Source organism: Haladaptatus sp. DYF46, assembly GCF_021083305.1.
Taxonomy (GTDB): domain Archaea; phylum Halobacteriota; class Halobacteria; order Halobacteriales; family Haladaptataceae; genus Haladaptatus.
The window spans coordinates 1-55,220 of the sequence record NZ_JAJFAY010000008.1; the positions used below are offsets into that span (position 1 = coordinate 1).

The 55,220-nt window shown below is 52.2% G+C and carries 64 protein-coding genes, 1 tRNA gene and 2 pseudogenes; 29 read left to right on the plus strand and 38 right to left on the minus strand.

What is annotated here, in order from left to right:
* Positions 1-159: 159 nt before the first annotated feature.
* The 5 genes from LJF34_RS24430 to LJF34_RS24450 form a co-directional block, all read right to left on the minus strand.
* On the minus strand, positions 160-639 hold the full coding sequence (locus LJF34_RS24430; protein WP_231188571.1) for a nucleic acid-binding protein: 480 nt from the start codon (positions 637-639) through the stop codon (positions 160-162).
* Positions 636-887, minus strand: coding sequence for a hypothetical protein (locus LJF34_RS24435; RefSeq protein WP_231188573.1), 252 nt, complete (start codon positions 885-887; stop codon positions 636-638). The genes LJF34_RS24430 and LJF34_RS24435 overlap by 4 nt, the downstream gene beginning before the upstream one ends.
* Before the next feature lie 290 nt (positions 888-1,177).
* The gene (locus LJF34_RS24440) at positions 1,178-2,047 is read right to left on the minus strand and encodes a hypothetical protein (RefSeq protein WP_231188574.1); all 870 of its coding nucleotides are present in this window, start codon (positions 2,045-2,047) and stop codon (positions 1,178-1,180) included.
* Positions 2,040-2,432, minus strand: a complete 393-nt coding sequence (locus LJF34_RS24445) for a hypothetical protein (RefSeq protein ID WP_231188575.1) — start codon at positions 2,430-2,432, stop codon at positions 2,040-2,042. Before LJF34_RS24445 ends, LJF34_RS24440 begins: the two co-directional genes overlap by 8 nt.
* Positions 2,429-2,761: a hypothetical protein gene (locus LJF34_RS24450; protein ID WP_231188576.1), complete on the minus strand. Its 333-nt coding sequence runs from the start codon at positions 2,759-2,761 to the stop codon at positions 2,429-2,431. The genes LJF34_RS24445 and LJF34_RS24450 overlap by 4 nt, the downstream gene beginning before the upstream one ends.
* A gap of 721 nt (positions 2,762-3,482) precedes the next feature.
* On the opposite strand from LJF34_RS24450, the gene LJF34_RS24455 reads away from it, so the two are divergent.
* Complete coding sequence (locus LJF34_RS24455) at positions 3,483-3,830, plus strand: phage repressor protein (RefSeq protein WP_231188577.1); 348 nt, start codon at positions 3,483-3,485, stop codon at positions 3,828-3,830.
* A gap of 87 nt (positions 3,831-3,917) precedes the next feature.
* Here LJF34_RS24455 and LJF34_RS24460 read toward each other — a convergent pair whose 3' ends face one another.
* Both LJF34_RS24460 and LJF34_RS24465 read right to left on the minus strand, forming a co-directional pair.
* A complete protein-coding gene (locus LJF34_RS24460; RefSeq protein ID WP_231188578.1) occupies positions 3,918-4,121 on the minus strand; it encodes a hypothetical protein in 204 nt (67 codons plus the stop codon).
* 21 nt (positions 4,122-4,142) lie between these two features.
* Positions 4,143-4,406, minus strand: coding sequence for a hypothetical protein (locus LJF34_RS24465; protein WP_231188580.1), 264 nt, complete (start codon positions 4,404-4,406; stop codon positions 4,143-4,145).
* 173 nt (positions 4,407-4,579) lie between these two features.
* On the opposite strand from LJF34_RS24465, the gene LJF34_RS24470 reads away from it, so the two are divergent.
* From LJF34_RS24470 to LJF34_RS24490, 5 genes are all read left to right on the plus strand, one after another.
* Positions 4,580-4,978 carry an SWIM zinc finger family protein gene (locus LJF34_RS24470; RefSeq protein ID WP_231188582.1) on the plus strand — a complete coding sequence of 133 codons (399 nt, stop codon included), beginning with the start codon at positions 4,580-4,582 and terminating at the stop codon, positions 4,976-4,978.
* 22 nt (positions 4,979-5,000) lie between these two features.
* Positions 5,001-5,567 (plus strand): SprT-like domain-containing protein, encoded by a 567-nt coding sequence (locus LJF34_RS24475; RefSeq protein ID WP_231188584.1) that lies wholly within the window; start codon positions 5,001-5,003, stop codon positions 5,565-5,567.
* Positions 5,564-5,749, plus strand: a complete 186-nt coding sequence (locus tag LJF34_RS24480; RefSeq protein ID WP_231188586.1) for a hypothetical protein — start codon at positions 5,564-5,566, stop codon at positions 5,747-5,749. Before LJF34_RS24475 ends, LJF34_RS24480 begins: the two co-directional genes overlap by 4 nt.
* 455 nt (positions 5,750-6,204) lie before the next feature.
* Positions 6,205-6,864, plus strand: a complete 660-nt coding sequence (locus LJF34_RS24485; protein WP_231188587.1) for a helix-turn-helix domain-containing protein — start codon at positions 6,205-6,207, stop codon at positions 6,862-6,864.
* Between the two features lie 93 nt (positions 6,865-6,957).
* On the plus strand, positions 6,958-7,350 hold the full coding sequence (locus LJF34_RS24490) for a hypothetical protein (RefSeq protein WP_231188589.1): 393 nt from the start codon (positions 6,958-6,960) through the stop codon (positions 7,348-7,350).
* Between the two features lie 199 nt (positions 7,351-7,549).
* Here the strand turns inward: LJF34_RS24490 and LJF34_RS24495 are convergent, their stop codons facing one another.
* On the minus strand, positions 7,550-8,038 hold the full coding sequence (locus LJF34_RS24495) for a HalOD1 output domain-containing protein (RefSeq protein ID WP_231188591.1): 489 nt from the start codon (positions 8,036-8,038) through the stop codon (positions 7,550-7,552).
* Positions 7,998-8,477 carry a hypothetical protein gene (locus LJF34_RS24500; RefSeq protein ID WP_231188594.1) on the minus strand — a complete coding sequence of 160 codons (480 nt, stop codon included), beginning with the start codon at positions 8,475-8,477 and terminating at the stop codon, positions 7,998-8,000. Before LJF34_RS24500 ends, LJF34_RS24495 begins: the two co-directional genes overlap by 41 nt.
* Before the next feature lie 496 nt (positions 8,478-8,973).
* Between LJF34_RS24500 and LJF34_RS24505 the strand changes: the two genes are divergently transcribed.
* Entirely contained in the window at positions 8,974-9,900 is a 927-nt protein-coding gene (locus LJF34_RS24505) for a PrsW family intramembrane metalloprotease (RefSeq protein ID WP_231188595.1), read from the plus strand.
* A gap of 269 nt (positions 9,901-10,169) precedes the next feature.
* Here the strand turns inward: LJF34_RS24505 and LJF34_RS24510 are convergent, their stop codons facing one another.
* Positions 10,170-11,396, minus strand: a complete 1,227-nt coding sequence (locus tag LJF34_RS24510; protein WP_231188596.1) for a S8 family peptidase — start codon at positions 11,394-11,396, stop codon at positions 10,170-10,172.
* 627 nt (positions 11,397-12,023) lie between these two features.
* On the opposite strand from LJF34_RS24510, the gene LJF34_RS24515 reads away from it, so the two are divergent.
* Together LJF34_RS24515 and LJF34_RS24520 are read left to right on the plus strand one after the other, a co-directional pair.
* Positions 12,024-12,455: a HalOD1 output domain-containing protein gene (locus LJF34_RS24515; RefSeq protein ID WP_231188597.1), complete on the plus strand. Its 432-nt coding sequence runs from the start codon at positions 12,024-12,026 to the stop codon at positions 12,453-12,455.
* A gap of 620 nt (positions 12,456-13,075) precedes the next feature.
* Positions 13,076-13,453, plus strand: coding sequence for a hypothetical protein (locus tag LJF34_RS24520; RefSeq protein WP_231188599.1), 378 nt, complete (start codon positions 13,076-13,078; stop codon positions 13,451-13,453).
* Positions 13,454-13,673: 220 nt separating this feature from the next.
* On the opposite strand, the gene LJF34_RS24525 is transcribed toward LJF34_RS24520, so the two are convergent.
* Positions 13,674-14,363 (minus strand): SOS response-associated peptidase, encoded by a 690-nt coding sequence (locus LJF34_RS24525; RefSeq protein WP_231188601.1) that lies wholly within the window; start codon positions 14,361-14,363, stop codon positions 13,674-13,676.
* Positions 14,364-15,035: 672 nt separating this feature from the next.
* Positions 15,036-15,524, minus strand: coding sequence for a thermonuclease family protein (locus LJF34_RS24530; protein WP_231188602.1), 489 nt, complete (start codon positions 15,522-15,524; stop codon positions 15,036-15,038).
* 13 nt (positions 15,525-15,537) lie between these two features.
* Here LJF34_RS24530 and LJF34_RS24535 point away from each other — a divergent pair, with 13 nt between their 5' ends.
* Positions 15,538-15,783 carry a hypothetical protein gene (locus tag LJF34_RS24535; RefSeq protein WP_231188604.1) on the plus strand — a complete coding sequence of 82 codons (246 nt, stop codon included), beginning with the start codon at positions 15,538-15,540 and terminating at the stop codon, positions 15,781-15,783.
* A gap of 219 nt (positions 15,784-16,002) precedes the next feature.
* Here the strand turns inward: LJF34_RS24535 and LJF34_RS24540 are convergent, their stop codons facing one another.
* The 9 genes from LJF34_RS24540 to LJF34_RS24580 form a co-directional block, all read right to left on the minus strand.
* Positions 16,003-16,173, minus strand: a complete 171-nt coding sequence (locus LJF34_RS24540; RefSeq protein ID WP_231188606.1) for a hypothetical protein — start codon at positions 16,171-16,173, stop codon at positions 16,003-16,005.
* A gap of 2,958 nt (positions 16,174-19,131) precedes the next feature.
* Entirely contained in the window at positions 19,132-19,341 is a 210-nt protein-coding gene (locus LJF34_RS24545) for a hypothetical protein (protein WP_231188609.1), read from the minus strand.
* Between the two features lie 203 nt (positions 19,342-19,544).
* A complete protein-coding gene (locus tag LJF34_RS24550; RefSeq protein WP_231188610.1) occupies positions 19,545-19,682 on the minus strand; it encodes a hypothetical protein in 138 nt (45 codons plus the stop codon).
* A gap of 220 nt (positions 19,683-19,902) precedes the next feature.
* Positions 19,903-20,454, minus strand: coding sequence for a hypothetical protein (locus LJF34_RS24555; protein WP_231188611.1), 552 nt, complete (start codon positions 20,452-20,454; stop codon positions 19,903-19,905).
* A gap of 112 nt (positions 20,455-20,566) precedes the next feature.
* Positions 20,567-21,178 carry a helix-turn-helix domain-containing protein gene (locus LJF34_RS24560; protein ID WP_231188612.1) on the minus strand — a complete coding sequence of 204 codons (612 nt, stop codon included), beginning with the start codon at positions 21,176-21,178 and terminating at the stop codon, positions 20,567-20,569.
* 339 nt (positions 21,179-21,517) lie between these two features.
* Entirely contained in the window at positions 21,518-22,393 is an 876-nt protein-coding gene (locus LJF34_RS24565; RefSeq protein ID WP_231188613.1) for a hypothetical protein, read from the minus strand.
* Between the two features lie 177 nt (positions 22,394-22,570).
* Positions 22,571-22,644, minus strand: a tRNA-Thr gene (locus LJF34_RS24570).
* A 1,370-nt stretch (positions 22,645-24,014) separates the two neighbouring features.
* Positions 24,015-24,464 carry a PIN domain-containing protein gene (locus tag LJF34_RS24575; protein WP_231188614.1) on the minus strand — a complete coding sequence of 150 codons (450 nt, stop codon included), beginning with the start codon at positions 24,462-24,464 and terminating at the stop codon, positions 24,015-24,017.
* Positions 24,457-24,810 carry an HTH domain-containing protein gene (locus LJF34_RS24580; protein WP_231188615.1) on the minus strand — a complete coding sequence of 118 codons (354 nt, stop codon included), beginning with the start codon at positions 24,808-24,810 and terminating at the stop codon, positions 24,457-24,459. The genes LJF34_RS24575 and LJF34_RS24580 overlap by 8 nt, the downstream gene beginning before the upstream one ends.
* A gap of 178 nt (positions 24,811-24,988) precedes the next feature.
* Between LJF34_RS24580 and LJF34_RS24585 the strand changes: the two genes are divergently transcribed.
* Together LJF34_RS24585 and LJF34_RS24590 are read left to right on the plus strand one after the other, a co-directional pair.
* Positions 24,989-25,378 carry an SWIM zinc finger family protein gene (locus LJF34_RS24585; RefSeq protein WP_231188616.1) on the plus strand — a complete coding sequence of 130 codons (390 nt, stop codon included), beginning with the start codon at positions 24,989-24,991 and terminating at the stop codon, positions 25,376-25,378.
* Positions 25,379-25,516: 138 nt separating this feature from the next.
* The gene (locus LJF34_RS24590) at positions 25,517-26,101 is read left to right on the plus strand and encodes an alpha/beta fold hydrolase (protein ID WP_231188619.1); all 585 of its coding nucleotides are present in this window, start codon (positions 25,517-25,519) and stop codon (positions 26,099-26,101) included.
* A gap of 103 nt (positions 26,102-26,204) precedes the next feature.
* Here the strand turns inward: LJF34_RS24590 and LJF34_RS24595 are convergent, their stop codons facing one another.
* The 5 genes from LJF34_RS24595 to tenA form a co-directional block, all read right to left on the minus strand.
* Entirely contained in the window at positions 26,205-26,756 is a 552-nt protein-coding gene (locus LJF34_RS24595; RefSeq protein WP_231188620.1) for a hypothetical protein, read from the minus strand.
* On the minus strand, positions 26,753-28,078 hold the full coding sequence (locus tag LJF34_RS24600; RefSeq protein WP_231188622.1) for a divalent metal cation transporter: 1,326 nt from the start codon (positions 28,076-28,078) through the stop codon (positions 26,753-26,755). Before LJF34_RS24600 ends, LJF34_RS24595 begins: the two co-directional genes overlap by 4 nt.
* 212 nt (positions 28,079-28,290) lie before the next feature.
* Entirely contained in the window at positions 28,291-29,853 is a 1,563-nt protein-coding gene (locus LJF34_RS24605) for a sodium:proline symporter (protein ID WP_231188624.1), read from the minus strand.
* Positions 29,853-30,605, minus strand: coding sequence for a TenA family protein (locus LJF34_RS24610; RefSeq protein ID WP_231188625.1), 753 nt, complete (start codon positions 30,603-30,605; stop codon positions 29,853-29,855). Before LJF34_RS24610 ends, LJF34_RS24605 begins: the two co-directional genes overlap by 1 nt.
* A complete protein-coding gene (gene tenA, locus LJF34_RS24615) occupies positions 30,602-31,267 on the minus strand; it encodes a thiaminase II (protein WP_231188627.1) in 666 nt (221 codons plus the stop codon). Before tenA ends, LJF34_RS24610 begins: the two co-directional genes overlap by 4 nt.
* Before the next feature lie 193 nt (positions 31,268-31,460).
* On the opposite strand from tenA, the gene LJF34_RS24620 reads away from it, so the two are divergent.
* From LJF34_RS24620 to LJF34_RS24630, 3 genes are all read left to right on the plus strand, one after another.
* Positions 31,461-31,685: an SWIM zinc finger family protein gene (locus LJF34_RS24620; protein ID WP_231188629.1), complete on the plus strand. Its 225-nt coding sequence runs from the start codon at positions 31,461-31,463 to the stop codon at positions 31,683-31,685.
* A gap of 262 nt (positions 31,686-31,947) precedes the next feature.
* Entirely contained in the window at positions 31,948-32,499 is a 552-nt protein-coding gene (locus tag LJF34_RS24625) for a hypothetical protein (protein ID WP_231188631.1), read from the plus strand.
* A gap of 935 nt (positions 32,500-33,434) precedes the next feature.
* Positions 33,435-33,728 carry an SWIM zinc finger family protein gene (locus LJF34_RS24630; RefSeq protein ID WP_231188634.1) on the plus strand — a complete coding sequence of 98 codons (294 nt, stop codon included), beginning with the start codon at positions 33,435-33,437 and terminating at the stop codon, positions 33,726-33,728.
* Between the two features lie 129 nt (positions 33,729-33,857).
* On the opposite strand, the gene LJF34_RS24635 is transcribed toward LJF34_RS24630, so the two are convergent.
* The gene (locus tag LJF34_RS24635; protein WP_231188635.1) at positions 33,858-34,223 is read right to left on the minus strand and encodes a hypothetical protein; all 366 of its coding nucleotides are present in this window, start codon (positions 34,221-34,223) and stop codon (positions 33,858-33,860) included.
* A 244-nt stretch (positions 34,224-34,467) separates the two neighbouring features.
* On the opposite strand from LJF34_RS24635, the gene LJF34_RS24640 reads away from it, so the two are divergent.
* The 9 genes from LJF34_RS24640 (at position 34,468) to LJF34_RS24680 (ending at position 42,309) form a co-directional block, all read left to right on the plus strand.
* The gene (locus tag LJF34_RS24640) at positions 34,468-37,512 is read left to right on the plus strand and encodes a bacterio-opsin activator domain-containing protein (RefSeq protein ID WP_231188637.1); all 3,045 of its coding nucleotides are present in this window, start codon (positions 34,468-34,470) and stop codon (positions 37,510-37,512) included.
* A gap of 176 nt (positions 37,513-37,688) precedes the next feature.
* Positions 37,689-38,102, plus strand: coding sequence for an SWIM zinc finger family protein (locus tag LJF34_RS24645; RefSeq protein WP_231188638.1), 414 nt, complete (start codon positions 37,689-37,691; stop codon positions 38,100-38,102).
* Between the two features lie 324 nt (positions 38,103-38,426).
* The gene (locus LJF34_RS24650; protein ID WP_231188640.1) at positions 38,427-38,822 is read left to right on the plus strand and encodes a VOC family protein; all 396 of its coding nucleotides are present in this window, start codon (positions 38,427-38,429) and stop codon (positions 38,820-38,822) included.
* Positions 38,823-38,874: 52 nt separating this feature from the next.
* Positions 38,875-39,459: a YdeI/OmpD-associated family protein gene (locus tag LJF34_RS24655; protein ID WP_231188642.1), complete on the plus strand. Its 585-nt coding sequence runs from the start codon at positions 38,875-38,877 to the stop codon at positions 39,457-39,459.
* A gap of 445 nt (positions 39,460-39,904) precedes the next feature.
* Positions 39,905-40,612: a winged helix-turn-helix transcriptional regulator gene (locus LJF34_RS24660; protein WP_231188644.1), complete on the plus strand. Its 708-nt coding sequence runs from the start codon at positions 39,905-39,907 to the stop codon at positions 40,610-40,612.
* Positions 40,613-40,999: 387 nt separating this feature from the next.
* Entirely contained in the window at positions 41,000-41,152 is a 153-nt protein-coding gene (locus LJF34_RS24665) for a DUF1328 domain-containing protein (RefSeq protein WP_231188646.1), read from the plus strand.
* 123 nt (positions 41,153-41,275) lie between these two features.
* A complete protein-coding gene (locus LJF34_RS24670) occupies positions 41,276-41,551 on the plus strand; it encodes a HalOD1 output domain-containing protein (RefSeq protein WP_231188648.1) in 276 nt (91 codons plus the stop codon).
* An 88-nt stretch (positions 41,552-41,639) separates the two neighbouring features.
* Entirely contained in the window at positions 41,640-41,849 is a 210-nt protein-coding gene (locus LJF34_RS24675; protein WP_231188650.1) for an SWIM zinc finger family protein, read from the plus strand.
* 175 nt (positions 41,850-42,024) lie between these two features.
* Entirely contained in the window at positions 42,025-42,309 is a 285-nt protein-coding gene (locus LJF34_RS24680; RefSeq protein WP_231188652.1) for a HalOD1 output domain-containing protein, read from the plus strand.
* Positions 42,310-42,320: 11 nt separating this feature from the next.
* Here the strand turns inward: LJF34_RS24680 and LJF34_RS24685 are convergent, their stop codons facing one another.
* From LJF34_RS24685 to LJF34_RS24705, 5 genes and pseudogenes are all read right to left on the minus strand, one after another.
* Entirely contained in the window at positions 42,321-42,521 is a 201-nt protein-coding gene (locus LJF34_RS24685; RefSeq protein ID WP_231188653.1) for a hypothetical protein, read from the minus strand.
* Positions 42,522-42,900: 379 nt separating this feature from the next.
* Positions 42,901-43,176: a hypothetical protein gene (locus tag LJF34_RS24690; protein ID WP_231188654.1), complete on the minus strand. Its 276-nt coding sequence runs from the start codon at positions 43,174-43,176 to the stop codon at positions 42,901-42,903.
* 823 nt (positions 43,177-43,999) lie between these two features.
* On the minus strand, positions 44,000-46,078 hold the full coding sequence (locus tag LJF34_RS24695) for a hypothetical protein (RefSeq protein ID WP_231188657.1): 2,079 nt from the start codon (positions 46,076-46,078) through the stop codon (positions 44,000-44,002).
* 106 nt (positions 46,079-46,184) lie between these two features.
* Positions 46,185-47,132 carry a HalOD1 output domain-containing protein gene (locus LJF34_RS24700; protein WP_231188659.1) on the minus strand — a complete coding sequence of 316 codons (948 nt, stop codon included), beginning with the start codon at positions 47,130-47,132 and terminating at the stop codon, positions 46,185-46,187.
* Between the two features lie 179 nt (positions 47,133-47,311).
* Positions 47,312-47,485 (minus strand): annotated as a pseudogene (locus LJF34_RS24705) (integrase core domain-containing protein); the annotation flags it as partial.
* Here LJF34_RS24705 and LJF34_RS24710 point away from each other — a divergent pair.
* The gene (locus LJF34_RS24710) at positions 47,438-47,578 is read left to right on the plus strand and encodes a hypothetical protein (RefSeq protein ID WP_231188660.1); all 141 of its coding nucleotides are present in this window, start codon (positions 47,438-47,440) and stop codon (positions 47,576-47,578) included. The pseudogene LJF34_RS24705 and the gene LJF34_RS24710 sit on opposite strands and share 48 nt — an antisense overlap.
* 11 nt (positions 47,579-47,589) lie before the next feature.
* Here LJF34_RS24710 and LJF34_RS24715 read toward each other — a convergent pair whose 3' ends face one another.
* Positions 47,590-47,790 (minus strand): hypothetical protein, encoded by a 201-nt coding sequence (locus LJF34_RS24715; protein WP_231188662.1) that lies wholly within the window; start codon positions 47,788-47,790, stop codon positions 47,590-47,592.
* Positions 47,791-47,793: 3 nt separating this feature from the next.
* A pseudogene (locus LJF34_RS24720) lies at positions 47,794-48,416 on the minus strand (IS6 family transposase).
* A gap of 525 nt (positions 48,417-48,941) precedes the next feature.
* Between LJF34_RS24720 and LJF34_RS24725 the strand changes: the two are divergent.
* On the plus strand, positions 48,942-49,769 hold the full coding sequence (locus LJF34_RS24725) for a succinylglutamate desuccinylase/aspartoacylase family protein (RefSeq protein ID WP_231188664.1): 828 nt from the start codon (positions 48,942-48,944) through the stop codon (positions 49,767-49,769).
* A 539-nt stretch (positions 49,770-50,308) separates the two neighbouring features.
* Here LJF34_RS24725 and LJF34_RS24730 read toward each other — a convergent pair.
* The gene (locus tag LJF34_RS24730; protein ID WP_231188666.1) at positions 50,309-50,599 is read right to left on the minus strand and encodes a PadR family transcriptional regulator; all 291 of its coding nucleotides are present in this window, start codon (positions 50,597-50,599) and stop codon (positions 50,309-50,311) included.
* A 234-nt stretch (positions 50,600-50,833) separates the two neighbouring features.
* Between LJF34_RS24730 and LJF34_RS24735 the strand changes: the two genes are divergently transcribed.
* The 3 genes from LJF34_RS24735 (at position 50,834) to LJF34_RS24745 (ending at position 53,641) form a co-directional block, all read left to right on the plus strand.
* Positions 50,834-51,796, plus strand: a complete 963-nt coding sequence (locus LJF34_RS24735; protein WP_231188668.1) for a transcription initiation factor IIB — start codon at positions 50,834-50,836, stop codon at positions 51,794-51,796.
* 91 nt (positions 51,797-51,887) lie between these two features.
* Complete coding sequence (locus LJF34_RS24740; protein WP_231188670.1) at positions 51,888-52,145, plus strand: hypothetical protein; 258 nt, start codon at positions 51,888-51,890, stop codon at positions 52,143-52,145.
* A gap of 224 nt (positions 52,146-52,369) precedes the next feature.
* Positions 52,370-53,641, plus strand: coding sequence for a HalOD1 output domain-containing protein (locus LJF34_RS24745; RefSeq protein WP_231188672.1), 1,272 nt, complete (start codon positions 52,370-52,372; stop codon positions 53,639-53,641).
* 28 nt (positions 53,642-53,669) lie between these two features.
* On the opposite strand, the gene LJF34_RS24750 is transcribed toward LJF34_RS24745, so the two are convergent.
* The 3 genes from LJF34_RS24750 to LJF34_RS24760 all read right to left on the minus strand — a co-directional run bounded on the left by LJF34_RS24750 (position 53,670) and on the right by LJF34_RS24760 (position 54,941).
* Positions 53,670-53,870: a hypothetical protein gene (locus tag LJF34_RS24750; RefSeq protein WP_231188674.1), complete on the minus strand. Its 201-nt coding sequence runs from the start codon at positions 53,868-53,870 to the stop codon at positions 53,670-53,672.
* A 78-nt stretch (positions 53,871-53,948) separates the two neighbouring features.
* Positions 53,949-54,404, minus strand: a complete 456-nt coding sequence (locus tag LJF34_RS24755) for a universal stress protein (protein ID WP_231188676.1) — start codon at positions 54,402-54,404, stop codon at positions 53,949-53,951.
* 90 nt (positions 54,405-54,494) lie between these two features.
* Positions 54,495-54,941 carry an OsmC family protein gene (locus LJF34_RS24760; RefSeq protein ID WP_231188678.1) on the minus strand — a complete coding sequence of 149 codons (447 nt, stop codon included), beginning with the start codon at positions 54,939-54,941 and terminating at the stop codon, positions 54,495-54,497.
* Positions 54,942-55,220: the final 279 nt, after the last annotated feature.

Consider the following 55,220-nt stretch of genomic DNA (forward strand, 5'->3'; position numbering starts at 1 on the left):
GTCGTTCGTCTTGGCAACGTTCTTCGCGTGCTCAAGCACATCGAGATACTTGTCTTCGACCTGCTGACTCTCGGCACGTTTCTCGCGGAAGGTGACTAACTCGGTATTCTGTTCCGAGCGCTGGACCGTCTTGAAGAGCTGATGACCCGCATTCGCGGTTTAGTCGGAATTCGACTGTAACAGTTTGATCCCACGTTCGACGATCGCGTCGGTGATGAAGAGACTTGTTTCCGCTTGAAGGGCCCGCATGAGCAATGCTGCATCATCTTTTGATACTATATCTCGATGATACGCAAGTGCAACCACGCCAATCGAACCGTGGACTTCGATATTCTGGTTTTGAGCGAACTCTCGTGCTGCCAGGTCGTCGGTGAGAAAGACGGCGTTGTCTCGTTCAAGAGCTACTGCCAGTGCCGCTCGTTCGCCTGCATCCAGTTCAGCACCGCTATCGAGTGGTTTTGAAACAGCAATCCGTTCCCACTCATGGTTTGAGAACTCCGGCGGGACTCCTCCTTCTTCGAGTTCTGCATACACTGTTTCAGGAATCAGTAGCTCGTCGATTGCTGTCAGCAAGTCGAGTGCATCGATTTCTGCAAGGTGGATCAGTGGGCCAGTATCCGCGACCGCAACGATCGTCACGCGTTGAGGCCCCAGTCAACATCCTCTTCAACGGCTGCTGCTTCGCGATCGGCTCGCTGAACATTTTCGAGTCCAACCAGCTCGATTGCCTCTTCACGAGATCGCTCACCGTCGATATATTTCCCGAGGACGACGTTCTCCCAGAGGTCCGCGATTCCGAGTTCAAGGGCTTGCTCAAAAACCTCCGACTCAGGGACACCTCGTGCGTCGGCGATTTCACGGACACGTTCGGAGATTTCAGCTGCCATAGTACAGAGTATGGGTCCCGCCACTTAAGTATCATCGTCGGTCGTGATTCGACGGGCACAATCCCGGTTGATTCGATCACGTATTTCCGACCACAGACACGGTGGCCGGTACAACTTCTCCCCCTCCCGCTGGCTTTGAGCCGATAGATGCCGATACAACTACCGTACTTACGAGTAGCCGTACGGCGTCTGTCCCGAACTGTGTCAATTCGGGACGTCCACAACCGCGTTTGTGTGGGTTTTCGTGTTAGATTCGTGTCCCTCTCGGGCGTGTTTTCGTCCCGACCACGCTACTCTCCGGCAACCCCGTCTGTGGTCGGACTCTCGTCCGTAGTTTTGCTGTTCACTTCACCGGGAAGCTCGACATCGGCTTTCAGAACAAGGCGCGTCTCTTGGTAGCTCAATCCGTCCTTCGATCGTTGACGCTTGATTTTCCCGAGCCGTCCATTCGAGAGTTCGTGCATCGCGTCTATCGTCCGCCGAGCAAGTTCTTGCGAGTATTTCTTGCTCACACCAGACTCTTTCAGACGAATCCAATCAGCCAGCTCTGATGCGTCTAAGTAGGCACGAATCTCACCACTGCCCTTCGACCAGAGTGAGTAGCGACCAGCATCATCACGTTCACGCCACACCTTCCCCGCAAGCTCGTCGGGTTTTCGATTCGTGACGGACGCAAGCATCTCGTCGTCATAGCGGGCAAGTCGCTGAATCGGGAGGAGATCCGCCGTCGAATGGGCGACGGCACCACCGCGACCGAGCGCGTCTTCCTCACCGGGCAGTCGGAAGTAAGTGTTGCCGTCATCTTTCGTGATGCGTTCGAGTTTGTTGCCATCGACAGTGATCCGCTCTTTGTCGACGTTGTCGGCGAGTAGGTGGGCACCTTTCTCGAATTCGCGGGCTTGCAACTCATCGATGCGTTCGCCAGAGGACTGCGTTTTGCGGGCAAGTGCCTTTCTGTGGGCTTTCGCTTTTGCTGCCTTATCTTCTCTGGCATCAACTCGCTCTTCGAGTTCATCGATTCGCTCCTCTCTCTCGGCGATTTCTGCTTCGAGATCGTCAACACGGTCGGTAAGCGACTGGATGTGTTTGGCGAGGTCGCTGACCGAGACGTCGTTGTCATTGAGAACACTGGACGCTCCGGACGTAGTGGTGTCACTCATTGGCGGGCACCTCCACTGTGGCCGCAGTGTTCTCTGCTGGCGTCGAGAGACGCGGCAGGTGGGCAATGGTGGTGAGCGAACCGATACAACGGGTAGTCGTGTCGCTAGCGGTGTGGGTGTACTCGAAAACAGTCATGGAGGAATTGGGCTGACTGGTGCAGTGGAAGGTGGGGTACTGCAGTTCGTCCTGTGCCGTCGTGGTGATCGGTGGAGCCGTCAGAACGAGATGCGGGCCAGAGTGTGTCGGTAGGTTCGTTGTGTTGACCGTGCAAATCGTCCGTAGTGACTTCGTGGTCGTGATGCGAACGCAATCACCGGGCGAGAGATGCTGGACGAGTAAGTCGGCATCGTGAGGATTCAACAGCGTTGGAGCGGACTCACTCACGCCTGTTCACCTCCCGTTGGGTTGACGATGCACTCGACAGTCGCATGCGTTCGCAACCAGGCGTAGTTGCCGGAGGGAGTGTGTCCGTACTGATCGAGCTTGGCCTCGGTGTTCTCGTACTCGTCGTAGTAGCAGTACTGCAGCCGATACAGATCGTTCGACGGCGTAGTGACGTACAGGACGTGTTCACCGGGTTCAGGGCCGCGACAGGAGAGTGTGGGTTTGGAATGCTCACACTGATAGACGATGCCCATGAGCGTGCGTCTCTTGGTGTGGATCTGAATCGTATCCGTACACTCTAACGCGAGGACCGTCTGCTGGTCGGTCATTGCTCGGCCTCCTGCTTCTGACCGAAGCGTTGACAGCGTTGATTCGTACCTCGCTTCGCTGCTATTCGTTCTAAGAAAGAACTCTGATCAGTGCCTTGCGGATCACCACTCACACTGCAGCGAGGCGACCGCCGTCGCAGTGAGTGGTACTCTCCGTCTTGGCGAGTGGCACTAGCGTTTCTCATTTTCACAGCTCCGAACGTGTTGGGGCCAGGCACTCGTCCGAACGGGTGCGCCGCACCGAGGGCATGGTCGCGTTGGTTCGACGCCGTTCTGTTGGGTACGGCAGCTTTCACACAGCCGATCGACTTCCGACTGTGCGTGTTCTACTGCAACCCGCGTGAACGACCCATGACAGCCGCACAACGGTTTGGCATCACTGCGTGCCAAATGGCATACTGGGATGGATGCGCTGCCAGATTGTGCGAGGAGGACAGTGTGCGTTCCATCCGGCAAATTGAGTGCGCCAACTCCGGGAGATGGTTGCTTCCACTGGCGTGTGAGGCGAGTTTGAGTCGTTTCAACTCGGTTATGGGGAAAATTCCTTGACGGTGTAGCTGAATGGTTCATATGCGGTTTGTAGCGGCTTAACGCGGGCGTGTGGTGCAAACACACGTCCGTTCGTACTTTTGGACGCAGAGCGCCCGCGCTAAGCTCTAGCTCACACTTGTGAATTCGCCCCACTTAGTTTTAACTGTCATAGGGGAGATTTACAACTGCTATGAGGGTCTTATCGAACCCGTACCGAACCGGTTTTTGGTTATCCCGTTTTGATACGCTCTACATGATCCCGCGGATTTCGTGGTTTTCGAGCATTGATTACCAGATTTGGGCGCTCTTCAGAGACCACGACCTCATTATGTCTCGCAAAGTCCTTGCTGCCAATCTTGACTATGATGCAGATTACACCGGTAAACGACTGAGAAAGCTTCGTGATGCTGGCTTCCTTGAACAACGCGAAGATAGTCTATATCAACTGTCTGACCTTGGACGTGAACTGTTAGCGGACAACCTCTCAAAAGAGGAAATTGAAGCGCTCAACCCGGATAGCGACGACACTGACGACTGATTTTCTGGCGGTAATTGAACGGAAAGCGGGATGATGTACCTCTGACTTGGCGGTGGTTCCCGCAAAAGTGAGAGACTTGTTGTTGTCCTACACTCGCGACGAACGCGCGAGTAAATCTCGCACATCGCCGCGGATACCGAGCCCCGCGAGGACAATGAGCGTGATCTCAACCGCGGCAGCAACCGTCTTGCCAGCGATCGCGGCAAGCCAGCCGTGGCCGAACAGGGCGAACGCGTCAAGCAAGATCAGCAACAGTTCGTTGCTGTCTCGGATGTGAGTGATGACGTTCATGGCATGATCGGTAAAACCGTCTCAGTGCTCATCATGAACCTCCTCTGGTGAGTCATCGGGAAGCCACCAGATGACAACTCGTGGTGTGAGCTTGGCCCGTTCGACCTTCCCCTCCTCGTGGAGCCGAGTGAGACGATTATGGACACCTGGCCGTTCGACATCAAGTGCATTTGCGATTGATGCGGCTGTCTGGGCAGGCACTGGCTCTTGCTGAATGACTGCTAGAACATCCTTGTCGGTTATTTTCTCCTCGAATTGTCCCTGTTCATTCCGGTCGCGTTCCATACTCTCAGTTGACTCTCTGGACTAATAAAACCTCTTACCATGTAGTAAACCGGTGGTTTTATGACCCTTTACCACATAGTAAGAGGAGAGAAGGTCGCTCCCTCGGGGGAAATCAGAATTCCCCGCGCTGTACCAGCAGCGCGGGAGTGGGCTTCTCAAACCAGAGTAAACCCATGAGTACGAAATCGCCAACGGAACTTGAATCTGACGAGAAGGCACAGAAACGCGCGCAGTGGGAACAGTTCGGCTTCTGCGTCGAAGCTCCCGGACAGGTCGAAGTGACCAACGAGAGTCACGACAACCCCACAGACCACCAATACGTCGTGACGCTGGACGACGTGACGGGTGACGCAATGGCGTGTACCTGCCCGCATCACGTCCACCGGAGCGCGTTCTGCAAGCACATGACTGCCGTCGAGAATGCGACTGATGACGGGACGCTCACGGCGTTCCCATCGGACGACGAGACAGACGAAGACGACACTGAATCAGCAGAGTGCGACTGTGACGGCCTGAATGGCTTCCCGTGTTGGCCGTGCGTTCGTACGGGTCGCAAAGAACTGCCGAACTAACCTCGTCTCACTCTTTTCATTTATGTCACGCCAAACAACGCTGTCCGATGGTGCCCAGCGAACGCTGACGGAGTGTGCGAATGCGGCCGAACGCGCAGACACACTGACGACAGAGCGCGGCCTGCTCGACCGCGCGCAACAGCACGCGGCGGACGTCGCGGCCGCACATTTTCCCAATCTACCGATTGAGGCGGTTGCGTGGGAAATCTCGACCCAACGACAGCGGTCGGCAGGAGCGACGAAATACGACCCTGCGAACGGTGAGATAACGATCACGCTTTCGTGGGACGCATTCGAGCAACACGGCTGGGAGCAATTCAGTTCGACCGTGCGTCATGAACTGATTCACGCATGGCAGTATCACGAGTTCGGCAAAGCGGACCACGGGCGAACGTTCGCCCGCTGGACGGATGCACTCGACACCTCACAGTACTGCGAGCGGTTCACATCGCCGAATTGGTGGGTGATTTGCGAGAAGTGCAGCGGGAAGATCGCCCGCTATCGACGCTCGAAGGCAGTCAAACAGCCAGAGGATTATAGCTGTGGCGACTGCGGTGGGTCGCTGCGCGTCGAGGAGGTCACCGAATGACGCAGAAGTACCGCTGTCCCCACTGTTTGGGAGTTGTTGGGACGATGACGGTGGCGGGTCCGTCGCGGGTCCATGTGAGTCCGTGCGGCCATCGTCTCGCTGTACCGGATGCGGTGCTTGAGATGGGCGATTTGCACCCACCCCGCCCTGATGTGTGGGTGACCGACTTCCTCGCTGATTGACCTCTGCGAACGCTTTCGGCCCTCCCCATTCACTTATCGTTCGCTTTTCGGCGGTACAGGTACTAACAGGGGTTAGTATATCATACTAACTTCAGCGTATTCACTTCAGGTCTGGCTGGCAGTTGTTTACGGTGCGATCTAGCGATATGGCTGCATATGCTCCCTGAGACGGCCCTATTCAATACGTCTTTATTGTCTGTGATGGGTGATTTCGGCGCGTTTCTAAATGCGTAATTGATTTGATAACCGAAATAGAACGTACGACGGCAGCGGGGTCGATTTCTCTATTTACTCGATTTTACGCGGTTGACTTCCTGTGGGCAGTATAAGCGGCAGTGGGTTAGTTAGGGGCCACCAACAATTGGAATGGATCATCCAATGATGCTCCCCCAAACAACAGCATAGACTCTCTCTCCCACCAAATGCCTAAGATGCTATACAGAGTAGCCAGATATATGGCGGTCATTGTTGAGCTGTCGCTTCCTCCGGAGAACTTCCCGTTAGGGACAATGCTCACCGCCGAAACAGACGTCCACATCGAGTTTGAACGTATCGTCCCTGTCGGTGCAGACGTGGTTCCCATCTTTTGGGCGTGGAACGGCGATTTAGAGGCCTTCGAACAGCGCGTTCGAGACGACACCAACGTCCGGCAATTCGTTGCAATCGACGAAGTTGGTGATCGCCGATTGTACCTTCTCAATTGGGATATCCCAGCTGGTGCCTTCCTCGAAGGACTCACCACCGCAGAGGGAATTATTCGAAATGCACACGGGTATGGCGACGAAGACTGGGAGTTCGAATTGTTATTCCCCTCCCAGGACCAGCTCACGCGATTCCATAACGTGAGTCGAGACAATGAGGTCGAGTATACACTCGGCAAGATGCAGTCGTTGAGTGATGCCGGAGCATCTGAACTCGCAAACATCGTCACCGATAAGCAACGGGAAGCAATCGTGCTTGCATTCCAACGTGGCTATTTCATGACGCCTCGGCAGGTGACGCTCTCGGAATTGGCGAGTGAACTCGATATCACCCAGCAGTCGTTGTCCAATCGGATTCGAAACGGCATCGAAGCTATCGTGGAGTCTGTGCTGTTCGGTGCATCCGAACACTGACCTTCAGACTCGTGTTGATGCACCGAGCTTTTTAAATCACTTTGTTAGAACAGACCAAGAGCTTATAGAACACACTCCAGTTATCTCTACAAAATGGTTTCTTCGCCGGACGATGATGACCAGCGATGTTCACTCGATGAGCTATTGAAGCTCGTAGCTGATACGCAACGTCGACAGATTCTCCGGTATCTCATTGCGAATGCTGAGCAGCCTGTCCCACTCGAAGCACTGGTGGAGCATCTCAGTACAGACACATCTGGCGACACAACATCTGATACAACGCAGGCTACTGATCAAGATCGGATAGTGATCCAACTCCACCATCTTCAGCTTCCAAAACTGGCAGACTACGGCGTAATTGAGTACAATTCCTCGCTCCAACTTATCTCGTACACTGAACACCCACGTGTTGAGGCACTGCTACAAGCAGAACAGAGAGCTGGTGATGAAAGCGAAGATCCCAATGGGGATAATTACGATTCGTAACTCTTTCTCATTGTGTTCTGTATCGTTGCTCTTGCAATCGGTTCCCTATTTACAGTGGAGTTAGCATCCTATACTAACACTGAATAACTCCATCTTCGACTAACAGACAACCATTCACCCGATTTCTATGGCGTCATATCTAAATCTGACATTCTAGAAGATATACTCCAGAATCTACGAAGTGACCTGGAAATCCTTATTACTCCGAATCTGGCTGGGTTCCACGAGCAGTGGGTTCAGACACAGTAATCCACCCATCGCTGGCAACTTCAACGTGATACTGATTATATCGGAAGGAAACACTGCCCTCGCTATCGCGTGAGTGACCGTTGACTTTCTTGCCAAAGAAGCCGTCTTCAATCGCGGCGATATCCACACACTCGTAGAGTGGTGGATCCTTGATCTCTGTCGGAGCGACATCCTCGGCAGCCGCGATCGCGAAGATGATTTCGGTGGTGAGATCACGGTGGCTCGCTCGCTCGTAGTGAGCCTGCGTCACAAACGCCATCTCGTTATTTTCATCCTGTGCAAGTTCGGTGTCATCATCAGTGTGGTCCTTGCTTGAGGTCATCTGTCGTCTCCTCTGTTGCTTGTGTTTTCGTGTCGTGTCATTTCCGAGGCAGTGATGCTGCGTCGGCTCGGCATTGTTATTGCGTATCGCCATCCCCATCGAATTCGCTTCGGGCATGCGTTTCTTGTCGATTATCAAGACTCGCACCAGCGCCTTCTAATACCGTCAACACCTGCGTTGCGTAATGGTCGGGGGTGATCGTCTCGGTATCAGCATCGAACTCGATCACATCCAAGTCGACGAGTTTCGGAATATGGGTGTGATAGAGCGACGCGTACATCTCTTGGTGCGTGAGCGTTGCGATGTCTGCTTCGGGAGTGTCGGTCTCCCACGCAGCCAGTTTGGTCGCAAGATCGTCAAGCGACCACGCAGTGTCTTCGAGAAGCGTGTAGACGAGGTAGCGTCGTCGTGGATGTGCAATCGCCGCGAACGTCGGTTGTAACTCCAGGACGGATTCGGAGACATTTAGGTCCAAATCATGCTCCACGCCACCGTCCTCGGCGCTTCGATCCGAATCAGTTTCCCATCTGTCGGTGGGTGGATGGTCTCCCGCCATGCTACCCAAGTAAGGGCGAAGAAGGAGCATAAAGATTCGGTTGAGGTGTAACGTCTCGGGTGACAGACGAAATGCACGAGACAGACTTTATTTCACCATTTTTCTAGACTGTACAGTGGACACCCCCGACAGCTGTCCTTCACTCGAGACCAGGTGTGTCCACACCCGCTTAGTGCAACATGAGGCAGTGAGCCCGGACTTACTACTCAGTCTGTGCGTGTATTCTGTTCTGCGCATCAACACTGGTGTCTCTGGATTAAGTTGTCATTTGATTCACCTCCTACTCCCACGTTTTGAGTCCCTGTATCTTGGAGTACTGTCCTCGTCACTCGTCTACGCGAGAATTGAGTCCATAATTAAGCCGCCGTTTTACTCATATCCTTATCCGAGTATTAAATTTCTTTTCTTCGAGTATTAGTATCTGCACCCGTCAAAGCAGTAATTGACTCAATAATTAACTATGGTGTTCTCGTGGCTGTGCATGGTGTCTGAACGCATGGAGGAAAACACGGGGGATGGGGACCAGTACGACGTGACAACCTGGGAAGACCGAACGAGATTCGATCACCTCGCTGTCTGGGTCTCCCGGATCATTGTCCAGCGGTGGGTCGCCCTCGCGGCTCTGATCGGCGTGCTCTTTGTCGCTCACCCGCTTGCAATCATGGGGACAGACCTGGTCCAATATCCGTGGCTCATCGGTCTGTGGCTGCTCACGCTTCTCATTGGACTGCTCATCATCCGGTACATCCGAGGGGCCGATCCGATGCCCACCTCGTTTCAAGTACTGGTCGTGACGTTCCTCCTCGGCGGGGCATTTGCGGGTTTCGCCTTACCCATTGAGAGTGGTCTACAACCCGCCTTCACGGTAATTCCCGTCATCGGCACGGCCGCGTTTTTGCTCCTGGTCGTTGGGCCGGCCGAAGAACTCGTGAAGTGGCTGGCTGTCCGGCTATACGCCTACGAACGGTCGGACTTCCAGACTGCCCTTGACGGGGCGGCCTATGGGGCCACCGCCGGGCTCGGCTTTGGTGCCTTTGAGAGTGCAAAATACATCACACAGGCGGTTGCACAAGCCTCGACGACCGGCGAACCAGTTCTCATACTGGCTGTTGGCGGGGCGATCGGGCGGCTATTACCTGTGCCGTTGCACGTGCTCCTTACTGCCCTGTCCGGATACTACCTCGGCCTTGCGAAGGCCAATCCGAAGTCGTATGCGCCCATCGTCGTCAAAGGGTTGCTCATCGCTGCACTCCTCCACGGCACCTACGATACCCTCGTGACGTACCTCCCAGGTGTCGTCGGACTCGGCGTCGGAGCAGTCTTCATCGTGGGCATCGGCGTGGTGCTGTATCGGAAGATCTCTCGGTACCGCCAGCGGGTTACTACCGATGAGTCACCGAAGACGACGACGGCGCATTCGTAGGTGGTTCAGTCACCCTCGAGAGTTAATGCAAAAGCGTATCGTCTACACCCGCTCGCGGACAATCGGCTGACGCCATCGTCCGCTCTTTTTTGCGCGTCTCGAGATGAGTCATTGCCACCGCCAGACTGATCCGCTCGCTAACTACGACCACTTCTGCCTGTGCTGATTTGACTGTCGACCACGGTGCTACATCAGCACTCACGCCGAATTGATGAAGAGAAACGATAAAAGCTGATTGCAAGCATTCCCTCTTCTTTGCAGTCCTGCGATTAACAGAGCAGTGTCTTGAGATGCTCGACAGAGGCGCTCGCGTTGACAAGCCCCGCGCCTTCGGCGTTCGGCCCGAGTCCAATGTCATCTGCGAATGTGGTGAGGAGTTCGCGAATTTCGTCGTTAGAGAGATCGTGTGCAGCCAGTAACGCTGCGACACCACTCACGTGTGGGGTCGCCATCGAGGTCCCTTCCATGACTCCATACTGATTGCCAGGAATCGTCGAGAGCACAAGGGTACCTGGTGCAGCCAAGTTCACTTCGGGGCCTGTGTTCGAAAACGGTGCCAGTGAATCGTCCCTCGCGATCGCACTCACTCCGATTACTTCGTCGTGTGCTGCAGGGTAGTCTACTTTCGGTTGGCCGTCATTCCCGGTCGCCGCAACAAGTAGGGGACCGTCCTCGTAGGCATACCGCACCGCCTCGAGTTCCGTCTGCGTTGGCTCTGGTTCACCCACGCTGAGATTGGCGACGTCGTAGCCTTGGCAGGTCGCAAATTCGATCCCAGCAGCGATTGCTGCAGCGGTTCCCGTTCCTTGCTCATCAAGCACCTTCACAGGATGAAGCGTCGCAGATGGACTCACCCCGACGACCCCAATATCGTTATCGAGGGCTGCAATCGTTCCCGACACGTGTGTGCCGTGTCCGTTGTCATCCGCCCACGCTTCACCACCGTCGACCGTGGACTTAACGAAGGCGGTACCATCGCCAACGTTCGCCTGCAAGTCCTCGTGAGTGGTGTCGATACCAGTATCGATAACCGCAACGTGGGCATCCTGACCGGTCTCGCCGAGTTTGTGTGCAGCAAGAGCACCAATTCGTTCGATTCCATTGGGGTTCCATTGCTCGACTTCGAGTTCGTCTAGCAGTTGTTGGTCAGACTCGGATGTGGGGAGATCGAGGCTCCGCTCGGGGTTTTCTTCCACGAAACGGATATCCTCATGCCCACGAAGAGTGTCGAGGTCACTTACTGCGACTTCGACTGTGGTGATATCCAGCACATCGAATTCGTGATGCACGTCTACCGCAATCTGTTTGGCATGTGCTCGTCCTGCCTTGGTTTGATGGCCAACGTTGTACTGCTGTGTTGTCTCCGCGTCGCCTTGTGCTGCAGTCGTTCCGAGGCTTCCAAGACCGGCACCTGTGAGTCCGACTGTGGCTGCTGTTCGGAGATACGTTCGTCGTCCGATACGTTTGTCAAGTCGTGGATCTGATTGATCGTCCATTGGTCTACCAAACCAAACTCACTATTAATGGACAATTTGTTCTATCACTCCTGCAATCAGCTCTTCTACCACACAAGAGCTGGCTATTCCTACGACCACACAGATATAGCAACACTAACCTGGATAGTCTACGCTTATGCAGTATAGCAAAATTATTAATCGAAATAATACACTCATCTACTGGCAGGTCCGAAGTCACATAGGAGAAGGGCGTTTAAGCCCTCGTGAATTCGATGGTATGAGAGGAGTATAACAACAGGGTATGCTATGAAAATCATATTCTCACAGGCTAAAAACCTATTCGAGTACAGAAACGAGGCTGGAAGCACACTGAAATGCAAACTCCGAGTCACTTGTCGGCCAAATCCACAAGGAGTAGTTCAACTTCGAGCCCATCGATAGGGAGAGTCAATCCTAACTGGAGAACGAGACGCTCCATTTCGTGATGCGAATCCATTTTCTGGCGCGCATCTACATCGATGATCTGTTCGAATTTTCCACACCGTTACGGTTCAATAAATGTACCCACGCCGGCTGTGAGATCTAGAGGTCGATTCTCGTTTTAATTATCCCCCGGCACATAGATCTCCCCCAATTACTTATGATTCAGGAAAGTGTACCGCGGTTATGGCCCAGCAGGAATCCTTGGTGGCTGAACAAGTGGTCTACACCGTTGCCGAAGTGCATGATACAGACCCCACTGATTTGCCCCCACTCGAACGCACCATTAGTGCTGATGCACTCAATAATCTGTTCCACGATGGCAATCACCCGCCTGGTGCGTACACCGTGTTTCCGTACTGTGATCTGTGGGTGATGGTTCACAGCAATGGTACGGTCGATATTTTCCAAGAGTATACCGCCACGAGTGCGGCTGAAGACTTCCCTGAGCGGATCAACGAATTGACCGGTGACGAAAAAATGGTCGTTCTCCATGCCGAACACGACCGGCACACATTCTCCGAAGACGAACTCGACTACCTCCATGAGATTATCGATGACGCCGACGATTGTGGCGAAGCGTGGGAAGAGACCATCGGCTATGCCGAACAGCGGTAGGTCAGTCACTTCGAACACACAGATACCAGTACACAATGTAGCGAGAACAATCATCGCGACCGAAACGGAATTTTGAAACTTCGTCAACAAGGGTCATAGACCATCAACAACAACGTAACAGCAACCTACCGTATTTGGTTGCAAAATCTCATCGATAGTGCTCAAGAACGTTCTTGGAGGACAGTCTATGGCAGTTTCGTTTAGTAGTCTTATCAGTGTTGGACGAGTTAGTGATACTTTTTTCTTAGAGTTCAACCTGTGTCCAGGTAATGAAATCTATCCAACTAATAGACCTAACTGAGCGACAACAACATTGGGGTGAGGTGATCTTTCTTGTTAGCTTTACAATCCTCTGGGCAGCTCTTCTTCGAGTAGACCCACTGCTTTCTTTTCCGACGGAAGGAGTAACTCTTGAAACATTCAAACAAGTTGGCATACTTCTCCTGTTGCTCACTACTGCTCTCACCACGATCCTACGCAGTGTACGAGTATCCAGAGAGCAGAACAGTCACTGCCAACGCGGGTAGAACCGCGTAAAAAAGTCTCTTATGCCAAAAGCCGACTTCTACCGCCTTCAATTACAACCGGCAGTAGATGTTTGGTGCTGAGTACCGCGTCGAATGGAGGCACCACCGCCATTTCCAATCGGGTTTCCTGTATCGATTGGTCTGTACCACCGAACCGCCGGTAATCAGCAGTTGGGCTTCCAGTCCACCCATATCTTTTTACTCTTCTCTCTCGAATTGTTAGATACAATGGATTTCAGTGACATACTCGGCTGGGATCTCTGGCAGCAGATCGCAGGGCTGGAAATTCTTTTCCGAAGCCTCGTTGATCATGCACAAGACCATTGGGAGAACTTCGAAGCAGACATCGAGGGGTCTGGACGAGCATTCCAAACCTATGCGTACAATAATAAGGTCGATGCCGTCAGGGAAGTCGATGCGATCCAAGAACAAGCTACCAAAATCAGCGAGTATGAGCAGAAAATTCGCTAATCCTCTCCGTCAGATGTTGTTCCTTTATCTCTCCATTACTATCGTCTGTACTCTTTCGTATATTCGCACGCGTATATTCTTGCTGCAGTAGTCGTATTCCAGCGACCGGAGCCACACTGTTTGGCCTGCTGCTGTATACGCATGAATTTCTGGCGTTTGCTGAACTGACCGTCTGATACGCGAGCGTAGCCGCGGCGGATCAACCTTCTTCCCCACCCATTCACTCTGAGGTAAATTCACTAAGTCCCGATTGTTCATGTTCATCTGGCTCAATAACCAACGGATCGTCGTGACTGGGGTTGTTGACTCGCGTCGAGATCTCATAGGCAGCCAAATCATCACGAGAATATGGCTGGCACAACGCCTCACGTTCGTCTGGTCCGGCCGAAAGCCACTGATCTTCGTCCTCACTCGATAGCACCACGGGCATTCGATTGTGGATTGGCTTCATCACGTCGTTAGGTTCGGTCGTTAGAACCGTCACACATGGAATCGCCTGCTCGGCACTTTCCCAGACTTCCCAGAGGCCAGCCATCGCGAACGCTGGAGAGTCCTCGCGATACACACGATACGGTTGTTTTGGGCCACCATTCTGTTGCTGCCACTCGTAAAATCCGGATGAGAGGACCAAGCACGGCCGTGAGTTCCACGCATTCTGAAAGACGCGTTTCTCACCTGCTGTTTCGGAGCGAGCGTTGATGATCCCTTCTCCGGGTTTATCTGCCCAGAACGGTATCAATCCCCAGTGGTACTGGTCAATCTCGTCAGGTGCTTCATTCGTAATGACCTCTAAGGGTTCACCGGGAGCGATGTTGTATCGCGGTGTGTACCCGCCATCGGTGACAATCTGAGCATCAAAGCGGTCTTCGAGGTCTTGTTGCTGGATGAAGAGCGCGGTTCGCCCACACATAGCTCAGATACGCGCCACAGATGCATCAACGTATGGAGGAAGCGTTCGACTAACGTGATGGTCCGCGATTCTCGGAATGGCTTTTCAGCGTGTCGTAATCGTCTCGCAAGTGCTCTGTACGTACGTTTTCTCGGCCATGAACGAGACCGTTGTCGTTGACTCAGCTTTTCCCGGGCATTTGCCTTGTTGTGGTTGGGGCCACTCGTATGTTTGATGCTCCTCCCCCTTAATGTCCATCTGAATCTTCGCTGGTGTTCCACGAAACGGCGTACTGGTCTGGGCATGATCGTAGGCGATCCGGAAGCGTTCTTTTAGTAGGGTTTTCCCGGAGTCGTCCTGCACGAGAAGATCCAGACGAAGTGGTGAGTACCGAACGTTTATGACTGTCACTTGATGGGCCAACTGATGGCCCAACAGCGTTCGTTTGAAACTGCTGCAGCCAGCAAGACCGGTGACGATTCCACCTGTACCTGTTTGGAGAATTCTCCGGCGTGTTTGTTCCATTCCTCTATCTCATACATATATCCAACATGGCGTAAGCTTTGTCTTGGTAACGGTTCTCTATTCTCGGCTTTGCAAAGCTCATTGATGACCTCTTCTCCACCGTTAGTATCTATTTTCAATGAAACGAACATCCGTTGATGGTGCTGACTATCGCGTCGAATGAGAGAATTAGGCTGTTGTCGTCGTATTCTTCCACAGGCCATAGCCGCCGTGCCTGGCTTCCTGTTGCTTTCGCTCGAATTCCGCTCGCTTACTGAACTCGCCGTCTGCCACTCGCGCATAGCCTGACCGGAGCAACTGGGTGTTATACAGCCATTCCCCCGTATAGACGTACATTTGTGGGTGGCCGTCACTGCTGCTTCCTACCTGTGGGTCTGTGACGAGTGTGACGGTGCTGTACTCCAGTTGGGCTTTAGTAGTTTGGAGCGCTCGCGTGTGGTACAGACCGTTCTTCGGGACGCGTACACCGAGCAGATCAACCGTCTTGTTCTTGCCGTCGCGTTCGATTGTGATTGTTGTCGGATCGACGATTTTCGTTACTCGCGCTTCGAAGCGCTGGCCGCTTTCGGGGGCGTCGATTCGGGCGGTGGTCTGGGTTGGGACGCGCGTCGTGGTCGGTTCGACTGTTGTCCTCGTGGTGGTTGGTGTAGCCGTCATATTGGTCGACTGTGTGGTTGTTGTCGTGGAGGTGGTGCTGCTCGTCATCGGGACTGTCGTTGTTGTTGGTGTTTCTGTGTGCGGCTGTGGTTCGGTGATGGTTGTGGTATCATCACTACTGTCACTGAAGCCAAGCCCGCCGAGACAGCCAGCAAGGGTAACGATCACAACGAGTGTGAGGATAGGGACTGTTCGGAACATATCTGCTGTCGTTACTCTGGTTAGTTCAATATTCGGGATAGAGAATACTGACGGCTGATCGAGGTGTTGCATATGGTCTGCCGTATCTGCTGAACGACCGAGGAACCGAGTGCTACGAGTAACCCAGCTGGGGCAAGTGCTGCCCCGATAGTCATTGAACGGAACGTGTCATAGAAAGATTCTCAGAGCGTTGGTTTCAACTCGTTCTGCTTGAATCAGCCGGTACAAATACTTGCGAGTACAGCGTCAGCTGTTCAAGTTCGCGCATGGCAGTTCACTACAGTAGGCCCCACACTACACCGAGAATGGTACCGAGACCCAAACCAATCGAAATACCAATCCCGATATTATTCAGTGCAAGCCCAAGAACGACTCCTATTAGAGGTCCGAACGCAATCCCTAGAGCCATCTTATTCAAATCTATTTGGTCGTCCTCTTCGTCAGACATGTGCTGTCTTTGGACTTCTGGTGAGATAAATCCAGAGATCTAATGGCATGTGAACGCTCTATATCTAACGTTCACTATGGAGTCCAAAGGGTGACATTCTGCTCTAGCAGCGAACGTCCTTTTTCTGGGAATCAGCTGATTTGGAGCGACTGGAAGCATGCCGAGCCGAACGCTCCGCAGCGGACCGCTCGGCCGAATGCCCGCCACTACTGACACCGGTGGGACAGTCGGCCTGTCTCGGACAGATTGACAGTCGAATTTCTCATCGGAAGACACCACATTTCCGTAGTAATCTGGGTGCCTACAGGGGGCTCACTGTCTCTCGTGGCCGGTCCGCTCTCAGTGACAGTCCTCCAAAACGGAGCTCACTTCTGATAGTCAGTGTGGGATCTGGCGGCGGACAGTCGTTCCTGCTGATACTGGCAATTGTGGAGTGTCCTCACAGACAGTCCCTCGTGCTGTCGCTGCTCGACGCCCACTTGCTTCGGCAGGGTAGACAGTCCCCCAGGGGGACACCGCTGGAGTCCAGGACGTGCTGGTTGCCAAAATTGACAGTCCCCCTGTCGGTGGCCGGCGGATACGGTAGTTTGTCGCTCGTGGACAGTCCCACGTGCTGGTCCTCTCCCGCTGGCGCGGGTCATTTCAATGAAACTGCGGTGTCTCGCAGAAGACGGCACCCCACTGGTGCGCTTAGGGTGGCACCCAGATGATGCGGTCACACCGGTACTCGGACAGTGTGTGCTCGTGCTGGCACCCCAGCCTATCTCTCACCGTGAGTTGCTGTGTGTCGCGCATAGCGGCACCCCCTCTGTTCGGGTGGAGAGGTTGGCACCCCACATTGTTGTTTTGCGGCATTCTTACTGTGTCTCGGCAGGCCAGACTGTCCAGTAGCCTCCTCACGTCTCTTTTCAAGGGTATCCCGGCCATTCTCGTCTGTGCTGGCCGTCACTCGGTTTCAGGGGTGCTGTCGCGGTGCTGGTGCTGTCCTGTTACAGTCTTCCTGCTGTCCGGTCCTACTACTCGGTACTGTTCACGGCGGCTTGCCGCCAGTGCTGTTCGTTTCTGTTGGAAGTCCGCTCTTCTTTGCGGGCTCGCTGGTCGCATTCGTGGACTGTCCCCTGTTCGCTAGTCTGTTCCCTGCTGGGTCCGCCATGGCCTGACTGTCCCACAGTTTCGCTCCCTATATTCCTCGCGTGACCTCAGGTGGACTGTCCCAGTGCTGCCGCTCTGTTTTCCTGTGGTGGATCTGCTTGGTGGACTGTCCTCTGTGTCGGTGTGTTGTGTCTGCCGCTTCTCGTGGGATCTGCTTGGCTCTGTGTCGCCCTCTGGGGTGCCCTTTGTGCGCCAGTGTTGTCTATTTCTGTATTGTGACATATTGGGGGTGCAGTCTCTGGCGCCCACTGGGGTGCCCACTGCTGGTCATGGTCTGTTTTTTCTTCTCTGGATCGGGGGTGGTTGTCCTCCGCGGTGTGTCGCGCACTCTCTTTTCCAGTTTCTGATAGAACTGTGGGGATCCTCCCATGGCGTTATTTTTTAGCGTTTGTTTCCGCTTCATGCACAGCAGTCGGGAGTTGCTAATACACTTGGACCCAACCGTAATATTATAGTCGTCTCAGTTCATTATCGTTGCATGTGAGCAGCTATGGAATCTGACACATCCACCACTACCACGGACCTCACCCCCGACGAAATCTCAGAGACTGACCCCGATAGCGAACACCACGGGAAAGAAGGCACCATCACGGATGTCCTGTAGGACACTCTCGGAGACGAGACTGGGCGCGAACTAGGCCCCTACAGCTATCGCATCGAAACCGATAGCGAGGAAATCGATATCTGGTTCCGGCACCGCGACTTGGTTCCGGTATCACAGTAACCAATTACCGATACTCCACTGTAATGGGCAATCTCCAAAGCAAACCAATGTGGCCACAGTTCAGAGATGCACTCGAAGTCAACGAGGATCGCCTTTGCAGTGCGTGGCTCACGGGAAGTTTTGTGAACCCGACGAAGGAAGTCACACAAGAGAGCGATGTCGATGTTGTCCTCGCATTCGAGAGCTTCGATGCTATGGACGAATTCGACCTAGTTGAAACTCTTTTTCGGTGATCTGTTTCATGAATCTATGTTTTCACCTACCAACTCGAATTCGTCCTTGCCGCTGGTAGTGTCTTTTACATTCTCTTGAACGGAAATCCCGCCCCGAGAGGCCTATGATGGGAGCATGGCAGCGGGATCATGCCCCCTATAGACCGGAATTCGAGATGTTGCGGGTTGGATGATAGTTGGGTAGTTGACCTGAGCTGCGTTCATAGAGACCCTGTCGAGGGAGGCCGTCCCCTGACTTCGCTTCAACAGGAGTGGTGGCCGAGTTTCCTCGGGCCACTGCAACCAATGAACGAACCGGAAAAAGACCTTCTGACCAATCTCTCAAAATCAAACTCCAACCGTGATTCTCGACGGTGCCAATCGACGAAAACCTCAAACTTCGTCTGACGTGATCACTCAAGCTCCGCCGCCATTCTACTCGTCATAGGGGAGGTATCGAAAACCCGTGAGGATTATTGGGTGCACATGAACGCTTCTCACGGGTGTCGGGAAAGAGCTAACCACTTCAACCACACCCATGGAGTGATTGGCCCGACAAACGGTTCTATACCTCCCGCTTGAATCAGTTTTTTGGCTGTATACTTGTGCAATTAAAATAAGATTTATTTGCATATATCATACTTGTTCACTCGGTATCGATGTTCGGTCGCGACATTCTCAACCGTATCCGCGACCCACCGAGCAGTCACCGCCGGAAACTCGGACGCACGAATCACTCGAAGAATATCGTCATCACTCGTTTGCTCCGCAAATCGTCCCTGCTCATCGCTCAGTCTCGTTTTCAGTTAGAGAACATACTGAATCTGTTCTTCTGATCTTACGTCTCCAAATCACTGATTGGTTGCTGACTCACTTCTCGATAATATTCAGATGGTGAATTGCCGTTGGCGATATGAGCCGACCTGCCGGTAGTTCAATCCAGCCGTTTGCTTGGATGCGTATCGGCCCTTCGTGGAGTACTTCGTCTTCGTCAAAATCGCCGTAGATCACCACATCCTTGTATTCTTTCTCGAAAAATTCTTCTGCAAATTCTTTGAACGCATCGTCTGGAGCGATCATATTTTCATTTAATTCATGTGCTGTGAAAAAGATAGCGCCGCTGACAGTCAGTATAGAATGTGGCCGGTTCGAAGACGCCTTGTTAATTGTGTCCGGTCAGTAGTGGTGGGTTCCCAGACTCTCCGATAACTCAAACTCTACGTGTATGATCGCAAGGATGGGTCAACGCCCCTTCTCCGCTGTCTATTTTTCACGACCAATCGCTATTCCGTCCGAATCCAGATCACCCGACGCGCTTCGGGCTTCTTCTTGCTAATCTCATCGCTCTCGTGGAGTCGAGTGAGGACGTTATAGGCCGACCGTCGTGACCATCCAAGTTCGTCTGCGATCTCACTCGTCATATAGGGTTCGAGCGGCTGCATGACCACAAGCATCCACTGGCTTCCACTCCTGAATGAACTCGCCTCTCTCCACGTACTTTCTCGTCGTCATTCAGTAGAGTTCGATCTGACGTCACTCGTTCTACCAGATTCTAAGTTGGCACGAAGTTAGCATCCTATACTAATCCAGAGTCTCGCTATTTCTGACTGCTCTCCTGAGCCCCGTCACAATAAGAGCTACCTACAGTGGGACAATTTCTTTGCGCTTTCCTACCATCACGGGAATATCGGTCGTATATTCTTTCCCAGTAAATACGACTGTCGCGGTCACATGATTCGGTAGCTTTGCTACCAACTTTTTGCGTGTTACCGTTGGACCAGTTGGAGACACAGCCACGTATGGCTGACCGCCGTTATACCCTAGCCCAGATGAAATATCTTCATGCGTTCCAAATCGAAGTGGAATCTCCTGTTGGACTGTTCGGGTTGCAATCGATCCCGCCTGGAGTTCAGACCACCATTCGAACGATCGCGTTGCAAACGCGACGGGGCCGTCAGCATTCCGTGCTATCACAATTCGAACTTCGTCTGTTTCAGGAAGGTATTCAACATTCTTACTCTTGACCCGTTGACGGACAGTCAATGGCTCGCCGGTCGCCCGAATTCCAGGAAGTGGCGACAGAAAAGATCCAATTCGCGCCTTCGTATACTCGTCTGCCTGGGAGCCAACAACCCCTGCACCCATGACAGCACCACCACCAGCGAGGAATTTCCGCCGTGAATATTGACCCATGGCAACCAGTTACTGTATTTACCATTAACTGTCCCGTACACTCAAATCATGATTTTACCGATCCCACTCCCCAACGACCCTCCATACAACAAAATCAGATAGACGAAGAGATCTATTCTGATTGCAGTGCGCTCCATACCAATACGCCAAGTAGGACGGTAAGCCCACCAGCAAAAAAGATGAGTCCTGGTGGCAACCAGAGCCACGGCTCAGGTTCAGCTGGTGCGCTTGTTGGGCTTGCGAGGTTGAGAAGTTCAGCCGAAGAAGACCCAATTCCAAGTAAGTCTTCCTGTGTGAGCCACTCAACTAGCAGACTCCCTCCCAATAAGAGAGCAATCCCTCCGAGGAGATCCGACAGTCGAGAGCGCACTTTCTCCAGACGGCTTTCTGACCCACTCACGATAATAAGCGGGTCGTCGGTCGCCGCATAGATATTCATCTCACTCCCTTTCGTCGAGTATTCTGTATCCGCAACTTCGACTAACTCTGCCTCCCGTAGTTTCGTGAGGTGGTACTGTGCATTCTGGATCGATGTGTCTGCGTGTTCAGCGATTTCCGAGGCCGTCGCGGTTTCGTCCTGTAAGTGGAGGTAGATTCGACGTGCTGTTTCTGATCCGAGCACGTTGAACACGCGTGCACCGAAGTCGCCTGCGAGATCGCATAGGATCCCCTGTTGTGTGGGTTGCGAGCGTGTTCCCGAGAGTTTCTGGAAGAGGTCCGTCATTGTGAATGTCTATCAATCGGATTATTTTAAACGTCCGTACTCTCTTTTCCATGGCGGACCTCGTTGACTGCTGCTTTGACGGTCTGTAATCGCGTCTGTCGATCAGGGGCCGAATTGCTTGCGGAGGTCAGTGTCTGCATGATGAATGTAGGGTTTCTGCTCGCCACTATGGCACGCGTGCGAGCAGGAAGGAGGGGTGGCGGGGAGAGGACGTGTGGATCAGGAGTGATGGCGCCAGACCCACGCGAGACCATTCAGGGTGTCAGAGGCAACCGCGCCACATCTGGTCCTTTGGGGGGTTCGGTATATGCTTTGTGCTACTGTTAAAAAATGAGACAATCAGATGTCCTTTGAGAACGACTGAGTACGGTCAGGCATCACCGTATCAAGTGCTGCTGTGACTGCATCGATATCATCGATATCGTCTCGATCACACCGGAGGTTCTGACGCCACCATCCCCTTCGGTGAATCACCAACGCCTCGTCACCGAGTGAATAGCCTGTGAACGCTGTCCACGGTCGGAACCGATGCAGCATCGGTCGCTCAACAACGAGACCAGCATCTGTAACCCGAAACGTCCGTGGGTTCGCTGCTCCTGCAAGCGGTGCCCAGAGCACCATTAGCAAGTATAGATCTCCCGCCCACTCGACGCCAAACACAACTTGTGCAAGGATACCAGCGACACTCCCAAGAATCGCGATAATCATTGCGCCATACGACATCTGTCGCCATCGTTGTGGCCACCGCCCCTCCCACTCTGTGATTTCAGTTGTCCCTGTAAGCGCAGCAGTGGTGTATCTATTCCGGCTCATCGTGACAAGAGGCAGACCCGTAAACATCCCACCGATCATCGTCACCATTGCAAGTACAACTGCAATACCGGGTGGTGAAATTCCGATTCCTGCTGCTGCAAAAACACCGACGAATGGAACAAACGGCATAACGGCGAGTAGCCAAACCATGTCGTGGCGACCAAGCCAAACTGCGAGTCCAGCTGTGTGAGAAATAAGCCACCCGGCAATGATCCCCAAGAGGGTGATAGAAACAAGAAAACTGACGTACAAGGCGGCACCGTCCGCGCTAACCGTCGAAATCCCGAGGATAGTGACCGGAGTAAGGAGGATGGCAACGTAGAGACCAGCGACGAACGCATACAGCGTATCGGGGCGTTCACCGTTCGATAGACCACCCCGAGATTCAGTACGTGTCGCCATACTCACTAGTTCCTCGCAGTTGTTGAAAATACTACCGGACGAATGAGTCCACGCTGGTCTTTTTGCCTTCTCTAAGAATTTAAGGGTTGAAATGTACTTTCGTTAGTAGCGCATACTAACTTCAAAGAATCCTCTTGAAGTTCCTCTCTTACATGCCCATTCAAACTCTGTAGCGAAAGCCTCGGGAGAGATTTGAACTCTCGACCGACTCCTTACAAAGGAGTTGCTCTGCCAGACTGAGCTACCAAGGCACCTCGATATCACAAAGCTCCCAACAAAGATCTTCTCCTTTTGAGTTGGTAGAGGGGACAATGATAGAACACACCAGTCAGGAGAACGTCGACCTGAAATATTTGCTCTCGATGATCGACTCCCCCCGGCTACCCCAGTGAGAAAGCTTATCAGGGCACTGTCTAGATAAGGAAAACCAAGCGACATCGGCACGATTGTCGATATTTCATTCACCGATTGTAGGCGGCTCATTCTTGACATCGAGATCGGCTGCCTTGTGAGAAGACGGAATTCGGCTGCTTCACCGAAAATCTAATCACGGTGAGACAAAGGAACTCGTTCGCTACTCTCGCTACAGACGCTGAAACGCCACTCTACAACAGAATCGCTTAACTAGACAGTGCCCTTATCAGAAACTATTTAGAAAATCTACATATGCCCTATCTCCCTCCAGCAGCACGAGCTGTTTCTGGTCTCATAGCAGCTGTATTTTTACTTCTCAGTGGCTACATGGCGACCCGCCTCTATCACATCGGATTCATGAATGCTGGGAGAGGACTGGGTGGCCTATTGCTTGGGATTGTCGTTCCTGCAGGGTTTGGAATTCTCTTTTCATACCTCACGCTGACAGGGGGTTCCGAGAAACGGAATGCGTAGCTGAACCGCTTCGCCTGCTCATCCCCGTTTTTCCAACCTGACCAACATTACTGTTCTTGTGGAGAAACATCGTCCTAGAAACCTGAAACACGAAGCTTATACTCTCATACAACGTTACAGACAATATGAATTATTCACAGCGAACTGGTCTAGGAATCTCACTGTTTGGACTACTTTTTATACTCTTCTTTATCAACGATTTAGAGTTGACTGCCCTCTCGATAGTCGGCGTTTTTACGGGATTGATGTTAGCAATCTCTGGAGGATTTATTGCAGTCAAATCAGACACTGGCAAGGCAATCCAATGACAAAACCACCTTCCCGATAACCACTCCTCGATTTTAGAATAGTACCGAAAGTGCGATTGCACCGAGAAATACGATCCCAAGCGCTCCAAAGAGCTGCATGAGTCGTCGATACGGAGTCGGTCGTTCCAACGAATCACCAGTCGTTGCCCCAATGGCCCACACGAGACAGCCGAGACAGATTGCTGTGAATGCTCCGACAGTTGCGATAGCACCACTATTCTGCCAATCGATTCCGCTCGTCCAAATCTCAAAGAGTGACCAAATGGCCCACGCTCCAACAAGCAAGCCAAGCGGAGTTCGCGGTGATCGGTATTCGAAGTTCGTCATTAGTTCGAATGACACGCGATGCGATAGTAATACTTTCTACCAATTTCGCGGGATAATTAGCAGTCACTTCGCCCGGTCACCACTACTGAAGCCACGGCTCACTTTGGGAAGTGGATATCAGCAGGCACACGAGTCAGCCCGAGCGTCGTGAAATCCCGATCAAAGGCAAAGATATGGTCAATCTCATATTCACGTGCAAGCACCGCACTCGTGTGATCGACAAACGAGATCTGCTGGTCGTCATAGCGCTCGAACTCATCACACGCCGCAGCAAACACACCCTCTCCAACGGGAAGAATATTGAAACTCTCCGAGCGCCGAATCGTCTGAAGTACTTCAACCGCCGTCTTGTGGTTGACCTTTCGACTGGTGAGCGTGGCTAACTCCGACAACACATACCGACTCGTGAACAACGGCTGATACGGAATTGCTTCACGGCGAAGCGCATCGAACACGGATTGAGCAGTCTCGTGCCGCCCAGCACGAGTGTTTACCCACGCAAAGAATGCCCCTGTATCGATGAACAAGGGCTGTGGCTGCTCACTCATCGCCACCGTAGAGAATATCGTCGATCTCGTCTTCCTCGACCGGCTCTCCAGCAGCTGGCTTCAGCGACCAAAACGGATCGTCTGCATTGATCCCGCTCGGTTCCGCTGCATCTTCGTCGATCCACCAAATGACTGCCCCCGCACCAACCTTCCGACGTTCGATCAGTCCCTGCTCATGTAGTTGAACGAGTTTTTGTCGGGCTGCTTCCGACGAGCAATCCAGTCGCTCACTCAGTTCCTTCGCCGTCACAACCGGGTCACTAGCTTCACGCATCGCCCGAAGGACGGCGTCGAGGGTGAGTGTCTGGACGTATCGACCAGTATCTCGGTTCCGTTCTCGGCTCATATCTGTCTGTAGTATTTCGACCGTCGTAAGCCTATTGGTGCGAAGCAATAGGACAACCTTTATTACCATTTGGTGCGTATCAATTGGTAAGGAAGAACGGTGCCCTCGGGCGTGTATAGAAACGCGCCGGGTGCTCTAACACCCGGCACCGGTCTTCCGAAACCTACGCTGAAAGACCATGAGTACAAAACAATCCGCAGCCCTTGAAGCTGACGAGACGGCACAGAAACGCGCACAGTGGGAACAGTTTTCTTTCGACGTCGATGCCCCCGGACTCGTTGAAGTCACCAACGAGAGCTACGAGAATCCCGCAGAGCACCAGTACACAGTCTCCATCGACGACGTGACCGAGGAACTGATGGCGTGTACCTGCCCACACCACATCCACCGAGACGCATTCTGCAAACACATGGCCGCCGTCGAAAACGCAACTGACGACGGGACGCTCGACGCCTTCCCGTCAGAGGACGAAGACAATGCCGAACCCGAAGACTGCGACTGTGACGGCCTCGGTGACTTCCCGTGCTGGCCATGCGTGAGGACGGGACGGAAAGAACTGCCGAACTAATCACCGCTTCGACCCTTTTAATTGCTACTTCGGCGTGTAATACAGAGTGATCAGTATCCCAAGCTGGCAATGATTGGCTAACCGTTACAGAAGAGAGCTAGTCCATGTTCGTCGCCCAGCGCATCTAAGACGATTAGGGTGGAACAGATACCCATAGAGAGGAATGCTATGGATCACCAAGTGCTGTTCATTCATGGTGCTGGAGGATACGAAGAAGATGAAAAACTCGCAGTTGATCTCCAGGATGTATTGGGGGCTGCATACGAGGTGCAGTATCCACAGATGCCAAATGAAGATAATCTCGAATACGAGGCATGGAAACAGCAGATCCTAACGGAACTTGCTGCATTAGATGATGCGGTGATTCTTCTCGGACACTCTTTGGGCGGTTCGATTCTGTTAAAATGTCTTTCCGAAGAGAAGATAGACGTGCCTATCGCTGGTCTATTCCTTATCGCATTGCCTTTCTGGGGTACTGAAGGGTGGAAAGTTAGCGAGTACGAACCAGAGAAAAACGTTGCGTCGAAGCTCCCAAGTGAACTACCCCTGTTTTTTTACCACAGCCGAGACGATGAAATAGTTCCGTTTTCCCACCTCGCACTGTACGCGGAAAAGGTTCCGCAGGCAACCATTCACGAGTGTGATACCGGTGGACATCAGTTCAACAACGATTTGTCTGTCGTTGCTCGGGACATCAAACGACTGGAAACGAAGAACCCATAGCGAGATGAACAACTGCCTCTTCCGCTTCAATGTTCAACCTTCGATCTGACCGGAATTCCCATATTGGGCGATCAAACCAACTTATGAGAGGAATCTTGTCTATCTACCCCAGTGAAATCGTTCGATCGGCCCATTCATGAAGGATCTTGAGAGCCTCATGTTCGCAACGCGAGACTGGATCGTCTGTCCCGAGTTCATTGCTCTCAAAAGCGTTCATCACTACGCATTCTGCGTCTGCACAATAGGTCGTGAACTTTTGAAGATCAGATCTCGCGTGCTGAAACGGTATGGTAGAATCATTGACGAACACAACTCGGGGTTCGGGAGCCTCATCGAGAATTCGTTCCGTTCGCTCGGCGTTATCGCTGGCGAGTGCGACCATCTCTTCTTCAGTCTTGCCTTCCGATCGCGGGGCATTCGCATCGAGGACACCGTACCATACTCGATCAGGAATCGTCGTAAAGCGGTCGAGCCTGCCGCCGAGCACCCATCCGTCGCGTTCGACCTCGGGTGCGAATTCTAAGACGACTACGCCCTCGGTACCCTTCCGTTCGATCCAAGCATCGAGCGTTTGGGCGGTGAGACGGGTCTTCCCAGTCTGAGAAGGGCCGACAATCAGGGTCGAACCGGAGAGTGGGTACGGCAGGTCGGTCATATGATGGCTGTCTCTTCACGGGCATATTTCCCTAGGAGGACGAGAGTCGCGATCCCGAGGATGACGGCAAACGCTAGGACGATTCCCGACGCCGAATCGATGCCGCCTGCAATCTGTTCGCGAACGAAGTTCACTGCAAGCGCCCCCGAAACGAGAAGTAAGGCGAGTCCCCCACTGTTGGCGAGCGTCGAGTTCGACTCTGGCACTGCCTTGGAGTTCAGGAGGTAAAGGACGATGGCGAGAGCGAACGGCGTTCCAACTGTACCAAGCGCAAGGACGAGCACGAGCTGGCCGATAACTTCCCCACCGATGAAGGCACCGGGAGCAGACAGCAGCGCGAATGCGGCGAGGAGTGTCCGATACCGCGAGTCTTCGACCGTCGTGTTCCAGCCGAGTTTATCAGCGACGAGGAACGGTGGGACGATCGTGTTCCCACCGAGCGTTGAGACTGCCGCACCACCAAGCCCAAGGAGGAAAAGCCACTTGGCGCTCGATCCGACAAGCGGGCCGAGAGCCTGTGCCGCGCTCACGGTCGTCAGGTTGGGATCGGTGAGCACACTGGCAGTAACGAGGAAGATCGCAACGCTGTAAATGCCAAACGCGACGAGCATCGAGGCGATGATATCGAAGGTCGCGAGGCTGTACTCACGGTCAGTCCACCCGCGAGCGTGCATTGTGTAGGAATGCATCGTGATCAGTGTAATGTGAACCGCACCGCCGAGGATGCCCGCGGCCACAACCGCACTGCCGGAGGGAAGTGACGGAGAAAGTCCCCGAACGGCACTCCCTGGGTCGATTGGAACGACGGAAAGGGATGCGACGAACGCGAGGACGACCGCGGTAACGAGGATCTTCGCAACAAATTCGATGAAACGATACCCTCGCCCGGCGAGACCGACGGCGAGAACCAGCGCCCAGATACCCCCCCATATTCTGGCGTCGATTCCCGTTATCGTCGACGAGACTGAAGCGACGGTGTTCATGATCACGAGCTGTGCGACACCAGCTGCAATCACCACATCGATGACGAGAATCCATGCCCACCACTCCCCGAGATACTCCTCGACGATACCCACGATTCCCCGCTCGGTGAGGAGTCCCAATCGCATTGCGAGATACTGCGCTAGTGCACCTGCGACCGCAGAGAGAATCACAACCCAAAGCAGGGCGTAGTTGAAGCGTGCACCCGCAGTGAGTAGACTTGCCATCGTCGCCGGCCCTGCGGCGATCGCCCCGGCAACCCACGATGGGCCCATCTCACGGAGGTAGTCGCGGACTGCTCCGTCCTCCGCGGTGGTCACGGTAGTCGGTGTCTCGCTCATATCTTGGTGATATTACCGGAGAATAAAATACATACCGACTCTACGGACCGAGCAGGCCGATTGTCTCGAAGTGTGATCCCAAGCGGTTCATCCTCACTCTGACTGACGGATATCCCTAGTAATTACGGCTACCTCGTAGCAGAACACGAGGAGAACGCCGAGAAGACTTCCCCAGAGAACGACCGCGAAAACCATCAGACCAATGACTGCCATTACTTACTCACCTCCACGTCAGTGTCCGTGTCCACCGGCAAACCGCCATCGGTTGCCGGTTCGTCGAATCTGCGAATCTCGTGGGAGAGTCGAGCTAAGTCGAACTCTTCGCTCGAAAATCGTGCGATAATCAACGTTAGCCCAGTCGAGATGAGAAACGCGCCGGCGAAGGGAATCAGATACGTCGTGTCGGCCGCTGGGAGAGCATCTCCGAGCAACGAATCCAATACCTCGTGGAGACCGAACGGAAAGGGGAAGTAAGCGCTCCCGGCCGCGAGTCCAGCGAGACTGCTCAGGAGGGCTCCCGTACCCGAGAGACGGCCACTAAACAGGCCGTAGACGAGCGGGAAGCCGACGGCGGCACCGAGGAGGTCGGCAACGAAAAAGAGGCGAAGGACACTCTGAGCGCGAAGGCTCACCGCGATTGCGGCGACCGCAATGACCACGGTAAACGCCCGCGCACTGAATCGCAGGGTTCGGTCGTCCGGGTTTTCGAGCAACCGCGGGAGATCGGCCGTCACGAGGCTCGACAACGCATTGAACAGAGTGTCGGCTGTGCTCATCACCAACACGAGCGCTAGCAAGAGGACGCTGAGGACGACCCATTCTGCGACGGTGCCCTCGAGCAGAACGAAAAAGGCAATTCCAGCGTTATAATTCTCACTGCCGAATTGAGTGACGATATCGGCACTGCCGACTGCGATGACGCCGAGGAGCGTGGCCAAGAGGAGAACTAAGCCGTTGGCGACGGTCGCGGTGCGGAACCCTCGCTCAACCGTGTCGGATCCGCTAGCGGCGTAAATACGCTGCCACCACGTTTGATTGATGAGTTCCGCGCCGAGGATCGCGAAAACCAGCGCAGCGCCGAACCTGATCCCTGGAACGAACCCGGGATCAAGGAGCGTGGAGTCGGCAGACACGATCCCCTCGTAAACGCCGCCGGTTCCGCCGAGCACGAGTACGACCGTGACGATGCTCGCGACGAGTAGTGGGAGGATCAACAACATCTGTATCGTGTCGGTGACGATGCTCGCCCGGAGGCCACCGTAACCGGTGTACAGCAGGACAAATCCACCGACGAGAACCGCCGTCTGCCATTGAGGAACTCCCGCTACGTGGTGGAGCGCCAGCGAAATTCCGGTCAGCTCCGCGGCGAGGAACACGAACATATAAAGGACGCTGACTGCGATCACGAACGCGTACATCGCACCGCCGTACCGCGCGTAGGCGTATTCGGTGAGCGAATGACCTTCCGGAATCACCTCGCGGATCCGCGGGCCGAGCTTCGAGTATGCGAGCATCGGAATGGCCTCACCGACCCCGTAGCCTACCACGGCCGCGATTCCGTAGAGGGCGCCAGCCTCTGGGGCCGAGAGCAGAATCCAGACACCCATGACCGAGGCGATGAGCGTGGCTGACGTCCGCCCTTCCCCAGTTGAATCGCGTGCAGTGATGAGATCCTCTACGGACTCGACCCTCCCATGCGAGAACCAAACCCCAATCCCGGTAAAGACCGCAAGCGTCGCGATCGTCAGTCCAAGCGCCACGGCAGAACTCACCATCACTTCTCGCCCCCTTCGACGTCCATCGCACCGTCGGGGTCGTATGCCGTCTCAAAAAAGGCGATCTCTAGCGAGACCGTTCGCCGGAAGAATCGTTCGATACGTCGCCGACGACGGGGTGAGGCGGCCTCGCCTTCTTGATCGAGTTCGTCGCGGAGCCACGACACAAAGGTCTCGAACCCCTCGTTGGCGTGGAGGTCGATCCACTCCGCAAGGTAAAATCTCGAGGGCGACTCGCCTTCAACGGTATTGGCCCACTCCAAGTAGATCCACTCCGCGGGAAGGAGAACCGCGAGCGTCTCGGCATACCCGCCTTCCCTCGCGGCCCGCTCTAAGAGATCCTCGAACGCCTGCGTTTCGTGGGTTAATTCGGAATCAGCGTACTCAGCTTCTGGAACGTCGAGTGCCTCGAAGGAGCGCTCGAAGTAGTCGTTCTCGTCGGCGGTCAGCGTCCCGAGAAAATCGACGAGTCGTGACTTCGATTCCATAGTTGGTGCGTCTCCAACGGCATGTCCGAAGACCCCGACAAGCGTCCCGACGAAGGCGTAGTCCTGTACTAGATACCGCCGGAAGACCTCATCGTCGAGGTCGTCGGTTCCCAGTTCGCGTGTGAACCGATGGGACGTCGCGTCCGACCATTCCGGTTGCGCACGTTCGCGAAGCCAGTCGGTGAATCCGGCCGTCTCATGTGCCTCGGCGTACTCCTCGAAGCTGCCCGGTTGACTTTCGACGTCTGCATCGCAGCGGGTCATATCGACCATTCCTCCTGTCGCCAGGCGGCGTCCCAGAAGCGGTATTCATAGCGGGCGGACGTTCGAAACAGGTTCCGAAAACGCTCACGCTCGACCTCGTTTTTATCCCTGGCCACGTCGTCCATCAACTCCTTGCACCACGTCGTGAGTTCCGTGAACTCATCGCCTGCGTACATCTCAATCCACGAAGCGTACCGGTCATCGTCCGGAAATCCCCTCTCTGCGAGTCGCTTCCCTGTCTCGTTGAAGCCCCACATACAGGGCAAGAGTGCAGCCACGAGATCACCGAACGTCCCCGTTGTCGCGATGCGCACGAGGAAGTCAGTGTACGCTCTCGTAGTGGGTGACGGATCCGTAGTCTCCAGATCGCTTTCTGTGATGCCGAACTCGGCCGCGTACTCGCGATGTAGATCCATCTCGGTGTTAATCGTCGAATCGAGGAGCTCGGCGAATGTACCCATCCGTTCGAGATCAGGCGCCTTCGTCGCACCGTGGGCGAACACTCGTGCGTAGTCAATCAAGTAGATGTAGTCTTGCCTGACCCAATACCTAAATGGCTCTTCATCAAGGGTTCCCGCCCCTAACTCCTCAACTATCGGATGCGCCACGATGGCATCCCAGATCGGGTCGGCCACTGTTTCGAGATCGCTGCTGAAGCTCATACCTAGATATGGGTGTTCCTCTCCAATATAACTTGGTAATATAATTGAGTGATCTAAAGAGATTTCTTGATTTTTGAAATGTGCATCGGCTGAATAGTTCGTCATCGACGTCGATACCCCCGGACTCGTTGACGTCACCAACGAAAGCCACGAGAACCCTACAGAGCACCAATACGTGGTCTCCATCGACGACGTGACCAACGAACTAATGGCCTACACCTGTCCGCACCACGTCCACCGCAACGCATTCTGCAAGCACATAGCCACCGTCGAAACCGCAACCGACGATGGAACACTCGACGCCTTCCCTTCCGAAGACGACGACGATGCCAAACCTGAAGACTGTGACTGCGATAGCCTCGGTGGCTTCCCGTGTTGGCCATGCGTGCGAACGGGACGGACGGAACTGCCGAACTAACCACCACTTCAGCTGTTTTTATCCATGACACGCCAATTGACGCTCTCACAAATCACCGACCAGCGAACGCTCTCGGTGAGGTTTGATAGCCCACTTGAACAGTGGCTCTCAGTCATCCCTGATTTTCTCGAATATCACCGCTACCTTCTATAGCTACTCGAATTGCCACGCTTGTGCAACGACACTCAGTTAGTCTCGATTATTCAAGAGTATACAAACATATATGAGACTTCGCTCCAAACACTGTAGCGAGGTGAAAAGGATGGCTACCCCACCACAGAACAGTGTCGCGTCATGGACCGAGACGATGAGTGCACGCGAACGCATCCGCTCAGTGGTTGAAACGCTTCGTGAGCCTCGGTCGACCAATTGGATAAGCGAGCAAGCTGATGCAGCTTGGAGCACGACGAACCAAGAGCTACAGGACCTTGTTGACCAGGATCGCTTGCGGCGCGTCGAGGTTGGTGACACCACGCTTTATCAGCCGGACTATACTCGGCTACTCTTTGACGAGATCCGCACCCTTATCGAAGAGAACGCTCGCGAGGAACTCCGTAGCGAACTAACAGCAATCACCGAGGAAATTGAGGCGTGGCAGGCAACGTATGCTGTTGAAACGTGGGAAGAACTCGAACAGTCACTCGCGGATAGCGACCTGTCGAGTGCCGAACTCCGCGAACGGCGTGATGTGATCGGATTCTGGCGTGAAAATGAGCAAGACCGCCAACTCATCAAGCACGCACTGGAGCTCTATTCTGATGTTGAAATAGCTCGTGAGCAGATGACTGACGCAGTTGATCGAGCAACAAGCTAATTTCTTTCCCTGTATCATCAATGATCTTCCTCGCTAATCGTGATCGGTATACCCAACGTACACTCCTCAGGGAAACTCATAACCGCCTTTCAAAACAAGCTGGCTGCGAAGACATCCGATACCGGCCATCTGATCGTCGTCCTCGGTACGTAATCGCAGATATTGATACAGCAGCGTTCCTTGGTGAATCCTACGAAGTTGAGAATGCACGGCTGGAACTTCGCTTTTGGTATCCAGTCGGTGTCGACCATGAGTACTATCGAATCAACTGGATAGAACCAACACGCAACCTCATGATTGGATTCCATCAGGACGCAGATCACCCTGATTTGGGTTCATGCCACATTCAACTCAATTTCGAAGAGACAGCGGTTGATCGGCATGAGGCTGCGTTTCTTGATGCACATCCTCTCACTGTCCTTGATAACCGACTCCAGCAACTCCCGACTGCATTAGAATCGGTCCACTGGCAGGATAGCCAACCATCACTCCCTGACTGGCCAATGTGAGCTACTTGGTTCGCGATGAGGAGAGTGGCAGTAACCATCTGTCGGCATTCTCACGACGAATAGTGGCATTGGTATGCTAGTAGTGTTTTGACAATCGATGTATTCCAGAGAGATTGGTGGACTAGTGGCTGGAGCAGCTACTTAGTAGTCCCTTTAGACCAAGGTAGTTGATGGAGGAGCGCATAGCCTATGCTGAGATGACTACTGACATCGCTCAATGTCCTGACTGTGGATGGACTGGAAATGCAACGAATTGTCCAACTGATGGGGATGAACGGCAATGTCCTGTCTGCCAACACTCAATTCGACGAAGTTAAACGTCTTGTCATTCTTATAGCACCCGGTGTCGTCTCTGTTCGTTCTGACGAGAGGGCACAGTAACGCGCACAGGCCGAACAATTTTCCTTCGACGTCGATGCCCCCGGAATGGTCGAAGTCACCAACGAGAGCTACGACAAGCCCGCAGACCACCAGTACACCGTCTCCATCGACGACGTGACTGAAGACCTGATGGCCTGCACGTGCCCGCACCACGTCCACCGCAACGCCTTCTGCAAACACATGACCGCCGTCGAAAACGCAACAGACGACGGGACGCTCAACGCATTCCCGTCCGAGGACGACAACGAGTCCGAACCAGACAACTGTGACTGCGACGGTCTCGGTGGCCTCCCGTGTTGGCCGTGTGTGAGAACGGGACGGAAGGAACTGCCGAACTAATCCACGCTTCAGCCCTTTTTATCCATGGCACGCCAATTGACGTTCTTGGATAGCACCGACTAGCGAAGCTCGATAATCGAAATCTCCTATGTATCCTTGCAGTCCTCACAGTAGATGTGAACATCGAAATTACTCTCTTTCTGGAGTGACGGTGAGATAATCTTCCAACTGATAATCTCTCAACTTAGTCGGATCGACGGTATGGCCATCAGGATCATAGTCGACGAGGCCTGCATCGTCAAGGCGGGGCAGATGGTTGTGGTAAAGTTCGATTGCCACACGCTCTAAGTCATCCTCATCAGCTGTATCTAACTGGTCTTCACGCTCGGCAACCTCCACGGCTAATTCCTTGAGTTCGACAGTGGCGGTAACTTCTGTAAGTATATTAAGAACTATACGGCGTCGATCCACCGCTAGCAAGCTGTGAAGATCGCTTACAGTCAATTCGTCTGTATTCGAATTTTCATCCATCATGTTGATTGAGTTGTGGGACATTTGAATCACTCCGATTCGGTCAGCATCAGTGAATGTGTATTTGATAAATGAACTTGATTTCCGTAAGAGGACGCTAGAAGTGATTAGGTTCTCCTCACCGGAATGGTGGACCAGATTCTGAATTAGTACGGTAATTTTTGTTGATGGATTTGTTTGGGATGCACACCCGTCTATATTGGCACTGTCGTACCAAAGTGACTCCATCGACGGAACCTTGATAGACTGGAGCCCAGTATACAGGATGATGAAATCGGGATCGCTAACCGACAGTCTTCGTGAAACACTCGCAATCTTCGATGAGTCCGGAGTACCGTGGACGACGCCCGAAGTAGCTGAGTCCCTTGACCTCGGTCGGCGGAGCACCTACGCCCGGCTGGAGCGACTTGTCGAGCAAAACAAGATCAAAACGAAGAAGGTTGGTGCGAATGCCCGTGTATGGTGGCGATCGCCGATAAACGCTGACAAAGCCACTCCTGACTGGTCAGCTGCTGCGGTGTCCCTTATCGACGACGTCCTCGCGAATGTCGAAGTCGGCATCTTCGTCCTCGACGAGAACTTTGATATCGCCTGGATCAATGGCACGACGGAACGCTACTTTGGGATTGACCGCAAGCAGGTCGTTGGCAGAGACAAACACCAACTCGTCGACGAGCACATCGCAAGGATCATCGAGGATTCGGAGGTGTTTACGGAGACGGTCTTAGCGACGTACAACGACAACACGTATACCGAACACTTCGAGTGCCATGTAATAGCGGGCGACGAGCACGAGGAGCGCTGGCTTGAACACCGAAGTAAACCCATCGAATCCGGGGAGTATGCGGGCGGACGGGTCGAACTCTATTACGACGTGACGGACCTCAAGGAAAAGGAGCAACAGCTCGAACACCAGCGGACTGAGTTACGATCAGAACTTAACGAGGTATTCGACCGCATTAACGACGCTGTTTGCGGACTAGATGCGGACTGGCGGTTCACGTACCTCAACGACCGCGCCGAAGAACTCGTCGGGAAGACGGAAGAAGAACTTCTGGGCACATATGTCTGGGACGCCTTCTCTAGCGATCTCCATCGCTCATTTAGGGATCGTTACGAACAGACAATGCAAACCCAGAACCCTGTTACCTTCGAGGAGTATTCCGATGCAGCTGAAGCGTGGCTTGAGGTCACGGCTTACCCTTCCGAGAGCGGTCTCTCGGTCTATTTCCGAGACATCACTGAACGCAAAGAACGTGAGCGGGCACTCGAAGAATCTGAGCAGCGCTACCGCACGCTCGTAGAGAACTTCCCAAACGGAGCAGTCGCTCTCTTAAACGATGATCTACAACATACGATTGTCGGAGGACAGGGCTTTGAAAAACTGGATTTCAACGCTAATGACCTCCAAGACAAACGGATGCAAGAGGTGTATTCTGAGGACGTCTTAGAGCTCATCGAACCAAACTACCGTGCTGCACTCAATGGAAAGGCGGACTCGTTCGAGCTGGATGTCCAAGGACGAACGTTCGATTTTCGAACGGTCCCGTTAACTACCGACGATGGTGACGTGTTCGCTGCCATGGCGATGTCACAGGATGTAACTGAGCGTAACCAGTACCAAGAACGGCTCCAGGCGCTCTACACCTCGTCACGTGGATTCCTCACAGCGGACACTGCACCAGAAATCAGCCAAATTCTCACCGAAACGGCGAGTGATGTCCTTGACCTCCCTGGTGTCGTGGTTTATGACTACGATGGCGAACATGACCGTCTCGTTCCCGAGACTACGTCTCACGAGGCTGGTTTCATGCGTAAGGAGTTTCCAGAGCTCCCGTCCGACGGCAGTAGTATCACGGGCTGCGTTTTCAGTGGTGGCGACACCCAATACTACGAGAACGTGCTTGAGTCACCGAACCTCCAAGTGCCCCCAGATGCGACCGAAATGCGTGCCGGGCTATTCGTCCCACTGGGTACTAAAGGGATTCTTGTCGCTGGATCACGCGATGTCGATGGATTCGACAGGAATACTCGTCGTCTGGTAAAGTTGTTGGCGACCAACGCCGAGGCTGCGTACGAACGCGTAGCCAGCAGACAGGAACTTATTCACCGGAACGAGCAACTCGCGGCGCTGAACAGTCTCAACGAGGTAATTCGGGAGATCACAGACGCTGTTATCAACCAATCCACGCGCAAGGAGATTGAGTCGACAGTCTGTGAGCACCTTGCCGACTCCGATTCGTACCTATTTGCCTGGATCGGCGATATCGATCCCGCTACCCAAACAGTGAATATGCGGGCTCAAGCTGGCGTTGAGGAAGACCTCGACGGGATCACTATCTCTGTCACTCCCGACGATGACCGGAGCAAGGGTCCGATCGGCAGAGCCTTCCAGACAGGCAAGATACAAACGACACACGATCTCGATTCTGACCCCTGGCGGGACGAAATCGAATCGTACGGCTTCCGATCGTCTGTAGCAATCCCAATCGTCCATGAGGATACAGTTTATGATGTCCTGAGTGTCTATGCGGGGCGGCCACTCGCGTTCGAGGGCCGCGAAGGTGAGCAGATCGCTCAACTCGGTGAGATCATCGGCCATACAATCGCCGCTGCCGAGCGAAAACGGGCGCTGATGAGCGACGAGCTCGTCGAACTGGAATTCCAGCTTCAGGATGTGTTCGCGGTCCTTGACGTTCCGATCGAGATGGATGGGACCATCACACTTGATAACGCGGTTCCGATCGGCAATGACGAGTTCCTCGTGTATGGCACTGCAACACCGGTTGCTATCGATGCCCTGACCAGCCTCGTCGAGACGTTCCCTCACTGGGAGACGGTTACCTTACACTCGGAGGGTAATCCCACTAGCTTCGAACTTAAGCTAACTGAGCCACCCGTACTCTCAGTTGTCGCGTCCATCGGTGGCCACGTCAAGCAGACCGTCATTGAAGATGGTCACTACCAGATGACGATACACCTCTCACCAAGCGTCGACATCCACCGAGTCATCGACGCCGTTGAAGAGGCATATCCACAGGCCGAAATGATCCGCCGCCGCCAGATTACGCGGTCGCAGGACGATTCCCATCGCATCTTTCGACATCTTGTATCGGGTCTCACCGACCGACAGCATGCCACCCTAGATGTTGCCTATCACGCGGGTTTTTTTGAGTGGCCTCGTGAGACGTCTGGCGAGGTTGTTGCCGAATCGATGGGTGTGGCCCCACCGACCTTCCATCAGCATCTTCGGAAGGCTGAGCAGAAAGTGTTCGACTCGGTGTTTTCACCTACGACGTACAGTACCGAGTAAAAGCAAGGAAGTGACCATGCTAACACCAAATGGTGGACAAATTCACCACCTCATGGCACACGCAGAATCGGTATAATGCATAATTTAGCGTAGGAAGAACGGTGTCCTCGGGCGTGTGTAGAAACGCGCCGGGTGTTACAGCACCCGGCACCGGTCTTCTGTATCCCGTGAAGACGATGAGTACGAACCTGTCTACGCAACTTGAAGCTGACGAGACAGCACAGAACCGCGCACAGGCCGAACAATTCTCCTTCGACGTCGATGCCCCCGGACTCCTCACTGTCACCAACGAGAGCTACGAGAACCCCGAAGACCACCAGTACACCGTTTCCATCGACGACGTGACCGAGGAACTGATGGCCTGCACGTGCCCGCATCACGTCCACCGCAACGCTTTCTGCAAGCACATGGCTGCCGTTGAGAACGTAATCGACGATGGAACGCTCAATGCGTTCCCTTCGGACGACGAGCGTACCAGTGGCCCGTACACGGGCTACGACAAGTACGGCAATGTCGATCACACCTACTGGATGTGTGAGGGCTGTGGTGCGGAAGCCACCCGGAAGGACGCTCTCACCGACTGCTGCTAGCCTCGTCCCACTCTTCTCATTTATGTCACGCCAAACGACGCTGTCCGATGTGGCTGCCCAGTGAACGCTGACCGAGTGTGCGGATGCGACCGAATGCGCAGACATACCGACGACAGAGCGCGACCTGCTCGACCGAGCGCACGTACACGCGGTGGACGTCGCCGCCGAGCATTTCCCCTATTTGCCAATCGATGCGATTGCGTGGGAGGCTACAAATTCCAATATACCCTGTCACACGGTCGCTGACGAGGATCACTTCCACCCCGCTCGGATTAGTTATTTTATTGGGGGATCCGTTGACCATACCGAAGACAACCACAACCCATGAACGTCAAAGCCGCAGACTTCGTTTTTCAGACCGTTACCGACTTTGGTACTTCAATCCCGTTCTATCGTGATACGCTCGGATTAGAGCCCGAGACAATCGATGAAGACAGTGGATGGGCAGAGTTTGCATTCCCACCGACCACGCTTGCACTTGGAGAAGCCAGCCCGCAAATGCCGTTTACCCCGGGAGAAAGTGGCAGTGGTGTCGCAATGGCTGTCGATGATGTCGAAACAGCTACCGAAGAACTCGAAGATGATGGAGTGACGATTCTGATGGACCCGATCGATAGTGGTGTGTGTCACATGTCAATCATTGCTGATCCGGATGGTAATCCGATTATCCTGCATAAGCGCAACGATGGCACCTCCGGACCGGTTGACCCATTTCCCTAACTATCCCACAAATTAACTTCGAAGGCAACTAATTAGTGGTACAGGTAGAACGATGGCACCAACGTTCTTTACCACACCAGCAGAGTTCCGGGATTGGCTCAAAGAAAACCACGACACAGCCAACGAGGTGTGGGTTGGCTACTACAAGAAAGACGCCGATCAAACCGGCATTAGCTATGGTGAATCAGTGGAAGAAGCCATTTGTTACGGGTGGATAGATGGGCTGATTAACGGCATTAACGACGAGACGTATAAACGCCGATTCACCCCCCGAAAACCAGATAGTAAGTGGTCGAAAACAAACAAAGAACGCGTCAAACGGATGATCGATGCCGGGAAAATGACGCCTGCAGGAATGGAGCTGATTGAAGCCGCCAAAGAATCCGGTGGGTGGGACGATGCATACAGATTGGGTGAAGACCATACAATTCCACCGGAACTGGGGGGCGCCTTACGGGCGAATGAGACTGCATGGGAGAATTTTCAGACCTTTTCGAACACTGACCAGCATGCATTCATCGCTCTCGTTAACGATGCGAAGACAGCCGAGACGAAAGAAAAACGCATTGAACGAACCGTAGAGCTGGCGGAACAGAATCTCCGGGCATATGACGAGGACAATAACCGTCAGCTTTGATTGTTGCCGATTGAGCGAGACAATAATGAATATAAGATGACTTGCCGATCATGTTCATGAGACGATACAGAAATTCGCACAGAGGAATCTGCTCTTTCGCAACGTCGATATCCCTGAACGCATCACCTCACTAATGAGAGCCACGAGAGTCCAGCAGTCCACCAGTACACCGTCTCCATCGACGACGTGACTGAAAAATCGGTAGCCTGTGTAAAGGGGTCTGCCATGCTTCTTGCTATCAAACAACTCAATCCAACAAAAAGTATATTTGAATGGGGTGGCTGCTCCAGGTAGCATGGTCCGCAACCAACCGACGCCACTACTGAATGCCGAAGGAGTGTGAGAATCGGTGAATAGCCGGGGAGAGACAATGAGAAAGCGACTATCGATCGGGTTTCGTGTACTCTTTGCTATCCTAATCCTAACCGTTGGGCCACTCGCATTCGTGACAGCTGCACCCGTATCTGCTGCACCCACCGATCACACGCAGCCACAGCATGATATGAAACTCGGTGAGCGTGCTATTACTCTACCTTCATCGACTGCCCCCGGCATTCCCTTCGCCAAGATCGTTCATATCATCAAGAATAGTGGCTACGATGAGGTTAGCCAGGCATCGGTTAGTACTACTGTTAGTAACAGCTATAGTCGATACGACGATTCAGATCCCCTCGAGAACCAGATTCGCTTACAGATTCACAACGCAATCAAGCAATCACCAGGGGCGTCACTCTCGGAAATCAGCGAACAGACGGGGATCCATCGGTCGACCGTCCGCTACCATGTTCGCATCCTCGAAGAAGAACAATTAGCGACCAGTAAATCCCATCGTGGAAAACATCGGCTCTATCCGAACGATGAATCCCACTACCGACTGTCTGCTGCTCTCAACGAGGATACTCCAGCAGCGATCCTGGAAACCCTTGTCAAGCAGGGTCTCCTTACAGTAACTGGTCTCGCAACTGTCGTCGATCGCTCACCAGGGACTGTCTCGTACCATCTTGACCGCCTTGCAGCCGATGATCTCATCCAGAAGGACCGAGACGGCAATGCGGTAGCAATTTCGACCACAGATAGTGTTCGAGCAGTCCTCACCGAGCATGTGAGTGCTGATTCAGAACCTGCATCAATGTCTACCGCGAGTCTCGATTAATTCTTATTGCGAACACTTTTCGATGACTTACACGATACACTCTCCATTTTTCCTGTGTTTGAGACTCTCTGTTGGCCGTCAAACCTAACTGAACGAATCCCTATCCTCTCTTGTTGGGAGAGTCAAACGCGATAACACCCATCGATAGCACTCACCTGACGGACGTGGGAGACGACATCGACGGCGGGTCAGGTCACGAGATATTATTCTCCCATGTTTCACAAACGAACGTAGCGATCATGGTTTGGAGACCCTTTTCCCCTTTAGCAAGTGGATCAAATATCCCCATCGACTGTTAAAAGCGTATAAGTGATAAAGGATATCCATCGACAATTGGTGCTTATCCAGACGTGAAGATTATGTGCTTAGCTGGCGTATATCCATCTTATGGCAATCTTAGAACTCGCAATTGGATTTTTTGTTCTCGCGATCATCGCCGGAGTACTTGGAGCCAGAGGTGTCGCAGGGCTCTCTATGGAAGTCGCAAAATGGCTGATCATCGTTTTTGTCATCCTTGCCATCGTCTCGTTACTATTCTAACGGGCTGCTAATTAAATTCTGTAGTCGGAATCCGAAGAATGCCTCATCAGTGATCCCGTTATTTGAGAGACTGGCCAAAAGAATGGGGGACGTTCTCACCAGTGACTATACGAGGAATCCAATATGAGTGACGACCCTCCACGAATGATGCAGCTACAGACTGATGATCGTCCACTCAGTGATGCGATTCTCGCCGCAATTACGGAACAGACAGGAATGGAGCTTCTCGCCGAACATCTCCTGTTCAAGAACTTCGATCCACGGGCGCTCGATCAATTGTTTTGCTCATCAGCTACACAATCAAGGATCGTCCTCTCCACTCACGAACTATCGATTATTGTTTCCAGAAATAGACAAGTCTACCTACAGGTTGACGATAGCAAACTCCCGTCAGTGTAGCCTGGAACAGCTGATAACTACCTCTTAGTCGAGGAAATTACCAAATCCATAGCATGTCGTCAATATCGACGACGTGACCGAGGACCTGATGGTCTGTACGTGCCCGCATTACGTTCACCGGAACGCTGCCTGCAAACACATGGCCGCCGTCGAAAACGCAACCCACGACGGGGCGCTTGAGGCATTCTCGTCAGAAAACGAAGACGATACCGAACCCGGAGATTGTGACTGCAATGGTCTCGGTGGCTTCCCGTGCTGGCCATGCGTGCGAACGGGACGGAAAGAACTGCCGAACTAACCACCGCTTCGGCTCTTTTTCTTCCTGTCTCGACAATTGATGTTCTCAGATATCACCGACCAGCGAACGCTCACGGAGAGATGAAGAATCGGTGGATTTCAGAGCGGTTTTATAATTAGAGGTGGGTGAGCTAGTGACTGTCTCAGGAGGAGCTGGGTGGTCGGAGTCCGATTCAATGATTGTAAGTATGGCACTAGGAAGTGGCGGAGAGAATACGGACAACGAATCGATTAGTACTGTTATTGCGGAAACCATCGCAAACCACAAAGGAGTCGATCCGGCGGACATCGAGCCACTCTATACTACGATTGATTCTGACGCCCTCGATGCCCTCTTCGCTCCCCGAAACGATGGGAGTGCCCGAACGACTGGCCAGATCACCTTCATACACGCCGGATATGAGATAACCGTCAATAGCGACCGAACAATCACTGTTGAACTGATTGACGAGGAGGAGTAGCGTACCGCTCGTTAGTCAGAATTGCTTGCTTCAGCTTGGAACGTCACAGCGGTCAACGTGAGTGACTTGCCGCTGAGTGCGTCCATCAATTCATCATTGACGCCTTCGATCCGGCCATCGATCGAGAAGGAAATGTGCTCGTCGTCGGTTGCAATACCAATGTCTGTGAGTTCGAGATCGGCTCCATCTTGGAGTCGAATCGTGTGTTCCATACCAAAAGCCCGTGAGTGGCCCTCCTTAGTCTTCTGGTTAAGTTGTATAGAAGACAACAGAATAGACGACATACGATGTGTGAGATTCCCGAATAGACGACTGTGGAGATAGTTTGTCCTCCTCATTAACGACTGCCACTAATACGTACGTCGGCACATCGGGCGAGAACAGCACGGTAATGCCAACGCCGGCCTTGTCTTCGATGAGCCGACCACCGACTATGATACGTGTGACGGGCACGATTTTATCAAAATACCATCTATGCCTTCTGCGGGACCGATGGAATCACTTCGACGTCAAAGAGTGGGCAGACGACATCGACCCGGAATGGGAAACCGTGTACTTCGTAACTAGTGGTGTGGATACCGACTGGTGTCTCTATCTTTGTCTTTCCATCTGCTCACGGAGTTGATCAAGTCGCGCTACTGCATTTTCGGCATCATTCCCGAATCCAAATTCGACCTCTTGGTACTTTTCACAAGCACGGAGCAACCTCCGAACAGTCTGACGAGACAGCCTCGTCTTTTGGCATACCTCAAGCAGTGTTGTTGCTTCTTTAGCGATGTTGATGATCTCTTCAACGGTATACTTGCTTGTTGCAGGGAGATATGCTTCTGGACGTTTGCTAACACCCGGTTTGGACCCTTGTGACATGAGTCTCCAGCACACAGTCTATCTACTAAACTGTATTTATTCTCAACACACTAAAAAGGAAAGTGAATCAGTAACACACAGACGGAATGAAACAGTTGAAACACCGGTCCACGCCAATTTATAGGTCTCTTCAGGGTTTTGTCAACCGACATAGAAACGGAATCGTGTCGACTTGTGGCCTAGAATTCGAGACACTACGGTAGCGATATGGAGCTCACCGAGCCAATAGTGAAGATGTTTTCCAGCAACTACGATATTGAAGAATATCGTATGTATTGATTATGTCACGATGGGTATCAAGCTACACTCAACCATTTCGGCTAATGGCTAATTTCAAAAAGGAAGATCTGACCAGCTTCTCAAAATCTCGGGGTTTCTATTTCTGAAACCACTCAATTTGGGGATGGATATTGACTGCCTTTTATACCAAGAGTTGCTTACCGCACTAGTAGGCTGTGCTTACTTGCGGTGGTAGCATGGACATTGGATGGTTAGCTCATACGACTCTGCGATGGTAACTGAGTACACCCGATTACTCACACCGCTTAGTATCGATGATCAGGCGGTTTTAGGCTTCTAACGAGGAAAGGCCCCATTTCCCCGAAAACTACACCAAAATTACAAACCATTATTTCCCTACATTGTTTAGCAAAAGCTAAACGGAACTCTTCCCATGCTACGCCTGCAATGACAAAGAGTAATGAGTCGTTAACGGCGTACCTGGCAGAGAACCCGCGAAAGGCAGGAGTGGTGTTTACTATTTGTCTCCTCCTCACGCAAGCTGGCAATGCAGCAGCTGCTCACGGCACGACAATTGCATAATTCAAAAGTTGTCGAGGTCAATTTTAGTTGACCAATAGATATCATTTTCATACACTACCGGAAACGGCTCTAAGCGTAAGAATTGAGCTAACGCGTCTTTTGAGAGTGTAATCGATGGAAGATCACCACCAGACAGGAAATAAGATTGAATCTTGTCGAGATATGGCCAGTAGTACGAACCCATTCCTTTTTCCAGTGTTGGATAGGTCGTCATCTTGACTCGGTAGCCTTCTTCAGATGAAATGGGTTCAATTGCACAAACCATGGGCGTCCCGCTCTCACTCTGAGTGATCTCGATGCTTCCATCCCCCAGTACAATATACTGGTTACCAACTATTTGCTGTTCACGAGCGATCGTAAGTGCCGATCGGAGTGAAAATCCCCGATTGAGAAGGCGTGCAATCAGCCGCCCGATTGTAGTTGCGTTTTTATTCCCGACGTGGCTGTACGTGACTACTCCACCGATACTACCTGCATCAATGAGCCGCATGCCCTGCTCGTATGATCGGCATCCATTCAAGAGGAACGTATCGATAGCCACATCATCAAGCGTTCCAGCATCCAACCCACCGTCTCGACAGATGAATTCGCTATCATCTATATGTCCAATATAGTGGAAAAAGTCGGTTTCAGTCGATAAAACCGTTCGCAACTCATCGACTGAGAGGTTTCGATGTACTGTAATGTCAAACTCGAGCTCATCCCGTTCTCCATAGAGACTATCACCAGCATCAAATTCAGCATTCATCTCTGGTTCGTTGCAGACAACGGTAATTCTGATTCCTTCCGTCGATGAGATTCGTTCGAGGTTATTTTCGAATGACTTCTTTATGATTTTGTTCGCACCAACTGGATTTCCTGACCCGATCCACGCTTTTTCGAGTGATGTCGTTTCAGGGGGTGCGACGTATGATTTCTGCTCTGAATTTGAGCCACCTCTATTTTCTACTTCTGTCCCCCGCAAGAACCCACGAATCCCTTTCGGGGGTTTTAGGTCGGTTGCATTGGATCGCTTGTTATCAGTGACACGAATGAGCGAGAAGTTATTCACTAGATATGGGAGTGATTCAATATTGCGCAGTTCGTTCGTCGCATACGTCGTTAACGACCATTTCGGAAGATGCTCTTGGATTGCTTCGAATGACACCGCAAGATACGCTTCGAGTTGTTCGGCAATCGGTTTCTTGTATAGTTCATCGAAAGCTAAATCGATCTGTTTCTCGATTTTTTGCCGCTCATAGAGCTCAACTGGATAATATCCCTCTGTGCGCGTGACACAATCAAAAAAGAATATTTGTTTAAGAACTCGCTCAACTTCGGTCTGAAATTCCCTTTCTGATCCACCAAGAGAATGAGAGAATCCGTTTTTCGTGAGTAATTGGGGACGGTCTCCAGGAATTACGGTTGCGCCTAGATAATATGCAAGTGTACTCACCGGGTAGATCATTTCCAATTGTGGTGGGACTTCAATAACTACGCCAGTGTCCGGCACTGATACGCTGTCTGGGATAGAAAGCTCTTCCCCAAGTTCGATTTGTGGTGGATGGCCTCGGAGCGAAGGTAGTGATCGTTCACAGCTTGTTGTCTTAAGTGCTGAACCGAACATCGAAATTGCGCTCATCATATCAGATGGATCATCCGGAGTAATGATCGTTGCACCTGGCCGTTCGTGGTACGAACGAGCACCAATCTCCACCTCTACTTCTGATCCAAAGTCTAGCTCCATCCGCTCTCTTGATGATGCAATCGTGAGTTCACTGTTCAATCGAAGAAAAACTTTGATTGGACCATTGAGTTCGACAAGATACTCGCGGTTTGAGAGTTCTTCATATGCAAACTCTTCGGCTTGAGTGAGGATATCTCCATCTGGAGTCCGGACATAGATACCAACTACATACGGCAGTAAAATCCTCTCTGTCGTCAGTGATATCGCGTTATCAACCGGGAAATAAAACCGATCGGTATGAGTTTTTGTAAGTTGGGAAGCCGTTGATAATTGGAATGGATAATGGCGTCGCTGAATCGGGTCAATAATCGTGACACCAGTTGGATCCTTAGATAGATGAAATACTGGTTTCATTTTGCCTATCTCCGGTGAGTTTCGGAAGAGAGTATCTGGAAAGCCGCGCTCAAATGTATCCTTTTCTCTCTCTCCGCGCACAACCAAGTATTTTGCATGTACAAAGTTAGAGTGGGAACCACCGAGTAGTGTGATCAGTATCGTGAAGATGCAAGCGCTGTTTTACACCATCAGCTTCGATTTTAAGTTCGATAGTGATATCGAACTTCGATTGGAAGGTTTGCAATGGTTGTGAACGAAGCTTCCCTGGATAAATATAATGCCCTAATCCTTGAACATCCCGAATCGTTTGAGTGATAGTGGTGATAAACCGATCAACTGTTTCGGTGTTCTTCTCTTCAAGAAGGAGACGAAGAGAATCAAAGCAAAATCGAAGTTCCGCCGGATCAAATCCGTTCTGCTGGTGCTGTAACTGTGACACCTGATCTTGTATATAGGTATTGAACTCCTCGAAAGTGTCGGCTACGATTATTTTGTCTCTCTGTTTTGATTCGCTTGCTTGCACTTGCACAGTTGATCGAGCCCCTGCCTCATGGACTACAATGGTAGCTGATTCATTCGGACTTCCACTAAGGGCGAGCTGCGTGCGGGCAGTCTCTGGGCTTTTTCCATATTGTGAAAAGAGAAATGTACGGTCACGTGTGGGGTCTCCTAAAAGCTGTACGCTTATTTGATCAAGCATATCCTCCGGAACATCACCAGCAAGTAGAACATTGCCTCCAGTTCGTTTTAAATGGCCAAGCTCCGACTCGATGGTGATCTTTCCATCTCCTTGAACGGTGATGTAGTGACCAGCAAAAGCAAACGTTGTTTCACCATTCATCCGTGGTATACCCTCTTGTCGTGGTTGAAACAGATCCTCTAGCGCGTCTGGGTCGACGCTTTCATAGAGAGAGACAGGAATCGCCGTTGAATCGACTTCAGCATTCTCCATCATGGTCTCAATAATTGTTGTACCCAACGATTCGCTGCTTTGCCAATCATAGTGAATTTCGAGTGGTGTTTCTACCCCACATAAAAATGGGATATTGTCTCCTTCTTTCTCCACACTCATGGTCCTCTGAGTCACTAGAGGGGAAGAAGTAAAAATCCATGTGATAATTAACGAACAGTACGATTATAGATTTCAATAGTTGTCTGATTTTCATATCTATATAACAATATCTAATAATAGTGTCATTAAACTACTTCTCACTGTATATCATATTTACTCTTTTCTATAGTTGGCACTGTCTAGTTTAGCTCCTCTTCAACAGGCGTTCGGTTGTTGAGCGATTGATGCGGTCGCTGATGGTTATAGTAATGCACAAACTGTTCAAGCCACCGCTGGACGCTCGGCCGACTGCCCACCCACGACGTATGGAAGCGGTCGATCCGCTGCTTGAGCGTGTGAAACCACTTTTCGATCTGTCCCGTTTCGAGTATTTAAAACCCACCGATGCTCGCTATGCTGAATTCGATGAAGAAGTGTTGAGAGATGGTTGCAGCAGCTGCAATTAGATTGAAATCTGTTAAAGCGTTCCTTTTCGACGGCGGATGATCAGTTCGCGGATCCGTGCTTCGTGGTCAATCTCACCACGAAAGAAGGCAGTCAGAATCGCCTCAACGACCTCTGACCGGCTCGCTTGTAGGTCAACACACTGTTCGGTCACGCCATCCAGATCGTCTACGAGCTCCTCTGCAACGGACACTCCAAATTCTGTTTTCGACATCGGCTAAGACCACCTAAGATAGTGTTGCAGCTGCTGCACGTTAATTTGTTGGCTTGGCTGGTCAAGTGCTTCTCCCCGCGACCCTACCATTTATATACTCGAAACGGGACAGTTTTCGATCAGGTTTCGCTCTGTGTAGTCGAGCCGACCGCTCAACCCGATCCGAAAGAGGGTAGTCCGATATCCATAGCCATCAACGAGAAACACGGCGTCCGAGAGATCGTGTTTCTCGGCCAATCCAGACAGAAACGCAGCCGCTTGATCAGTGCCATGCTGATCAAATACATCGATACCGAGCAGCAGTTTTGTTTCGGTGTCTATTGCAGCGTACACCCAAGACCATTCGCCATTGATTTTGACAGCGGTTTCGTCGACCGCGACCCGCGTCGGCGCTGCCGACGGCGGGTCGGAAACGCTGTCAGATACCCGATGAACCCATTGAAAAATCGCTTGATGCGACCGTTTTACGCCGAGGAGCGCAAGAATTGATTTGTTTCCCTGAGCGAACAACCGGTCGCGTGAAGCCGGACGGCGAACGCCCTCACGGGCGTCGCCGTCCGCTCACGCTCCCAACATTCAAGCGTAGCCGTGTCTAAACTCTTTTTGAGCAGGTTTGAGAGTAGCATGAACAACTAGCTCTTCGACCTGCTCGTCCTTATCTATACAGTGCCGTGCGTTTCAATATGCGTGATTGATTCTATATCTGAAGTAGAACGCGAGACGCCGACAAGGCCGATTTCTCTATTTACTCGATTTTACGCGGTTGACTTCCTGTGGGCAGTATAAGCGGCAGTGGAATCACCCCGGTCCCCAAATCAATCTGTGTGCTGTTCGTACGTGGTATTAGGAAAAGTCCCCAACAATCTCGTCTTGTGGAAAGGAGGTAGAATATTCTACTCTCATTACTATTTTGGAGGGCTAGCCTACGGAAGACAAACACAACCAGTATCTTGATTTATCGTGCAAAGAGCCACTCTCTTGGAAGATTTTCGGATACTATCTAATTATAACTCTGCTCACCAAACCTGGAGTAGTAGTGACTGTTCTTGTATTTTCGACACCAATTCCCATTATTATTCATGGGTAATCCTTCAATCGGTAATATCAATCGGTCTATAACTAAACCAATTCAACTCTAACTATTGTATGTCATGTCGAAGCAAAAGACGGGAAATGATGCACAGACATCCCAAACACGTCGTTCATTGCTACGCCGTACTGGATTAGCACTCGCTATGTCGCCTGCAATACTCGCTACGCAGGAGACAAGCCAGGCGGCAATACAAACCACCTATACAATTCGCGATGATACGCCGGATGAAACCGACGTGTACGTCACGGATACCCAGAATTCCGGCTCGACAGCGGTCGTTGTCGGTGGTATTCATGGGAACGAACCAGCAGGCTATGAAGCAGCGGAGGATATTAAAACATGGTCGATCGACCAGGGAACACTCATCACAATTCCACAATCGAACCCGGTAGCGATTCAACGCGGTACCTATTCCAATGATAATGGTAACCTAAATCGGAAGTTCCCATCAGGAGAAGAGCCGACAACGCCACTTGCACGTGTGATCTGGGGTGTTATCGCGTCCTACGACCCTGACGTTGTGATCAATCTCCACAGCTCGAAAGGTATCTACAATGAAGATGTCGGTCCTGATGGTACTGGTCAAGCAATCTATCCGACGACCGCTTCGGGCGCTGCTCAAGACGCGGTAAGCACAAAGGACTACATGAATCAGTATCATCTTGACGACTCTCTTCCGAACTATTATCGGTTCAAGCGTGGAAATCTGATTGATGGAGACCGCCCACTACTTATTCACAAAGTCGACGCTGATCTTAACCAGCCAGGGTTCATCGTTGAGACGACTCGTTATGGAACAGATCTCCAAACACGCACCGCCTGGGAACTCAATATCGTTCGCCATCTACTCCGGCGGTATGGTATCCATCGGACCTACGAGAACTAGTGCGACTTATTGAGAGCGATGGGCAGACAATTTTTGGGACGCTTCAATAGCAGAACAATGGTCGCTGGTACGACCTGATGTGGACTACAAGCGACGTCTTCCTTGCGTGTTTGACCGTTCCCAAATCTGGCGATTCAATCTTCGAAACTGTCACGCTGGGATGCTCGGTACTCGAAACAAAAGGTGGGATTATCAAACACGAATTCGTCTTCGGCTTGTACCGATTCATATTACTAGCGACTGATCCCTTCTTTACGATCAATTCCCGTATTACACCGTCTAAGTGGTGAGTTGTACATCGACCACTCGAAATTAGGTGTATTCACACCCGCTTACTGCAACATGAGGCAGTAGGACGGGTCTCAACTAAGTTAGGCCGAGCTCATTGTCGTATTTATCTATAAGTGACAGCGGAATCAGCAGGGTCGCCGCCCTCGGCGGAGCACAAATCTTTCTCTGCCAGCACGAAGCCCACCCAGACGTCTTCGTACGACGATTTGTGCCCACTGTGGGTACAGAGATGACTAGGGAACGGGGTATCAGGCTATCGCAGCTTCTTGCTCAAGATATTTTTCTTCCCAGTCTCTTCGAGCGTCGATTTCCCGCTGCCCACGCTGTGTCAGTGTGTAGCTGTTCGTCCGGCGGTCTTTTTGCCCTTTCTCAAGCAGTCCTTTGTCGACGAGTGAATCCAGATTTGGATACAGTCGTCCGTGATGGACTTCTGTGTCGTAGTAGTCTTCAAGCTCTGGTTTGATCGCGAGTCCGTGTGGTTTATCTAATCCATTCACGACGTACAGGAGGTCGCGTTGAAAGCCAGTCAGATCGTGCATTAGTATTCAAATAGCCATCATCACTTAACTATTAAATTCTTTATGGCACATTGAAGTTCACAGCAATTGACTCTCTGCGAGCTGAAAGCTGGCGACAGTACAGCTTGCTCCCTTTCCATGAGTAAATCAGACCATCCCTGATCGGAAATCGAGATAGATCGACATCACTCTCACTAGAATCCGCTGTGCATCAGACAGAGAACTTAACCGCGTCGAACCATCAATTGTTACCAAATGACGCGCCTTACTCGTCGGCAAGAACGCGACACCGAGACCGAACGCACTGCCGATGAACAAGAGGACGTCCAGAACTGTCCTGAGTGCGAATCGCAAACCCTTATCACAACTGCAGACGGGAGTGAGGTTGTCTGTGAGCACTGTGGCTTGATTGTTGAAGAGGACACTATCGATCACGGGCCCGAATGGCGGGCCTTCAATCACCAGGATCGCCAACAGAAATCACGTGTCGGCGCCCCAACTACACAGACAATGCACGACAAGGGGCTGACGACAGCCATTGATTGGAAGGATAAAGATGCCTACGGTCGCGCTCTCTCGGCCAAGAAATCCCGGCAGATGAACCGACTGCGCACGTGGCAAGAGCGCATCCGAACGAAAGATGCTGGTGAGCGCAACCTGCAGTTCGCCCTGAGTGAAATTGATCGGATGGCGAGTGCACTTGGTATCCCACGCTCGATTCGTGAAGTCGCTTGTGTGCTGTATCGGCGGGCGCTGGATGAAGACCTGATTCTCGGCCGCTCGATTGAGGGAATCGCGACCTGTTGTTTGTATGCGGCGTGTCGCAGTGAGAATCTCCCTCGCAGTCTGGGGGAGGTTGCGGAGGTGTCGCGTGTGGAGCGAAAAGAGATCGGCCGATCGTATATCTATCTTGACCGAGAACTTGGCCTCGAGATACAACCGGTGAACCCAAAACAGTATGTCCCGCGGTTTTGCTCGCAACTCGGGAGCAGTGACGCCGTTGAAGCGAAAACGAACGAGATCCTCGATAATTCGCTAGCACAGGGGTTGCTCTCGGGGAAATCACCAACTGGGTACGCCGCGGCCGCAATTTATGCCGCCTCATTACTGTGTGATGAAGATCAGACACAGAGCGAGATCGCTGCGGTGGCGCAAGTCACCGAAGTGACCATTCGCAACCGGTATCAAGAACAGATCGATGCAATGGATCTCTCCTAATGGTTGTAGTGCATGTCTGTCAAAATCGACAGAAAGAAGAGGATTCACAACTGGGCAGAGCGTTTAGGTTGACTCCACCCCTATATAGGGGATGCACACACCACACGAACTAGAAGATTTGGCCAGGGATCAACACAATATTTTGATCTGCAAACAAGAGCATGATGGTGAAGAGATTCTTGCTGTGGACTTTGGTCGAAACGCTACTGATCTTTTACTCGATATTGTTGGCGGTACTGCAATCGTCGTTGTTGATACTGAGCAGTTTGATTTCGAAGTGCCGACTGATGCAGACGAAATCACGGTCAATAATGGCATACTTACTATCAAACAAGCTATCCAGCAATAGCGAATGATTCAGTGTGATATGTATGTGATAGTTGACGCTCCTCACGGGAAATGATAGATAGACGGACAAATAGTGGTCTCGGCTCCAATTAACCTTCACTCCTTCAAGAAATGGTCGGCTATTGTGATAGAGATATTTCTAGAACCTCAAATAACTCATAAAAAGAAACTCGTTCCCACACCGATAGGCTTTCAATTGTTCACCGCGATAGAATCTCTATTACCATGACCAGCGAGCAGCACTCCATTCGAGATATCTTCCGGTCACAACACTGCCAGCACTTCAGTACGACCGAAGATACCACGGATACTCTTGATATTCGGCTTAGCAAAGCCATGGGGACTGTGCTGGAGACCGATCCACGCACCCTTGATCCACTGTATACTGTGATTAACCCCGAGGCTCTCAACGAACTGTTCACTCTGCAGTCTTCTCATCAATCCTCAACTGAAATCATCTTCTCGTGGCATGATCATGCCATCCGTATTCAGCAACCAGGTGAAATTCAGATTACCAACGAACCACTTGTCCCAAAGCTTGACGCAGATCTGCCATTGGCAACCGAGTTCGCTGGCGCTCCATTTGGATCAACAGATACGATCTCATACGAGTATGCACCAACCGATGATCTCGGGACAGAGGTCGTCCTCGCTGTTGCGAATGCGAGTGGGATTGATACTCAGGAGGTAACAGAACGACTCGCTGATCGGATCAATCCAGACGCACTTACCGACCTGTTTCAGCCACTAGCCGATGGGACACCGCGAACCAATGGCTATGTGTCGTTTGGATTTGAGGGGTATTTCGTCACCGTTTCAGGCGATGGAATGATTACAATCCGGTCCGAACTTGCACAACTCAAGGAGCAGGGTGGAAATATTCTGGTCGCTGGCGATGTTCCTCGCGACGTTTTCAATGATGAACGTTCCTACCTCATGCAAGATTACGACGCAACCCGTTATGATCTCTTTGCGATGCTTGACCACTCTCCAACGGCACTGCAACGGCAAGCAGTACCAGCACAGCCAACGCCTAGCCACGTTGAGGTTCTTGATTTTCAAGAAGCGACAGTGCGCTCGACGGCTGTGCCAGCAACCAGTCTCCACGAAAAAGCCCAGATCTTCCCCATTACCGGAACTCTGAGTGACCTTCAAAATGCTCTCATTCAGTCAATAGCACGGCAGGATAGTCATGTAGGAGATATTGGGACTATTGATGTTCAACTCTATGTTGATTCGCTTCAGCCGGTGATGGAAGCACCATCGACTGACATAGCGACGTTTTTGACCCCTATCTGTCGTGCTGTACGTGGTGTCGAGGGACTTGGCTATTATACGCTTCCATGTGACCGGGACTCACTACCGGTGCATGAAATTGAATCCGTGTTCGACGCCGTGATTGAGCTTCGTGTGAGTGAACGCGGTCCCGAACAACGCTGGGTCCTTCGAAAAACAGGATATACAACAGAGTGGTTCCCAATAATCAAACGTGAATAGCAGAAAAATCAGTAGTTCATTTATTTGGTTAGTTTCGATCGTCGTCCTGCGCTTCAAATGTGATTGCCGCCGGGCGGAGTGATTTATCCTGAAATACCTCCATGAGTTCGTTATCGATATTTTCGATCCGTCCATCGATCGAGAACGCGATTTGATCACCCTTTGTTGCGACATCAACATCTGTCAGTTGGAGGTCAGTACCATCCTCGAGCCGTACCGTATACTCCATGAAAGAAAGTATGCCCGCTCTACTCTTTTCGCTGTCGGTGACAATAATGGCAGCGAATTGGATATTGCCCGGGTAACTCTAGTCTGTTTCGTCGAGCTGAACAGCTAATATCGGCACTTCTGCGGTTCGAACTACTTTTTCCGCGACGCTTCCAAGCAACTGCCGATTGAGGCCAGATCGGCCATGTGTGCCGATGACGATGAGATCAATATCTTCCTCGGTTGCATATGACTGTATCTCTTCGTGGGGACGGCCATATTCGACGATTTCTGTCGTTGTGGGGACTCCAGCGTTGTTCGCTTCTTTTGTAACCTCGCGTACGAGCGCCTGTCCTTGCTCATCAAGCTGTTCATGAACCACATCTGTTGGTACGCCTTTGACTGTTGGTGTTGCAGTGAGTTCGACTGCAGACTGGTCGATCACGTGCAGGACATGCAACTCTGCATCGTACGTTTGGGCATGCCCAATTGCCTGTTCGATCGCGGTCTTTGTCCCATCGCTTCCATCCGTTGGCAGGAGGATTCGGTCGTACATTATAATTCTAGTACAACACCACACGGAAAATAGCTACTGGCAGACCACCATTTTCGCAGTGAACGAATCCACCGTTGATGAGCTTTCCAACTACGGATCAACCGAGAGCTGAACTGCGGTCTCGTTTTTCACGTTGTCAGATACGGGGCAGCGCTCTTCAACTCGCTGAGCCCATGTTCTGATCGTTTCGTCATCTGCATCCGCATCAACATCCATTGTCACGGTGATATCTTGTAGCCCGGTTCGGTCATCGTCATCACCGGCGAATGCTGATTGGTTGAAATCTCCCTCTATAGCGATTTCAAGCTGATTAATTTCGAGATCCATCTCGGTCGCGATCTGCTGGCCAGTGACATTGAGACAGCCTGCTTGTGCCACCAAGAGGTACTCTAGCGGATTTGGTCCTTTATTTGTCCCGCCCATCTCTTCTGTCTCGTCCACCGTGAGTTCGAATCCCCGTGTTTCGACCGTCGTCCGTGTCGGGCTTTCTCGCTCTGCGTTGATGTCGATGGTTAACTTGCTCTTCGAATCGCTCATGGCGACACTGCTACTGTCGCGATCTGCATAAACTATCTGGCAATGTGAGTAGCGAACCTGTGCTTATCGGACGTGTCTCTCCGAGTTGGACGCAATCTCTCCAAGTACGCCGCTGACAGCTTCTGCGACTTCATTAAAGCGAGCCATCGTTACCGAATCTGTCGTCACGTAGGTCCCGTGCGTGCCAACGATGATGCGAACGAGATAGCCATTCTCGAACGCACGCATTGTATACTGGTAGTCACCGAGCTCGGACCATTCGTACGTGCGTTGGGAGCT

Bases quoted from the DNA above. Each gene is read 5' to 3' on its own strand.
- LJF34_RS24630 (WP_231188634.1), top strand. From the start codon at position 33,435: ATGGTCGAAGTCACCAACGAGAGCTACGACAAGCCCGCAGACCACCAG.
- LJF34_RS24530 (WP_231188602.1), bottom strand. From the start codon at position 15,524: ATGACGGCTACACCAACCACCACGAGGACAACAGTCGAACCGACCACG.
- LJF34_RS24595 (WP_231188620.1), bottom strand. From the start codon at position 26,756: ATGACCGACCTGCCGTACCCACTCTCCGGTTCGACCCTGATTGTCGGC.
- LJF34_RS24545 (WP_231188609.1), bottom strand. From the start codon at position 19,341: ATGATCGCTCCAGACGATGCGTTCAAAGAATTTGCAGAAGAATTTTTC.
- LJF34_RS24610 (WP_231188625.1), bottom strand. From the start codon at position 30,605: ATGACCCGCTGCGATGCAGACGTCGAAAGTCAACCGGGCAGCTTCGAG.
- LJF34_RS24625 (WP_231188631.1), top strand. From the start codon at position 31,948: ATGGCTACCCCACCACAGAACAGTGTCGCGTCATGGACCGAGACGATG.
- LJF34_RS24560 (WP_231188612.1), bottom strand. From the start codon at position 21,178: ATGACGGACCTCTTCCAGAAACTCTCGGGAACACGCTCGCAACCCACA.
- LJF34_RS24585 (WP_231188616.1), top strand. From the start codon at position 24,989: ATGAGTACAAAACAATCCGCAGCCCTTGAAGCTGACGAGACGGCACAG.
- LJF34_RS24460 (WP_231188578.1), bottom strand. From the start codon at position 4,121: ATGAACGTCATCACTCACATCCGAGACAGCAACGAACTGTTGCTGATC.
- LJF34_RS24645 (WP_231188638.1), top strand. From the start codon at position 37,689: ATGAGTACGAACCTGTCTACGCAACTTGAAGCTGACGAGACAGCACAG.
- LJF34_RS24685 (WP_231188653.1), bottom strand. From the start codon at position 42,521: ATGGAACACACGATTCGACTCCAAGATGGAGCCGATCTCGAACTCACA.
- LJF34_RS24745 (WP_231188672.1), top strand. From the start codon at position 52,370: ATGACCAGCGAGCAGCACTCCATTCGAGATATCTTCCGGTCACAACAC.
- LJF34_RS24695 (WP_231188657.1), bottom strand. From the start codon at position 46,078: ATGAAACCAGTATTTCATCTATCTAAGGATCCAACTGGTGTCACGATT.
- LJF34_RS24675 (WP_231188650.1), top strand. From the start codon at position 41,640: ATGGTCTGTACGTGCCCGCATTACGTTCACCGGAACGCTGCCTGCAAA.
- tenA (WP_231188627.1), bottom strand. From the start codon at position 31,267: ATGAGCTTCAGCAGCGATCTCGAAACAGTGGCCGACCCGATCTGGGAT.
- LJF34_RS24635 (WP_231188635.1), bottom strand. From the start codon at position 34,223: ATGTCCCACAACTCAATCAACATGATGGATGAAAATTCGAATACAGAC.
- LJF34_RS24715 (WP_231188662.1), bottom strand. From the start codon at position 47,790: ATGTCGAAAACAGAATTTGGAGTGTCCGTTGCAGAGGAGCTCGTAGAC.
- LJF34_RS24465 (WP_231188580.1), bottom strand. From the start codon at position 4,406: ATGGAACGCGACCGGAATGAACAGGGACAATTCGAGGAGAAAATAACC.
- LJF34_RS24730 (WP_231188666.1), bottom strand. From the start codon at position 50,599: ATGCACGATCTGACTGGCTTTCAACGCGACCTCCTGTACGTCGTGAAT.
- LJF34_RS24655 (WP_231188642.1), top strand. From the start codon at position 38,875: ATGGCACCAACGTTCTTTACCACACCAGCAGAGTTCCGGGATTGGCTC.
- LJF34_RS24470 (WP_231188582.1), top strand. From the start codon at position 4,580: ATGAGTACGAAATCGCCAACGGAACTTGAATCTGACGAGAAGGCACAG.
- LJF34_RS24605 (WP_231188624.1), bottom strand. From the start codon at position 29,853: ATGGTGAGTTCTGCCGTGGCGCTTGGACTGACGATCGCGACGCTTGCG.
- LJF34_RS24550 (WP_231188610.1), bottom strand. From the start codon at position 19,682: ATGACGAGTGAGATCGCAGACGAACTTGGATGGTCACGACGGTCGGCC.
- LJF34_RS24475 (WP_231188584.1), top strand. From the start codon at position 5,001: ATGTCACGCCAAACAACGCTGTCCGATGGTGCCCAGCGAACGCTGACG.
- LJF34_RS24555 (WP_231188611.1), bottom strand. From the start codon at position 20,454: ATGGGTCAATATTCACGGCGGAAATTCCTCGCTGGTGGTGGTGCTGTC.
- LJF34_RS24690 (WP_231188654.1), bottom strand. From the start codon at position 43,176: ATGTCACAAGGGTCCAAACCGGGTGTTAGCAAACGTCCAGAAGCATAT.
- LJF34_RS24670 (WP_231188648.1), top strand. From the start codon at position 41,276: ATGAGTGACGACCCTCCACGAATGATGCAGCTACAGACTGATGATCGT.
- LJF34_RS24455 (WP_231188577.1), top strand. From the start codon at position 3,483: ATGAGGGTCTTATCGAACCCGTACCGAACCGGTTTTTGGTTATCCCGT.
- LJF34_RS24495 (WP_231188591.1), bottom strand. From the start codon at position 8,038: ATGCCCGAAGCGAATTCGATGGGGATGGCGATACGCAATAACAATGCC.
- LJF34_RS24500 (WP_231188594.1), bottom strand. From the start codon at position 8,477: ATGGCGGGAGACCATCCACCCACCGACAGATGGGAAACTGATTCGGAT.
- LJF34_RS24700 (WP_231188659.1), bottom strand. From the start codon at position 47,132: ATGAGTGTGGAGAAAGAAGGAGACAATATCCCATTTTTATGTGGGGTA.
- LJF34_RS24435 (WP_231188573.1), bottom strand. From the start codon at position 887: ATGGCAGCTGAAATCTCCGAACGTGTCCGTGAAATCGCCGACGCACGA.
- LJF34_RS24485 (WP_231188587.1), top strand. From the start codon at position 6,205: ATGGCGGTCATTGTTGAGCTGTCGCTTCCTCCGGAGAACTTCCCGTTA.
- LJF34_RS24510 (WP_231188596.1), bottom strand. From the start codon at position 11,396: ATGGACGATCAATCAGATCCACGACTTGACAAACGTATCGGACGACGA.
- LJF34_RS24480 (WP_231188586.1), top strand. From the start codon at position 5,564: ATGACGCAGAAGTACCGCTGTCCCCACTGTTTGGGAGTTGTTGGGACG.
- LJF34_RS24600 (WP_231188622.1), bottom strand. From the start codon at position 28,078: ATGAGCGAGACACCGACTACCGTGACCACCGCGGAGGACGGAGCAGTC.
- LJF34_RS24440 (WP_231188574.1), bottom strand. From the start codon at position 2,047: ATGAGTGACACCACTACGTCCGGAGCGTCCAGTGTTCTCAATGACAAC.
- LJF34_RS24520 (WP_231188599.1), top strand. From the start codon at position 13,076: ATGGAGGCACCACCGCCATTTCCAATCGGGTTTCCTGTATCGATTGGT.
- LJF34_RS24725 (WP_231188664.1), top strand. From the start codon at position 48,942: ATGTCGAAGCAAAAGACGGGAAATGATGCACAGACATCCCAAACACGT.
- LJF34_RS24565 (WP_231188613.1), bottom strand. From the start codon at position 22,393: ATGGCGACACGTACTGAATCTCGGGGTGGTCTATCGAACGGTGAACGC.
- LJF34_RS24540 (WP_231188606.1), bottom strand. From the start codon at position 16,173: ATGTCTGACGAAGAGGACGACCAAATAGATTTGAATAAGATGGCTCTA.
- LJF34_RS24450 (WP_231188576.1), bottom strand. From the start codon at position 2,761: ATGACCGACCAGCAGACGGTCCTCGCGTTAGAGTGTACGGATACGATT.
- LJF34_RS24680 (WP_231188652.1), top strand. From the start codon at position 42,025: ATGATTGTAAGTATGGCACTAGGAAGTGGCGGAGAGAATACGGACAAC.
- LJF34_RS24735 (WP_231188668.1), top strand. From the start codon at position 50,834: ATGACGCGCCTTACTCGTCGGCAAGAACGCGACACCGAGACCGAACGC.
- LJF34_RS24740 (WP_231188670.1), top strand. From the start codon at position 51,888: ATGCACACACCACACGAACTAGAAGATTTGGCCAGGGATCAACACAAT.
- LJF34_RS24490 (WP_231188589.1), top strand. From the start codon at position 6,958: ATGGTTTCTTCGCCGGACGATGATGACCAGCGATGTTCACTCGATGAG.
- LJF34_RS24760 (WP_231188678.1), bottom strand. From the start codon at position 54,941: ATGAGCGATTCGAAGAGCAAGTTAACCATCGACATCAACGCAGAGCGA.
- LJF34_RS24650 (WP_231188640.1), top strand. From the start codon at position 38,427: ATGAACGTCAAAGCCGCAGACTTCGTTTTTCAGACCGTTACCGACTTT.
- LJF34_RS24515 (WP_231188597.1), top strand. From the start codon at position 12,024: ATGGCCCAGCAGGAATCCTTGGTGGCTGAACAAGTGGTCTACACCGTT.
- LJF34_RS24640 (WP_231188637.1), top strand. From the start codon at position 34,468: ATGAAATCGGGATCGCTAACCGACAGTCTTCGTGAAACACTCGCAATC.
- LJF34_RS24750 (WP_231188674.1), bottom strand. From the start codon at position 53,870: ATGGAGTATACGGTACGGCTCGAGGATGGTACTGACCTCCAACTGACA.
- LJF34_RS24755 (WP_231188676.1), bottom strand. From the start codon at position 54,404: ATGTACGACCGAATCCTCCTGCCAACGGATGGAAGCGATGGGACAAAG.
- LJF34_RS24575 (WP_231188614.1), bottom strand. From the start codon at position 24,464: ATGAGTGAGCAGCCACAGCCCTTGTTCATCGATACAGGGGCATTCTTT.
- LJF34_RS24665 (WP_231188646.1), top strand. From the start codon at position 41,000: ATGGCAATCTTAGAACTCGCAATTGGATTTTTTGTTCTCGCGATCATC.
- LJF34_RS24505 (WP_231188595.1), top strand. From the start codon at position 8,974: ATGGAGGAAAACACGGGGGATGGGGACCAGTACGACGTGACAACCTGG.
- LJF34_RS24525 (WP_231188601.1), bottom strand. From the start codon at position 14,363: ATGTGTGGGCGAACCGCGCTCTTCATCCAGCAACAAGACCTCGAAGAC.
- LJF34_RS24710 (WP_231188660.1), top strand. From the start codon at position 47,438: ATGGAAGCGGTCGATCCGCTGCTTGAGCGTGTGAAACCACTTTTCGAT.
- LJF34_RS24580 (WP_231188615.1), bottom strand. From the start codon at position 24,810: ATGAGCCGAGAACGGAACCGAGATACTGGTCGATACGTCCAGACACTC.